47 protein-coding genes and 1 riboswitch (1 of these 48 cut by a window edge) are annotated in these 57,671 nt (G+C 66.8%); of the genes, 21 read left to right on the top strand and 26 right to left on the bottom strand.

Annotated features, from left to right (window positions below):
• From thiO to FHS82_RS03155, 7 genes are all read right to left on the bottom strand, one after another.
• On the bottom strand, positions 1 to 515 hold the start of the coding sequence (gene thiO / locus FHS82_RS03185; protein WP_208394051.1) for a glycine oxidase ThiO. The gene continues 622 nt to the left of window position 1, outside the view; the window shows 515 of its 1,137 coding nt (coding positions 1-515); its start codon is at positions 513 to 515; its stop codon lies beyond the left edge, outside the window.
• Positions 505 to 603: riboswitch (TPP riboswitch) on the bottom strand. Its footprint overlaps the gene before it by 11 nt.
• 70 nt (positions 604 to 673) lie before the next feature.
• A complete protein-coding gene (gene scpB, locus FHS82_RS03180) occupies positions 674 to 1,309 on the bottom strand; it encodes an SMC-Scp complex subunit ScpB (RefSeq protein WP_166948581.1) in 636 nt (211 codons plus the stop codon).
• Positions 1,306 to 2,115, bottom strand: a complete 810-nt coding sequence (locus FHS82_RS03175; protein ID WP_166948976.1) for a segregation and condensation protein A — start codon at positions 2,113 to 2,115, stop codon at positions 1,306 to 1,308. Before FHS82_RS03175 ends, scpB begins: the two co-directional genes overlap by 4 nt.
• Before the next feature lie 138 nt (positions 2,116 to 2,253).
• The gene (gene nagZ / locus FHS82_RS03170) at positions 2,254 to 3,336 is read right to left on the bottom strand and encodes a beta-N-acetylhexosaminidase (protein WP_166948579.1); all 1,083 of its coding nucleotides are present in this window, start codon (positions 3,334 to 3,336) and stop codon (positions 2,254 to 2,256) included.
• Positions 3,337 to 3,470: 134 nt separating this feature from the next.
• Positions 3,471 to 5,162, bottom strand: coding sequence for an SPOR domain-containing protein (locus tag FHS82_RS03165; RefSeq protein WP_208394050.1), 1,692 nt, complete (start codon positions 5,160 to 5,162; stop codon positions 3,471 to 3,473).
• A gap of 182 nt (positions 5,163 to 5,344) precedes the next feature.
• Positions 5,345 to 7,108 carry an arginine--tRNA ligase gene (argS, locus tag FHS82_RS03160; RefSeq protein ID WP_166948575.1) on the bottom strand — a complete coding sequence of 588 codons (1,764 nt, stop codon included), beginning with the start codon at positions 7,106 to 7,108 and terminating at the stop codon, positions 5,345 to 5,347.
• Positions 7,109 to 7,169: 61 nt separating this feature from the next.
• Positions 7,170 to 8,408, bottom strand: a complete 1,239-nt coding sequence (locus FHS82_RS03155) for a deoxyguanosinetriphosphate triphosphohydrolase (protein WP_246224991.1) — start codon at positions 8,406 to 8,408, stop codon at positions 7,170 to 7,172.
• 153 nt (positions 8,409 to 8,561) lie between these two features.
• Between FHS82_RS03155 and erpA the strand changes: the two genes are divergently transcribed.
• The 8 genes from erpA to grpE all read left to right on the top strand — a co-directional run bounded on the left by erpA (position 8,562) and on the right by grpE (position 18,124).
• A complete protein-coding gene (erpA, locus tag FHS82_RS03150) occupies positions 8,562 to 8,924 on the top strand; it encodes an iron-sulfur cluster insertion protein ErpA (RefSeq protein WP_166948571.1) in 363 nt (120 codons plus the stop codon).
• Positions 8,925 to 9,082: 158 nt separating this feature from the next.
• Entirely contained in the window at positions 9,083 to 9,907 is an 825-nt protein-coding gene (locus FHS82_RS03145; protein WP_166948569.1) for an isocitrate lyase/PEP mutase family protein, read from the top strand.
• A 176-nt stretch (positions 9,908 to 10,083) separates the two neighbouring features.
• Positions 10,084 to 10,284: a 50S ribosomal protein L35 gene (gene rpmI, locus FHS82_RS03140; protein ID WP_166948567.1), complete on the top strand. Its 201-nt coding sequence runs from the start codon at positions 10,084 to 10,086 to the stop codon at positions 10,282 to 10,284.
• 41 nt (positions 10,285 to 10,325) lie between these two features.
• Positions 10,326 to 10,691: a 50S ribosomal protein L20 gene (rplT, locus tag FHS82_RS03135; protein ID WP_166948565.1), complete on the top strand. Its 366-nt coding sequence runs from the start codon at positions 10,326 to 10,328 to the stop codon at positions 10,689 to 10,691.
• Positions 10,692 to 10,879: 188 nt separating this feature from the next.
• Positions 10,880 to 11,962: a phenylalanine--tRNA ligase subunit alpha gene (pheS, locus tag FHS82_RS03130; protein WP_166948563.1), complete on the top strand. Its 1,083-nt coding sequence runs from the start codon at positions 10,880 to 10,882 to the stop codon at positions 11,960 to 11,962.
• A 29-nt stretch (positions 11,963 to 11,991) separates the two neighbouring features.
• Positions 11,992 to 14,415: a phenylalanine--tRNA ligase subunit beta gene (gene pheT, locus FHS82_RS03125; RefSeq protein ID WP_166948561.1), complete on the top strand. Its 2,424-nt coding sequence runs from the start codon at positions 11,992 to 11,994 to the stop codon at positions 14,413 to 14,415.
• Between the two features lie 192 nt (positions 14,416 to 14,607).
• The gene (locus FHS82_RS03120) at positions 14,608 to 17,376 is read left to right on the top strand and encodes a [protein-PII] uridylyltransferase (protein WP_246224989.1); all 2,769 of its coding nucleotides are present in this window, start codon (positions 14,608 to 14,610) and stop codon (positions 17,374 to 17,376) included.
• A 148-nt stretch (positions 17,377 to 17,524) separates the two neighbouring features.
• A complete protein-coding gene (gene grpE, locus FHS82_RS03115; protein WP_166948559.1) occupies positions 17,525 to 18,124 on the top strand; it encodes a nucleotide exchange factor GrpE in 600 nt (199 codons plus the stop codon).
• Here grpE and FHS82_RS03110 read toward each other — a convergent pair.
• Both FHS82_RS03110 and FHS82_RS03105 read right to left on the bottom strand, forming a co-directional pair.
• Positions 18,117 to 18,416 carry a hypothetical protein gene (locus FHS82_RS03110; RefSeq protein WP_166948557.1) on the bottom strand — a complete coding sequence of 100 codons (300 nt, stop codon included), beginning with the start codon at positions 18,414 to 18,416 and terminating at the stop codon, positions 18,117 to 18,119. The genes grpE and FHS82_RS03110 overlap by 8 nt on opposite strands.
• A 105-nt stretch (positions 18,417 to 18,521) precedes the next feature.
• On the bottom strand, positions 18,522 to 19,451 hold the full coding sequence (locus FHS82_RS03105) for a hypothetical protein (RefSeq protein ID WP_166948555.1): 930 nt from the start codon (positions 19,449 to 19,451) through the stop codon (positions 18,522 to 18,524).
• 409 nt (positions 19,452 to 19,860) lie between these two features.
• On the opposite strand from FHS82_RS03105, the gene dnaK reads away from it, so the two are divergent.
• The 11 genes from dnaK (at position 19,861) to FHS82_RS03050 (ending at position 32,239) form a co-directional block, all read left to right on the top strand.
• Positions 19,861 to 21,795 carry a molecular chaperone DnaK gene (gene dnaK / locus FHS82_RS03100; protein ID WP_166948553.1) on the top strand — a complete coding sequence of 645 codons (1,935 nt, stop codon included), beginning with the start codon at positions 19,861 to 19,863 and terminating at the stop codon, positions 21,793 to 21,795.
• Positions 21,796 to 21,944: 149 nt separating this feature from the next.
• Positions 21,945 to 23,087, top strand: a complete 1,143-nt coding sequence (gene dnaJ, locus FHS82_RS03095) for a molecular chaperone DnaJ (RefSeq protein WP_166948551.1) — start codon at positions 21,945 to 21,947, stop codon at positions 23,085 to 23,087.
• Positions 23,088 to 23,328: 241 nt separating this feature from the next.
• Positions 23,329 to 23,889: a class I SAM-dependent methyltransferase gene (locus FHS82_RS03090; protein ID WP_343042495.1), complete on the top strand. Its 561-nt coding sequence runs from the start codon at positions 23,329 to 23,331 to the stop codon at positions 23,887 to 23,889.
• Entirely contained in the window at positions 23,879 to 24,586 is a 708-nt protein-coding gene (gene pyrF / locus FHS82_RS03085) for an orotidine-5'-phosphate decarboxylase (RefSeq protein WP_166948547.1), read from the top strand. The genes FHS82_RS03090 and pyrF overlap by 11 nt, the downstream gene beginning before the upstream one ends.
• Positions 24,587 to 24,640: 54 nt before the next feature.
• The gene (locus FHS82_RS03080; protein ID WP_166948545.1) at positions 24,641 to 24,931 is read left to right on the top strand and encodes a DUF1330 domain-containing protein; all 291 of its coding nucleotides are present in this window, start codon (positions 24,641 to 24,643) and stop codon (positions 24,929 to 24,931) included.
• A gap of 27 nt (positions 24,932 to 24,958) precedes the next feature.
• Positions 24,959 to 25,774, top strand: coding sequence for a 4-hydroxy-tetrahydrodipicolinate reductase (dapB, locus tag FHS82_RS03075; protein ID WP_166948543.1), 816 nt, complete (start codon positions 24,959 to 24,961; stop codon positions 25,772 to 25,774).
• Between the two features lie 53 nt (positions 25,775 to 25,827).
• Positions 25,828 to 26,448 (top strand): 2,3-bisphosphoglycerate-dependent phosphoglycerate mutase, encoded by a 621-nt coding sequence (locus FHS82_RS03070; protein WP_166948541.1) that lies wholly within the window; start codon positions 25,828 to 25,830, stop codon positions 26,446 to 26,448.
• A 41-nt stretch (positions 26,449 to 26,489) separates the two neighbouring features.
• A complete protein-coding gene (locus tag FHS82_RS03065; RefSeq protein ID WP_166948539.1) occupies positions 26,490 to 27,536 on the top strand; it encodes a hypothetical protein in 1,047 nt (348 codons plus the stop codon).
• 63 nt (positions 27,537 to 27,599) lie between these two features.
• Positions 27,600 to 30,026 (top strand): ATP-dependent helicase, encoded by a 2,427-nt coding sequence (locus FHS82_RS03060; protein ID WP_166948537.1) that lies wholly within the window; start codon positions 27,600 to 27,602, stop codon positions 30,024 to 30,026.
• 44 nt (positions 30,027 to 30,070) lie between these two features.
• Positions 30,071 to 31,009 (top strand): 50S ribosomal protein L11 methyltransferase, encoded by a 939-nt coding sequence (locus FHS82_RS03055; RefSeq protein ID WP_166948972.1) that lies wholly within the window; start codon positions 30,071 to 30,073, stop codon positions 31,007 to 31,009.
• A gap of 123 nt (positions 31,010 to 31,132) precedes the next feature.
• The gene (locus FHS82_RS03050; protein ID WP_166948535.1) at positions 31,133 to 32,239 is read left to right on the top strand and encodes an ElaD/SseL family deubiquitinase; all 1,107 of its coding nucleotides are present in this window, start codon (positions 31,133 to 31,135) and stop codon (positions 32,237 to 32,239) included.
• Positions 32,240 to 32,266: 27 nt separating this feature from the next.
• Here the strand turns inward: FHS82_RS03050 and kdsA are convergent, their stop codons facing one another.
• The 12 genes from kdsA to exbB form a co-directional block, all read right to left on the bottom strand.
• Positions 32,267 to 33,100 carry a 3-deoxy-8-phosphooctulonate synthase gene (kdsA, locus tag FHS82_RS03045; protein WP_166948970.1) on the bottom strand — a complete coding sequence of 278 codons (834 nt, stop codon included), beginning with the start codon at positions 33,098 to 33,100 and terminating at the stop codon, positions 32,267 to 32,269.
• A gap of 53 nt (positions 33,101 to 33,153) precedes the next feature.
• Positions 33,154 to 33,555 carry a DUF350 domain-containing protein gene (locus FHS82_RS03040; RefSeq protein ID WP_166948533.1) on the bottom strand — a complete coding sequence of 134 codons (402 nt, stop codon included), beginning with the start codon at positions 33,553 to 33,555 and terminating at the stop codon, positions 33,154 to 33,156.
• 76 nt (positions 33,556 to 33,631) lie between these two features.
• On the bottom strand, positions 33,632 to 35,260 hold the full coding sequence (gene pyrG, locus FHS82_RS03035) for a CTP synthase (protein WP_166948531.1): 1,629 nt from the start codon (positions 35,258 to 35,260) through the stop codon (positions 33,632 to 33,634).
• Positions 35,261 to 35,595: 335 nt separating this feature from the next.
• The gene (secG, locus tag FHS82_RS03030) at positions 35,596 to 35,994 is read right to left on the bottom strand and encodes a preprotein translocase subunit SecG (protein ID WP_166948529.1); all 399 of its coding nucleotides are present in this window, start codon (positions 35,992 to 35,994) and stop codon (positions 35,596 to 35,598) included.
• A gap of 145 nt (positions 35,995 to 36,139) precedes the next feature.
• Positions 36,140 to 36,901, bottom strand: a complete 762-nt coding sequence (gene tpiA, locus FHS82_RS03025; RefSeq protein ID WP_166948527.1) for a triose-phosphate isomerase — start codon at positions 36,899 to 36,901, stop codon at positions 36,140 to 36,142.
• A gap of 130 nt (positions 36,902 to 37,031) precedes the next feature.
• Entirely contained in the window at positions 37,032 to 37,910 is an 879-nt protein-coding gene (locus tag FHS82_RS03020) for a 4-(cytidine 5'-diphospho)-2-C-methyl-D-erythritol kinase (RefSeq protein ID WP_166948968.1), read from the bottom strand.
• 26 nt (positions 37,911 to 37,936) lie between these two features.
• Entirely contained in the window at positions 37,937 to 39,853 is a 1,917-nt protein-coding gene (locus FHS82_RS03015) for a tetratricopeptide repeat protein (protein WP_208394084.1), read from the bottom strand.
• A 149-nt stretch (positions 39,854 to 40,002) separates the two neighbouring features.
• Positions 40,003 to 41,367: a glycolate oxidase subunit GlcF gene (glcF, locus tag FHS82_RS03010; protein WP_166948525.1), complete on the bottom strand. Its 1,365-nt coding sequence runs from the start codon at positions 41,365 to 41,367 to the stop codon at positions 40,003 to 40,005.
• A gap of 3 nt (positions 41,368 to 41,370) precedes the next feature.
• Positions 41,371 to 42,570, bottom strand: coding sequence for a glycolate oxidase subunit GlcE (glcE, locus tag FHS82_RS03005; protein ID WP_166948523.1), 1,200 nt, complete (start codon positions 42,568 to 42,570; stop codon positions 41,371 to 41,373).
• Between the two features lie 24 nt (positions 42,571 to 42,594).
• Positions 42,595 to 44,034: an FAD-linked oxidase C-terminal domain-containing protein gene (locus FHS82_RS03000; RefSeq protein ID WP_166948521.1), complete on the bottom strand. Its 1,440-nt coding sequence runs from the start codon at positions 44,032 to 44,034 to the stop codon at positions 42,595 to 42,597.
• Between the two features lie 191 nt (positions 44,035 to 44,225).
• Positions 44,226 to 44,711 carry a TonB system transport protein ExbD gene (exbD, locus tag FHS82_RS02995; protein ID WP_166948519.1) on the bottom strand — a complete coding sequence of 162 codons (486 nt, stop codon included), beginning with the start codon at positions 44,709 to 44,711 and terminating at the stop codon, positions 44,226 to 44,228.
• 5 nt (positions 44,712 to 44,716) lie between these two features.
• Positions 44,717 to 45,910: a tonB-system energizer ExbB gene (gene exbB, locus FHS82_RS02990; RefSeq protein WP_246224987.1), complete on the bottom strand. Its 1,194-nt coding sequence runs from the start codon at positions 45,908 to 45,910 to the stop codon at positions 44,717 to 44,719.
• Positions 45,911 to 46,655: 745 nt separating this feature from the next.
• Between exbB and FHS82_RS02985 the strand changes: the two genes are divergently transcribed.
• Positions 46,656 to 46,823 carry a hypothetical protein gene (locus tag FHS82_RS02985; protein ID WP_166948517.1) on the top strand — a complete coding sequence of 56 codons (168 nt, stop codon included), beginning with the start codon at positions 46,656 to 46,658 and terminating at the stop codon, positions 46,821 to 46,823.
• 23 nt (positions 46,824 to 46,846) lie between these two features.
• Here FHS82_RS02985 and FHS82_RS02980 read toward each other — a convergent pair whose 3' ends face one another.
• The 3 genes from FHS82_RS02980 to FHS82_RS02970 form a co-directional block, all read right to left on the bottom strand.
• Positions 46,847 to 47,416 (bottom strand): NUDIX domain-containing protein, encoded by a 570-nt coding sequence (locus FHS82_RS02980; protein ID WP_166948515.1) that lies wholly within the window; start codon positions 47,414 to 47,416, stop codon positions 46,847 to 46,849.
• Between the two features lie 3 nt (positions 47,417 to 47,419).
• A complete protein-coding gene (gene ilvD, locus FHS82_RS02975) occupies positions 47,420 to 49,279 on the bottom strand; it encodes a dihydroxy-acid dehydratase (protein WP_166948513.1) in 1,860 nt (619 codons plus the stop codon).
• Positions 49,280 to 49,605: 326 nt separating this feature from the next.
• On the bottom strand, positions 49,606 to 50,397 hold the full coding sequence (locus FHS82_RS02970; protein WP_166948511.1) for an SIMPL domain-containing protein: 792 nt from the start codon (positions 50,395 to 50,397) through the stop codon (positions 49,606 to 49,608).
• A gap of 309 nt (positions 50,398 to 50,706) precedes the next feature.
• Between FHS82_RS02970 and FHS82_RS02965 the strand changes: the two genes are divergently transcribed.
• Positions 50,707 to 53,409 carry a bifunctional acetate--CoA ligase family protein/GNAT family N-acetyltransferase gene (locus FHS82_RS02965; protein WP_166948508.1) on the top strand — a complete coding sequence of 901 codons (2,703 nt, stop codon included), beginning with the start codon at positions 50,707 to 50,709 and terminating at the stop codon, positions 53,407 to 53,409.
• Between the two features lie 534 nt (positions 53,410 to 53,943).
• On the opposite strand, the gene FHS82_RS02960 is transcribed toward FHS82_RS02965, so the two are convergent.
• Positions 53,944 to 55,887: a hypothetical protein gene (locus FHS82_RS02960; protein ID WP_166948505.1), complete on the bottom strand. Its 1,944-nt coding sequence runs from the start codon at positions 55,885 to 55,887 to the stop codon at positions 53,944 to 53,946.
• A 408-nt stretch (positions 55,888 to 56,295) separates the two neighbouring features.
• The coding region (locus tag FHS82_RS02955; protein ID WP_208394047.1) for a hypothetical protein at positions 56,296 to 57,671 on the bottom strand (1,376 nt) is incomplete at its 5' end.

The raw sequence follows: 57,671 nt of genomic DNA, 5'->3' as shown, positions 1-57,671 counted from the left end.
CCGGCGCCAATTGCCGCGGCACGCAGGGCAGCGGCGAGTTTGCGGTTGTCGACCTGATGGTCCTCCGGGCTCCAGACCGCGCCGCTGGTGCTCGCCAGCAGCGGCTCTCGCGCGCGCACCTCGCCAGCCGGCAGCCATTCCACGGGCAGGCCGGCCTTTTCCTGCAGCGCGAAGTGGTGGCGAAGCCGCGCTTGCTCGTCGGCATTGAGCGCCACATGCAGCGTGCCCTCGCCGCGAAGACCGACCGACAGGCCGGTCGCGCTTTCGAGTTCGGCGGCGAAGCCCGGCCACAGGCGCTGGCTCTCGCGGTTGAGGGGCAGAAGCCAATCCTCGCCCGGCTCAAGCTCGGTGCAGGCGGCGAGCATGCCCGCCGCCGCATGGCTCGCGCCGCTGCCGGCCTTGCCCTTGTCGAAAACGGTGACGTGCGCCCCCCGGCCGGCCAGTCGCCACGCGACCGACAGCCCGATGACACCGGCACCGACAATAATAATGGAGTCAGACGACTGCGTAACCAACGGCGCCTCCCTACGCTGGAATGACCCAGACAGGTTCGATGGGTATTATCTCAGCCGCGCCCGATGCGCGGCACCCCAGTGCCTATGGTTGGAACATCGTATCTTTTGCCGACTTTGGCAAGTGGAATCGCGCAAGAAGCAGGGTGCGGCGAGGAGCGTCAGGTCGCCGCGCCGTCCTCAAGCGCATCCTCGTCGTCGCGCAGCGCGTCATCGTCGCTGGGCGACGGCACCGAGAAGCTGCGCGGCAGGCGCCCGTCGAGGAAGCCCGCGCCCTTGAGGTCCTCAAGGCCGGGCAGTTCGTCGATGGAGGCAAGGCCGAAGTGGGAGAGAAATTCCGGCGTGGTGCCGTAGGTCACGGGGCGCCCGGGCGTGCGGCGGCGGCCGCGCAGCCTGATCCAGCCCGTTTCCATCAAGGTGTCGAGCGTGCCGCGCGAGGTGGCGACGCCACGGATTTCCTCGATCTCCGCCCGTGTCACAGGCTGGTGATAGGCAATGATCGCCAGCACCTCAAGCGCCGCGCGGGAAAGCCGGCGCGGCTCTTCCACCTCCCGCACCAGCGAAGGCGCTAGATCGGGCGCAGTGCGGAACGCCCACTTGCCCACCACCCGCGCGAGAGTGACGCCGCGCCCTGCGTAGTCGGCCTCAAGCCGCGCGAGGATGCGCGCGAGATCGGCATCGCTGGGGATGCGCGCGGCAAGCTCCTCCTCCGCCACGGGTTCGCGCGAGGCGAACAGGATCGCCTCGACCACGCGCAGCGCGCGCGCTTCGGCAGCGCTGTTGCCATGGTCCGTCATGCCACCTCCCGCACCGTGTCCGGGTCCCCGCTGTGTGGCGCGCCGGCACGCCGGCGCAGCATGAGGGGGGCAAACGGCGCGTCCTGCCGGATGTCGACGTGGCCCTCGCGCACCATCTCCAGCATCGCCGAGAGGGCGGACGCGCGCACCGTGGCGCGCATGGCGGGCGTCGCCATGTAGCTTTCGAGCCATGGGTCGAGCATCGTCCATTCGATCGCCCCGCCGACGAGGCGCTGCAAGGCCTCGCGCGCCTCCGCCAGCGACCACACCGTCCGCTTCTGCAAGGTGACGCGGGCGTTGACCATCCGCTGCCGGTTGTCCGTATAGGCCCGCAGCAGTTCGAAGAGGGAAACGTTCCACTTCGCGCGCGGGACGATCGCCATTTCCTCCGGCGCGCCGCGCGCCAGCACATCGCGCCCGAGGCGCGGCCGTCCGGCGAGCTGTTGCGCAGCGCGGCGGATCGCCTCCAGCCGCCGCAGACGCAGCGCCAGCACGGTGGCCAGATCCTCCGCCACCGGCTCCTCCGCCGGCGCGGGCGCGGGCAGAAGCAGGCGGGATTTCAGGAAGGCGAGCCACGCCGCCATCACCAGATAGTCGGCGGCGAGTTCAAGCCGCAACTGGCGGGCGGCCTCGATGAAGGCGAGATACTGCTCCACCAGCGCCAGAATGGATATCTGCGTGAGGTCGACCTTCTGGCGGCGCGCGAGTTCGAGCAGCAGGTCGAGCGGCCCCTCGAAGCCGTCGACATCGACGATCAGCGCGGGCTCCGCCTCGCGCTGCTGCGGCGCGTCGAAATCGTCCGACATGGTATCCGCGCGGGATGCCCCGTCCGCCACTCTTGCCAGTTCCCTTTATCGCAGCAGTTCAGCCATGGCGGCCAGATGCCGCTCCGTCCATCTTGCTTGCACGTGATCTGTCCGAAAAGTGGCAGCCACTCTTCCGGATCATGCGTCGGAGCGCGCGCGCCCTTCCGTCGGGTCGCCCTGCGCCGGCGCAACCGCGCTGACGAGAGGATTGGTGCTGGCGGGCTGATTTGCAAGTGCGGCGGCGACCGCGGCCTCGAACCGCAGGCGCTCATCCACAGGATCGAAGGCTTCCGGCGGATGCTCCAGCAGACCGAGCGCCCGCGCGGCGCGGACGGCGGCCTCCCCGGCGAGGTCGGGCGCGGCGGCGGCGAGTTCCCGCATCTCCGGCAGGACGCCGTTGCAATGCAGCGCGATGTCACAACCGGCAGCGAGCGCGGCAACTGCCCGTTCGCCGATGGTTCCCGAGAGCGCGTTCATCGACAGGTCGTCCGTCAGCAACAGGCCGCCGAAGCCGATGTGGCCGCGCACGATACGCTCGATCACGATGGGCGACACGGTCGCCGGCCGGTCCGGGTCGACGGCGGCATAGACGACATGCGCCGTCATGGCGAGCGGCGCGTCGGCGAGCGCGCGGAACGGCACGAAGTCGTGCGCGGCAAGCTCCGCCTCGCTCGCTTCCACAACGGGCAGCGCCCTGTGGCTGTCGGCGTTGCCCCGCCCGTGTCCGGGAATATGCTTGACGACCGGCAGCACGCCGCCGGCGAGATATCCCGCCATCGCCGCACGACCGAGCGCCGCGACGCGCTGCGGTTCCGTGGCATAGGCGCGGTCGCCGATCACGTCGTTCGCGCCTGCGACGGGCACGTCGAGCACGGGCGCGCAATTGGCGGTGATGCCGACGGCACGCAGATCCGCCGCGATCAGGCGCGCGCCGAGACGAGCGAACCCGTTCTCCATCAGGCCATAGACCGCGCCCGGCGGATAGGACGGCCAGTGCGGCGCGCCGAGGCGCTGGACACGTCCGCCTTCCTGATCGACGAAAACCGGCGCCTCAGGTCGGCCGACGCTCTCGCGCAGCGCCGCCGTCAGCGCCCGCACCTGATCGGGAGAGACCACATTGCGCCTGAAAAGGATGAACCCCCAGGGATCGGCGCTGCGGAAAAGCGCGCGTTCCTCATCCGTCAGCGTGGGGCCAGCACAGCCCAGAACCAGCGCTTTCATGCAACCAAACCCGTATCCATCGCCAGCGTATCGCCGCTATCTGCTGCCCGGCCTCTGGCCGGACATGCGGAAGCGTCCGCCGGTCCGTCAGACCGGCAAACGCCCCGCGTTTTCCTCATCGCGGCCTTCACGCCTCAGTTGCGCGCCACGAAGCACTGACCGCCCGAGGCCTGGATGCGCACGCACAACGCCGTCGCGGCATCGCGCGTGGGGAAGGAACCGACCCGCAGGCGGTAGATGGTGCGTCCGCCAGCCTGCGCGCGCACGATATTGGGCGAGTAGCCGGAGAGTTCCCCGTGGCGACGCTGCAGGGAGGCGAACAGGTTGCGCGCCTCGCCCTCGCTGCCGGGGGCCGCGAGCTGCACCGTGAAGTTGCCACCGGCCGCCGTGGGCGAGACGGGCTGCGGCGCGGCAGGCGCCGGCGCGGCCGCGACCTGCTGGTTGGGGCGGCCGGCCTGCGGGCTGATCTGCAGCGGCGCGATCTGCATGGGCGCGCGCGTCGCCGGACGGTTGACGCCGGCCGGACGCGGAACGGGCGCCGCCGCAGGCGTTGCAGCGGCGGGCTCCGCGACGGCAGGCGCGGTCACGGCGGGCGTTGCCGGCGACGAGGTTTCCGGCGTTGCCGTGGCGAGCTGCTCGATGGTGGGCGCGGCGGGCGCCGGCGCCGTGGGTGTTGCCCGCCCGTTCGACGGCAGGATGCTGCCGTCGGGGCGCACGGACACGGTGCGCACGCGCTTCGGCTCGCCGAGCGCGACCATGGCCGGGCTCGTGGGCTCCGGTGCCTCGGGCAGCGTCACGTCCGCCGCGGCGCCGGGCGGCGTCGTGGTCGTGGTTTCGCCCGCCTGCGGCATGGCCTGGCCCTGCTGGCCCAGCACCTGATTGATGTCGACGGGCTGCTCGCGATTGTCGACCACCACCGAGCCCTCGCCGGTCGGCGCCTGGTTGGTGTGTTCGTATATCGCCTTGTTTGTATTGGGTATTTCCGCACCGCCGGGGGTTTCGGGCTCAACCTTCACCGGCTGGCCGTCAGCGGTGATGACAGGCGGCTCGCCGCTGGCGCTCTCTCCGCTGCCGCCCCTGAACATCAGCGTACCCGCCAGCGCCACGGCGCCGAGACCGAGCGCGACGGCCGCGATGACGAGGCCGCGGCGACGGCGCGGCGCCGGCTCCGCATAGCCCACATCGGCATAGCCGTCGTCGTAACCGTCGTCCGCTGCCTGCTGGCGGCCGTCATCGGCGTAAACGCCGTAACCGTCCTGCTGCGCGCCATAGCCATTTTGCGCGGGGGCGGCCTGCGTGCCGTAACCGTCCCATTCCCGCTCGTCGGGGCCGGGCGCGTTGCCGGAGGCGGCAAGCTGGTACGCATCCTGTGCGTAATAGTCGTCGGCGGAAGGCCGGGGCGTGCCGGACGCGCCTTCCAGTTCGCGGCTGAATTCCTGTGCGTAGACATCCGGCGCCGGCTCCTTCGCCACCGGAACCGCCGGGCTGCGTAGCCACTCGGGCATGGGCTGCGAAGGATTCGGCTGCGAAGGATCGGGTTGCGCCAGCTGTTCCTGCGGCTGTGCCTGCACGCCAGGCTGGGCCGGGCGCGGGCTGAGATGGGCGAAGGCCCGTTCGATCTCGTTCACCCAGTCGGGCTGCGGGCCCCCGGCGGCTGGCGCGGGTGAAGGCGCCGGAGGCTCTACCGGCCGTACGGGCGCGGGCCCCCTGGACTGGGGAAGCCCCTGCCCGACGAGGCGCGCGAGTTCCGCAAGCGGATCCTCGCCGCGCGGCGCCGGAGCGGGCGTGCGCCAGTTCTGCTCTTCAAGACCGTCTCTGTCACGCATGACGTGGGCTCTGCTGTTGTTACTCATGGGTGCAGTGATCCTTCAGGCAAGCCTGGATTCATGCCAGGCGGGAGGCCGACCGAAACACCGACGGGGCCAATCCGGTCCAGGCCAGTCCACCACCACATTCACGCCAACCGTCGAACAGCCACCCTCTCACGAAGAACGCCGTGTCCGCACCTTCAGCGCATTTCATCAGGCGCTGCCACTCCCAGAACGGCAAGCCCGGACGCCAGAACCGACCGGACCGCCTCCACGAGAGCCAGCCTCGCCGCCGTCAACTGTCTGTCAGTTTGATTAACAAACCGTAATTGCGGCGCATCCTTGCCCCTGTTCCACAGGCCATGGAACGCAGCGGCCAGTTCATACAGATAAAAGGCCACCCGATGCGGCTCATGGTTCGAGGCGCCGGCTTCGATCACCCGGGGGTACTGCGACACCAGCTTGAGTATATTTATTTCCGCTTCGTCCGCCAAGACGGCGAGATGCGCCTCGCCAAGCTTTTCCCGGCTCGTGTCGAGATCAGGCAAGGTCTCGCGCGCCTGCCGGAAGATCGACGCGCAGCGCGCGTGCGCATACTGCACGTAGAAAACGGGATTATCCTTCGACTGCTCCACCACCTTGGCGAGATCGAAATCGAGAGGGGCATCGTTCTTGCGGTAGAGCATCATGAAGCGCACCGCGTCGCGCCCCACCTCGTCGATCACCTCGCGCAGGGTGACGAAGCTGCCCGCACGCTTCGACATCTTCACCGGCTCGCCTTCCCGCAGCAGCTTCACGAGCTGGGCGAGGAGCACGATCACCTTCACGTCATCGCCGCCCACCGCGCGGCCCACCGCCTGCAGGCGCTTCACATAACCGCCGTGGTCGGCGCCCAGCACGTAGATGAGGTCCCTGAAGCCGCGCACGTACTTGTCGCGCAGATAAGCGACGTCGGCGGCGAAATAGGTGTAGCTGCCGTCCGACTTCACGAGCGGCCGATCGATGTCGTCACCGACGTCCGTGGCGCGGAACAGCAACTGCTCGCGGTCCTCCCAGTCCTCCGGCAACTGGCCCTTGGGCGGCGGCAGGCGCCCGGTATAGACGAAGCCGCGCTCCTGCAGCGCGTGGATCGTCGAGCTGATGGCGCTGTCCCCGTTCCCCGCGTGCAGGGTGCGCTCCGAGAAGAAGACGTCATGGCGGACGCCGAGCGCCGCGAGGTCGTCGCGGATCATGTCCATCATCGCATCGATGGCGACATCGCGCACCTGCGGCAGCCATTCGGCCTCCGGCTTGTCCAGCAACGCGCGGCCGTATTCCCCGGCAAGCCTCTCGCCCACCGGGACGAGATAGTCACCCGGATAGAGCCCTTCGGGAATGCCGCCGATGGCTTCGCCCAGCGCCTCGCGGTAGCGCAGGAAGACGGAGCGCGCCAGCACGTCCACCTGCGCGCCGGCATCGTTGATGTAGTATTCGCGCGTCACGGCATGGCCCGCGAAGGCGAGGAGCGAGGCCAGCGCGTCGCCGAACACCGCACCGCGTCCATGGCCGACATGCATGGGCCCCGTGGGATTGGCGGAGACGTATTCCACGTTGACCGGCCGATCCGCCTTCGCCGCGCCGCGCCCGAAATCCGCGCCCGCGCCGAGCACCGCGCCGAGCACCTCGTGAAACACCTCGTGCCTGAGCCGCAGGTTGATGAAGCCCGGCCCCGCTGTCGCCGCGTTTTCCACGCCCTTCTCCTGCGCGAGGGCGGCGACGAGGAGCTGCGCGAGCGCACGCGGGTTGGTGCCGGCGGGCTTCGCCAGCACCATCGCGGCGTTGGTCGCGAGATCGCCGTGCGCGGGATCGCGCGGCGGCTCCACCACCACCCGCGACAGGTCAAGCCCTTCCGGCAGCTTGCCTTCCGTCACCAGCTTCTCGATGACGGCGATGAGCCGGTGCTGATAGATGTCGAAAATGTTCATGAATGCCTCGATGCGCCGGCAACGGCCCCGTGCCGGTTCATTGCAAATGCTGACGCGCGGCCTATCGCAATTCCGGGGTATCGTCAAACAGGCGCCTGTGCGCATCGAGGGCGTAGCTGTCGGTCATGCCGGCGAGATAGTCGGCCACGCGCCGGCGCAGACGGGCCTCGTCCGCGCTCTCCAGCCCCTCCTGCCATTCGAGCGGCATCAGGCGCGGCTCGGCGAGCAGACGCTCGAACAGATCGCGCACGACGCGGTCCGCGCCCTCGCGCACGTGCACGACGCGCGGATGCCGGTACATATAGGAGAACAGGAAGGCCTTGATGTCCCGGTCCGCCGCGATGATGGCGGGCGAGAACGCCACCACCGGCGCGCGGGCATGGCGCACGGCCGAGGCATCGGCGGGGGAGAGCGCCGCGATGCGCGCCTCGCTCTCGCGGATCACGTCCTCAACGAAGCGCGTGATGATGCGCCGGCCCAGCTCATGCACGGTGCGAACGCTTTCGAGGCCCGGATAGCGCGCCGCGATCTCGTCCAGCAGGCCGGCGACGAACGGGATGGCGCGCAGATCCGCGAGCGTGAACAGGCCCGCCCGCAGCCCGTCGTCGATGTCGGCGGCGTCATAGGCGATGTCGTCGGCCAGCGCGGCGGCCTGCGCCTCCGCGCTGGCGAAGGTCGAGAGTTCGAGAGCGTGGACGGCGTCATATTCGAGGATGGCGCCCGGCACGCCGGTCGCCCTGTATCGCCCGAAGGGCCGGCCCTCCGCGTCGCAGAGCGGCCCGTTGTGCTTGACGAGCCCCTCAAGGGTCTCCCACGTCAGGTTGAGGCCGTCGAAGCCCGCGTAGCGGCGTTCCAGCCGGGTGACGATCCTGAGCGCCTGCGCGTTGTGATCGAAGCCGCCGAAGCCCTTCATGCAGGCGTCCAGCGCCTCTTCGCCCGTGTGGCCGAAGGGCGTGTGGCCGAGGTCGTGCGACAGCGCGAGCGCTTCCGCCAGATCCTCGTCGAGGCCCAGCGCGCGGGCGAGCGCGCGGGCGATCTGCGACACCTCGATGGTATGCGTGAGGCGCGTGCGGTAGTGATCGCCCTCGTGATAGACGAACACCTGCGTCTTGTGCTTCAGGCGGCGGAAGGCCGTGGAATGGATGATGCGGTCGCGGTCGCGCTGGAACTCGGACCGCGTCGGCGACGATTCCTCCGGAAACAGCCTGCCGCGCGTCGCAGCCGGATCGCTCGACCACGGCGCCCGCCACCGCTCGCCATGCAGCGGCCTCCTGAATATGGCCTTGTCGAAAACGTTCAAGACACCGATCCCCTGATAATCTCTCCGGCCAGCATGCCGGCGGCGGGCAGCGGCCATTCACAACGCGCCCGTTGCAGCGGGCCGGTCCCCGCATTACCTTTGTGCGTGAGGTACCACGGACGGACAGTATCGCAATACAAAGGTTGCAGCGCCATGACCATCTCACCATCCACCGGGACGACGGACGCCGCAAGCCCGATCACGCTGACCGACAGCGCGGCGCGGCGCATCAGGCGTGTGCTGTCGAAGGAGCCCGAAGGGGCGATGCTGCGTGTCAGCGTCAACGGCGGCGGTTGCTCCGGCTTCCAGTACGCCTTCGACATCGACAGAACCCGTAACGACGACGATATCGTGGTGGAGAAGGACGGAGCCGTTGTGCTCGTCGATTCCATCTCCCTGCAATATATGGACGGCTCGGTGCTCGACTTCGTCGACGATCTGATCGGCCAGTCGTTCAAGATCGACAACCCCCACGCCGCGGCCTCCTGCGGCTGCGGCACCTCGTTCTCGATCTAGACAGGAAGGATCGTGGGCGTTTGCGCCCGCGATCCGGAAACGCACCCCCTACGTCAGCCACAGCCTCTCGACCTGTTGCCGATAACCCGCCTGTTCTTTATTCGTTCCAAACGATGTGTTACTGCTCATTTCCGTTGGGTCAACCGGAAGGCAAGACAATGGACGACAGGCGCACACTGTTTCGGCAACTACACCAAAACCCCGGGACGTTCATTATTCCCAATCCGTGGGATGTCGGCACCGCCCGTATTCTCGCGGCCATGGGCTTCCCGGCTCTTGCGACGACCAGCGCCGGCATGGCGTTCTCCATGGGAATAGCGGAGGGCCTGGCGCCCCGCGAGGATGTTCTTGCACATTGCAAGGCGCTGGTGGAGGCAACGCCGCTCCCCGTTTCGGCCGATCTTGAAAAGGGCTTCGGAGACAGTCCCGCGAGCGCGGCGGAAACCGTTGTGGCCGCCGCCGGTATCGGCCTCGCGGGGTGCTCTCTCGAAGACCACACGGGCGATCGGCGGCAACCGATCTACGATTTCAACCACGCTGTGGAGCGCATCGAGGCGGCGGCGCAAGCCTGCCGGTCTCTTTCCCACGATTTCATCCTGACGGCGCGCTGTGAGAACCTCCTCTGGGGGCGCCCGGATCTCGACGACACGATCAGGCGTCTGCAAGCTTTCGGGAACGCCGGAGCGGATGTTCTTTATGCTCCCGGGCTCACTGATATCGACACGATCCGGACTGTATGTGCAGCTGTCAGCAAGCCGGTCAACGTCGTCATGGGCATGCCGGGAGCAACTTTCGGCGCAACGGAACTGGCGGAGGCCGGGGTCAAGCGCATCAGCGTCGGCTCGGCCCTGGCGCGCCTGGCCTTCGGTGCATTCGTGCGCGCGGCGCGGGAGATGCAAGCTCATGGCACCTTCCGGTTTTCGGAGCAGGCCATGGGCTTCGCCGAACTGGAGGGATTCTTTACCGGAGAGGCGAAAACCTGACGTCGTTCTCCCGCCGCTCCCCTTGCCTGAACGGCAACAATCTGTCATAAGCGCCGCTTCATCAGAGTCGCCCGGCTAAAAGGGCTGCCGTGGCGGTTCGATGTGCTTTCGAGCAACATCAGGCCGATTCATCCCCGCGCACGCGGGGAAGGTGCGGTATTACGAAAGGAAGCCAAATGCCCAAGCTGAAGACGAAATCGGGCGCCAAGAAGCGCTTCAAGATCACCGGCACCGGCAAGGTCGTCGCTGCCCAGGCGGGCAAGCGCCACGGCATGATCAAGCGGACCAAGAAGTTCATCCGCAACCAGCGCGGCACCATGACCCTCTTCGAGGGCGATGCCAAGAACGTGAAGCAGTACTTCCTGCCCAACGGCTGAACCTTTTCCGTTTCCACCCGGTATTTTGAGGAGCCAAAGCAATGGCCCGCGTCAAACGCGGCGTGACGTCTCACGCCAAGCACAAGAAGGTTCTGAAGGCAGCCAAGGGCTTCTACGGCCGCCGCAAGAACACCATCCGCACCGCCAAGGCCGCCGTCGACCGGTCGATGCAGTACAACTACCGCGACCGCAAGGTGAAGAAGCGCACTTTCCGCGCGCTCTGGATCCAGCGCCTCAACGCGGCGGTGCGCGAATACGGCCTCACCTACAGCCGATTTATCGACGGTCTCGGCAAGGCGGGCGTCGATGTCGATCGCAAGGTTCTCTCCGATCTCGCCATCCGCGAGCCGGAGGCCTTCAAGGCGATCGTGGAAAAGGCGAAGTCGGCGCTCCCCGCCGCAGCCTGATCCATTGATGCTTCAAGGCCGGGCATACCAATGCCCGGCCCCTCCTTTCCGGGATCCGTGCGTGACGGCAACGCCTTGCCGCGAAACGTATCGATGTGGCCGGAAGGGCTTGACGGTTCCCCGGCCATTGCCGACAAGCAGGCAGCCAGTGCCAGCTTGCAGTGTCATCTTGGCGCGCCGAGGAACATATGTCCGATCTTTCCCATCTCGAAACATCCCTGATCGAAGCCGTCAACGCCGCAGCCAGCGAGGCGGCGCTGGAGGCCGTGCGCGTCACCGCGCTCGGCAAGAAAGGCTCCGTCTCCGAACTGCTGAAGACGCTGGGCAGCATGACCCCCGACGAGCGCAAGGAACGCGGCCCGTTGATCAACGGTCTGCGCGACCGCGTCGCCGCCGCCCTCGCCGACCGCAAGGCCACCCTGCAGGAAGAGGCGCTTTCCGCCCGCCTCGCGCAGGAGCGCGCCGACGTGACGCTGCCCGTGCAGGAAGGCCCGCAGACCCGCGGGCGCATCCACCCCATCAGCCAGGTCATCGACGAGTTGACGGCGATCTTCGCCGACATGGGCTTCGCCATCGCCGAGGGGCCGGATGTCGAGACCGATTTCTACAACTTCACCGCGCTGAACTTCCCCGAAGGCCATCCGGCGCGCGAGATGCACGACACGTTCTTCTTCTCTCCCGACGCGAAGGGTGAGCGCAAGGTGCTGCGCACGCACACGAGCCCCGTGCAGGTGCGCACCATGCAGGGGCAGAAGCCGCCGATCCGCGTCATCTGCCCCGGGCGCACCTACCGCTGCGACTCGGACCAGACGCACACGCCGATGTTCCACCAGGTGGAGGGCCTCGTCATCGATCGCTCCGCCCACTTCGGCCACCTGAAATGGATTCTGGAGGAGTTCTGCAAGGCGTTCTTCGAGGTGCCGAATGTGAAGATGCGCTTCCGCCCGTCGTTCTTCCCGTTCACGGAGCCGTCGGCGGAGGTGGATATCCAGTGCGCGCGCAAGGGCGGCGACATCCGCTTCGGCGAGGGCGAGGACTGGCTGGAAATTCTCGGCTGCGGCATGGTGCATCCGAATGTGCTGCGCAATGTCGGGCTCGATCCCGATGAGTATCAGGGCTTTGCCTGGGGCATGGGCATCGACCGCATCGCCATGCTGAAATACGGCATGCCGGACCTGCGGCCGTTCTTCGAGGCGGATGCGCGCTGGCTGTCTCACTACGGCTTCCGCCCGCTCGACCTGCCGTCGCTGGCGGGCGGCCTGAGCGTCTGATCCGAAATCCGGGACAAGGAAGCAAAGCGATGAAATTTTCTCTCTCCTGGCTCAAGGATCACCTGGCGACGGACGCCTCGCTCGACGAGATTCTCGACGCGCTGAACCGCATCGGCCTTGAGGTCGAAGACGTCGAGGACAAGGCGAAGGAGCTTGCGGCCTTCCGGATCGCGCATATCCTCACCGCCGAGCAGCACCCCAATGCCGACCGGCTGCGCGTCTGCTCCGTCGACACCGGCGAGGGGGCGCCCGTGCAGATCGTCTGCGGCGCCCCCAACGCGCGCGCCGGGCTGAAGACGGTATTCGCGCCGCCCGGCACGCATATTCCCGGCAAGGACATCACCATCGCGGTCGGCGCCATCCGCGGCGTCGAGAGCCGGGGCATGATGTGCTCGCCCGAGGAACTCGACCTGCCCGGCGACAGCAGCGGCATCTTCGAGTTGCCGGACGATGCGCCCGTCGGCGCATCCTATGCCGCGTGGGCCGGGCTCGACGATCCGGTCATCGATGTTGCCGTCACGCCCAACCGCCCGGATGCGCTGGGTGTCGCCGGCATCGCGCGCGATCTCGCGGCGGCGGGGCTCGGCAGCCTGATCACGCCCGACGTGGCGCCGGTGGCGGGCGAAGGCGAGAACCCGGTCAGGGTCATCCGCGATTTCGCACCCGGTGACGAAAGGCTCAACCCCGCCTTCGCCCTGCGCCTCGTGCGCGGCGTGAAGAACGGCCCTTCCCCCGAATGGCTGCAGAAGCGCCTGACAGCCATCGGCCTGCGGCCGATCAACGCGCTCGTCGACATCACCAACTACATCACCTTCGACCGCGGCCGGCCGCTCCATGTGTTCGATGCGGCGAAGGTGAAGGGCGATCTCGTCGTCCGCCGGGCGCGCGCCGGTGAGGAGTTGCTGGCGCTCGACGGCAAGACGTACAGGCTCGATGAGGGCAACGTCGTCATCGCCGACGACAACGGCCCCGAGTCGCTCGCGGGCATCATGGGCGGCGAGCATTCGGGCTGCGACGAGAACACGACGGACGTGCTGATCGAGTCCGCGCTGTGGGACGCCTTCACCATCGCCCGCACCGGCCGCGATCTCGGCATCATCACGGACGCCCGCTACCGTTTCGAGCGCGGCGTCGACCCCGCCCTCACGGTGCCGGGGGTGGAACTCGCCACGCGGCTGGTGCTCGACCTCTGCGGCGGCACGCCGTCCGAGGTGACGCTGGCGGGCGCGGTGCCGGATGCAGAGCGCACCATCGCGCTGCCATGGGCGGAGGTAAAGCGCCTTACCGGCCTCGACATCGCGCGTGACGACGCGCGCGCCATTCTGCAGGCACTCGGCTTCGTCGTGACGGGCGACGGTGACACCGCGGACGTCGTCCGCCCCTCGTGGCGGCCGGATGTGGAGGGCAAGGCCGATCTCGTCGAGGAAGTCCTGCGCATCGCCGGCATCGACAACGTCACCTCGACGCCGCTGCCGCGCATCGAGCCCGGCATCACGAAGCCGGTTCTGACGCTGCTGCAGCGGCGCACGCGCCTCGCCCGCCGGCTTTATGCTTCGCGCGGGCTGGTCGAGGCGGTCACGTGGTCCTTCGTCAGCAAGGCGGAGGCGGAGCTGTTCGGCGGCGGCGACGCGCGGCTGGCGCTCGCCAACCCCATCGCCGCCGATTTGTCGGACATGCGCCCGAGCCTGCTGCCCGGCCTGATCCGCGCAGCGCAGCGCAACGCCGACCGCGGCTTCGGCGATGTCGCCCTGTTCGAGGTGGGGCAGGTGTTCGCCGACGACACGCCCGAGGGCCAGACGACGAGCGCCGTCGCGCTGCGCCGAGGCTCCGCGCGGGCGGAAGGCGTGGGCAAGCACTGGGACGGCGGCGGCGAGGATGTCGGCATGTTCGACGCCAAGGCCGATGCCTTCGCCCTGCTGACGGCGCTCGGCATCGCCACGGCCGGCGTGCAGGTCGTCCCCGGCGGCCCGGCATGGTATCATCCCGGCCGCTCCGCGACCTTGCAGTTCGGGCCGAAGACCATCATCGGTGCGTTCGGCGAGTTGCACCCGAAGGTGCTGCAGGCGCTCGACGCGAAAGGGCCGCTCGCGGTGGCGGAAATCGTGCTAGACCGCCTGCCCGCCCCCAAGGAGCGCCCGACGAAGGCGCGGCCCAAACTCGTGCTGTCGGACTTCCAGCCGCTCAGCCGCGACTTTGCCTTCGTGGTCGATGCGGATGTTGCCGCCGGCGATATCATCAAGGCCATCCAGGGCGCGGAGCGGGCGCTGATTTCGGACATCCGCGTGTTCGACATCTACGAGGGGCCAGGCATCGAGGCTGGCCGGAAGTCCGTCGCCACCGCCGTCACGCTGCAACCTGCCAGCAAGACGCTGACGGAGCCTGAAATCGAGGCGATCTCGCAGCGCATTGTCGAGGCAGTTGCCAAGAAAACCGGCGCAACGCTGCGCGGATAGGCCTTCCCGGCGCGCCGGCACGATGACAGACTGAAAAGGGCCATGATTCCATTGCCCTTTTCCCCTTACATCGCCTAGAATCTGTCCTGTTTACGTTGAAACAGGACAGTTTCTAGATTCCTTATTTTGAGCGGATCCTGATCGATCAGATGATTCCATCAGAACGTCTGGCGCTCTAAACAGGACAGGCCGATGACCATGCTGCGCGCTGCCTCCCCCCACGACCTGCGGGCCATCGCGGACCTGGGGCAGAGGCTTGAGGAGATCGAGGCCTGGCACGGCGGCGACAAGACCGTCCTGCGTGCGGCGCTGATCGACGCGCTGCGCCAGGCGCTCGACGAGGGCCACGCCGAGGCCGAGGCCGCGCTGATGCAGGACCAGAACGGGCTCGCCTGCGCGCGCCGCCTGTCACGCCTCACGGACGCCGTCGTGCGCGCCATCCACGCGGTGACGGTCCGCCATTTCCATCGCGTCAACGTTCCCTCCATGGGCGAGCGGCTGGCGCTGGCGGCTGTCGGCGGCTACGGCCGCGGCACCATGGCGCCGCATTCCGACGTCGACCTGTTGTTCCTGCTGCCCTACAAGCAGACCGCATGGAGCGAAAGCGTCGTCGAGACGATGCTCTACATGCTGTGGGACCTGAAGCTGAAGATCGGCCACGCCACCCGCTCCGTGGACGAATCGCTGCATGAGGCGCGGGGCGACATGACCATCCGCACCGCCCTGCTGGAGGCCCGCTTCCTCACCGGCGAAAAGAAGCTCTTCGAGGAACTCGAACACCGTTTCGCGGCGGAAGTCGTCGCCGGCACCGAGCAGGAGTTCGTCGTCGCCAAGCTCGCCGAGCGCGACACGCGCATCGCCCGTGCGGGCGCATCGCGCTATGTGGTGGAGCCCAACGTCAAGGAGGGCAAGGGCGGGCAGCGCGACCTCAACATCCTGTTGTGGCTGGCGCAATACGTCTACGGCGCGCGCACGCCCGATGCGCTGATCAAGGTCGGGCTGTTCGACAGCGCGGAGGCGGCGATGTTCCGCCGCTGCACGGAGTTCCTGTGGCGTGTGCGTTGCCACATGCATTTCGCCTCCGGGCGGGCGGAGGAGCGGCTGTCGTTCGGTCTGCAGCGCACCGTCAGCGAGCGAATCGGCTACGCACGCCGCGACGGCATGTCATCGGTGGAGCGCTTCATGAAGCGCTATTTCCTCGTGGCCAAGGATGTCGGCGACCTCACCGCCGTCGTCTGCGCGGCGCTGGAGGCACGCCACGCCAAGCCCGAACCCGTGCTCGACCGTTTCATGCGCCGCCTGCGCCATCCCCGCCGCGTGCGGCTGGGAGCGAGCGGCTTCCAGGTCGACAACAACCGCATCACCGTCACGGGTGACGACGTCTTCAGCCGCGATCCGGTCAACCTGCTCCGCCTGTTCTGGCTTTCCGACAGGCACACGCTCGCCATCCATCCGGACGCGACGCACCTCGCGCGCCGTTCGCTCAAGCTGATCGACAGGGCCGTGCGGGAGGCGCCGGAGGCCAACCGCCTGTTCCTGGACATCCTCACCTCGCGCAACGCCCCCGAAACGGTGCTGCGGGCCATGAACGAGGCGGGCGTGCTGGGGCGGTTCATTCCGGAGTTCGGCCGCATCGTCGCGCTGATGCAGTTCAACATGTATCATCATTACACGGTGGACGAGCATCTCATCCGCACGCTCGGCGTGCTGGCGCGAATCGATGCTGGCGAGATGGAGAGCGAGCATCCGCTGTCGCACCAGATCATCCACACCATCCAGCACAGGCGCGCGCTTTATGTCGCGGCCTTCCTGCACGATGTCGCCAAGGGGCGGCCGGAGGACCATTCGATCGCGGGCGCGAAGATGGCGCGCACGCTGGGGCCGCGTCTGGGCCTCGACGCCGCCGAGACGGAAACGGTGGCGTGGCTGATCGAAAACCATCTGGTGATGTCGACGGTGGCGCAGAGCCGCGACATCGCCGATCCGGAGACGATCCGCACCTTCGCCGCCAACGTGCAGACGCTGGAGCGGCTGAAACTGCTGCTGATCCTCACCGTCTGCGACATCAAGGCCGTGGGGCCTGGCGTGTGGAACGGCTGGAAGGGCGAGTTGCTGCGCACGCTCTACTACGAGACCGAGCCACAGCTCACCGGCGGCCACTCGGCCATTTCCAGCCACCAGCGCGTCGCCCACGCGCAGGCCGAACTGCGCAAGGCGCTGGAGGACTGGGACGAGGCGACCTTCGATGCCTACAAGGCGCGCCATTATCCCGCCTACTGGCTCAAGGTCGATGTATCCCGCAAGATCAAGCATGCACGCTTCATCCGCGAAACGGAGGCGGCGGGGCAGACGCTCGCCATCGCCACCGGGACCGACAAGTTCCGGGGCGTCACGGAACTGACCGTGTTCGCGCCCGACCACCCGCGCCTGCTCGCCGTCATGACCGGTGCGTGCGCGGCCTCGGGCGCCAACATCGCCGACGCGCAGGTTTTCACCACCACGGACGGCCTCGCCCTCGACGACCTGTTCCTCACCCGCGCCTTCGAGGATGACGACGACGAGCTGCGCCGCGCGCAGAAGATCGCCCGCACCATCGAGAGCGCCCTGAAAGGGCAGTTGCGCATCGCCGATCTGGTGGACCAGCGCCGCCCGCGCACGCCCAAACGCCCCTTCAACGTGCCGACAGAACTCATTATCGACAACAGTCTGTCGAAAAACTACACGGTGCTGGAGATCGCTGGCCTCGACCGGCCGGGCCTGCTCTACGACCTGACGACGGCGCTCGGGAAACTCAGCCTCAACATCGCCTCCGCCCACATCGTCACGTTTGGCGAGAAGGCGGTCGACGCCTTCTATGTCACCGATCTCATCGGCGCCAAGATCACACAGCCGGGGAAGCAGGCGGCGATCCGCAAGGCGGTCATCGCTGTGTTCGACGACGAGGACGCCGGGCCGGGCTGAAGCCCGCCGCGACCGGCAACCGGCGGCGATTTCCCGCATACCCTTGATTTTCCCGCGCCGAACGATGATATCGTCGCGAGGTGCTTTCCGTTCGGCAGAATCGGAAGGTTTTCGTTATTGTCCTTGTCACACCTAGCATCGATGGACCATGACCCAGAACATCAACGAACGTGCGGAGGCAGCGGCCACCGACGGGACCGCCGAGATTGAAACCGCTTCCGAGCAGACGATCGACGCCGGCCAGATCGCCCAGCTGGAGGCGGAGAAGACGGACCTGAAGGACAAGCTTCTGCGCACGCTGGCGGAAATGGAAAACATCCGCCGGCGCACGGAGCGCGAGCTTGCCGATGCCCGCACCTACGGCATCACCTCATTCGCCCGCGACGTTCTGTCCGTCTCCGACAACATCCGCCGCGCGCTCGACGCCATTCCGGCCGAGCAGCGCACGGCCGACGGCCCCCTGAAGGGCTTCGTCGACGGCATTGAGCTGACCGACCGGGAACTGGTGAAGACGCTCGCGCGCCACGGCGTGACGGAAATCTCGCCCCGCGGCGAGAAGTTCGATCCCCACCTGCATCAGGCGATGTTCGAGATCCCGGATGCGTCGGTGCCCAACGGCACCGTGGTGCAGGTGATGCAGACGGGCTTCAAGATCGGCGAGCGCGTGCTGCGCCCTGCTCTTGTCGGCGTCTCCAAGGGCGGCGCGAAGGCGCCGCCTGCACTGGACGACGATACGCCGATCATCTGATCGGCGCCGGCGGCGCGATGACGGGCGGCGGCAGGGGCTGGAACTGCTGCTGCCGCATTTGCTGATCGCGGAGCTGGTTCATCTGGAACTGCAGTTGCTGGTCGCGCTGCTGCGTGTCGAGCTGCTGCTGCAGCTGGCGGTTGGTATCCTGCAGCACGCGCTGCTGCCGCGTCTGCTGGGCCTGCGCCGCACCTGCGAGCAGCATGGCGGCAGCGACAACGGCGGCTGCCAGCGCCCGCCCTCTCAGGCCCCGGCCTGCTGCCGGTCCTACATGCTCAAACGTCGCGCCCATGATGGCGAACTCCCCCGACAAACGGTTCCCATGCCGTATATATAGGATGTCGCGCCGCTATCCGCGACGGTTTTCGCGCGTGATGGCCTGACCTGTGCGCCGCGGTCAGCGGCCGCGCGTCGTGCGCTCGGGCGTGAGTTCGAAGCGCTTGTTGAGACGCTCCACCCGCGCGGATGTGAGTTCCGCCGCGCAGAAGCCGTGCTTGTCCTCCTGCTTGTAGTTGCGGCAGACCATGGCGCGCTCCGATGAAAAGGCCGCCTGCTCGGCAGCGGCATCGCGCTGCTCCGCGCCGGAGAGCCGCCTCAGCAGCTTGCGCGACACCTCCCGCATCTCGCGTTCGGCCTTGCCACGCTGGCGCTCGATGGCAGACGTGCGGCTGGCGAGTTCGTCGCCGTCCGGCCCCCAGAGCCCCTCCGGCTCCAGCCGGCAGTCGGCCTGCACGAAGGTGCACTCGCCGTCGGGAATCGAGACGCGCACAGCGTGCGGGAGCACTTCCACGACCAGTGGGCAGACGGGCGACTGCAGCCGGTAGCGCGACTGGCTGTAGGGTTCCTCGATGCGCAGCATCGGCGCCGGGCCGTCGCTGCCGAGGTCTATCGCGCAGCGGGCGGCACGGTCGGAAATGAGATGCCCGAAGGCCTGCAGGCGCAACCCGGCGACGCCGGGCTGCTGCTCGGTGATCGTGAGCCGCCCGCCCTCATGCACCGGCAGGCCATTGCGGTGGAAAACCTGTCCGAAGATATTGTCCGGCAAGGGCGCGGCCGGCGTGGCGGCGCGCGGCGGCGCTGCCGGTTGCGCGACACCGGGCGCGGCGGGCGGCGCACCCGGCGCGGGCGTCTGCGTGGGAGGCGCGGGACGCGCCGGCCGGGCCGGGGAAGGCTGGCGCGGCGTGGCGCCTGCGGGCTCTGCGGGGTGGCTGACGGCGCCGGGCAGCACGAGCGGGCCCCCCGTCTGCGCCTGGGCCGCCGACAACGGTATCCACAGCGCCAGCGCCAGCGAAACGGACTTCTTCACGATGCTGGTGCCCCCCGTCATGCGACCCTCATTGCAAGCTTATGCTTTACGGACGCCGACTTTACCAGTCTTCCATAAACGTCGCGCTAACGGCAGCAGCTCCAGGGCTGTTTATAACTGGACTGTTTATAACCGCCCTGTGCCGCCGGGACGAGGCGGCGCGCCCAAAAATGTTCTGGCGACAGGGACATCCGGCACTTGCGAAGCAGACAAAAAACGACCACTTGATCTGACAGACGCGATACCGTCATCCTTGCTGCCGGCAGGTTCACACTTGCGGGCGGTTCGGGCCGGTCCTATATACGCGACCGACGCGCGGTAGAGCGTTGGCGGGCTCCACGCGGGCCCGTCCGATGTCAGTTACAGTCAAGCCATAAACCGGATCGCTACGGGGTCCGGGGGGCGGTCTGCTTGAAAGTGAGGGATCTCCATGGGTAAGGTTATCGGTATCGACCTCGGCACAACCAATTCCTGCGTCGCAGTGATGGAAGGGACGACGCCGAAGGTCATCGAGAACGCGGAAGGCGCGCGCACGACGCCCTCCATCGTCGCATTCACGGACGACGGCGAGCGCCTCGTCGGCCAGCCGGCCAAGCGCCAGGCGGTGACGAATCCGGAGCGCACGTTCTTCGCCATCAAGCGCCTGATCGGTCGCTCCTACGACGACCCGCTGACGCAGAAGGACCTTAACCTCGTCCCCTACAAGATCATTCGCGCCGCCAACGGCGATGCCTGGGTGCGCGCGGACGGCAAGGATTACTCGCCCTCGCAGATCTCCGCCTTCGTCCTGCAGAAGATGAAGGAAACGGCGGAAGCGCATCTCGGGCAGCCTGTCACGCAGGCCGTGATCACCGTCCCCGCCTACTTCAACGACGCCCAGCGGCAGGCCACCAAGGACGCCGGCAAGATCGCCGGCCTCGAAGTGCTGCGCATCATCAACGAGCCGACGGCGGCCGCCCTCGCCTACGGTCTCGACAAGCGCTCCACCGGCACCATCGCCGTGTACGACCTCGGCGGCGGCACGTTCGACGTGTCGATTCTCGAGATCGGCGACGGCGTGTTCGAAGTGAAGTCGACGAACGGCGACACGTTCCTCGGCGGCGAGGACTTCGATAACCGTCTGGTGGAATATCTGGCCGACGAGTTCAAGCGCGAGCAGGGAATCGACCTGCGCAAGGACAAGCTCGCCCTGCAGCGCCTGAAGGAAGCGGCGGAGAAGGCCAAGATCGAGCTGTCGTCCGCGGCCCAGACCGAAATCAACCTGCCCTACATCACGGCCGACGCTACGGGCCCGAAGCATCTCGCCATCAAGCTGTCGCGCGCCAAGTTCGAGCAGCTCGTCGAGGATCTGATCGAGCGCACCGTCGAGCCCTGCCGCAAGGCACTCAAGGATGCGGGCCTCGCGGCCGGCAGCATCGATGAGGTCGTGCTCGTCGGCGGCATGACGCGCATGCCCAAGGTGCAGGAAGTCGTCAAGCAGTTCTTCGGCAAGGAGCCGCACAAGGGCGTCAACCCGGACGAGGTCGTCGCCATCGGTGCCGCGGTGCAGGCCGGCGTGCTGCAGGGCGACGTGAAGGACGTGCTGCTGCTCGACGTGACGCCGCTGTCGCTCGGCATCGAGACGCTGGGCGGCGTGTTCACGCGCCTCATCGACCGCAACACGACCATCCCGACCAAGAAGAGCCAGGTGTTCTCCACGGCCGACGACAGCCAGACGGCGGTTACGATCCGGGTGTTCCAGGGCGAGCGCGAGATGGCGGCGGATAACAAGCTGCTCGGCCAGTTCGATCTGATCGGCATTCCCCCCGCGCCGCGCGGCGTGCCGCAGGTCGAGGTGACGTTCGATATCGACGCCAACGGCATCGTCAACGTGTCCGCCAAGGACAAGGCGACGAACAAGGAACAGACCATCCGCATCCAGGCCTCGGGCGGCCTGTCCGAGTCCGACATCGAGAAGATGGTCAAGGACGCCGAGGCGCATGCCGCCGAGGACAAGAAGCGCCGCGAGCTTGTCGAGGCCAGGAACCAGGCCGAGGGGCTCATCCATTCCACCGAGAAGTCGGTGGAGGAGCACGGCGACAAGGTGGGCGCGGCCGAGAAGACCGCCATCGAGAGCGCCATCGCCGACCTGCGCAAGGCGCTGGAAGGCGAGGACCTTGAGGCCATCAAGGCGCGCACGAACGACCTGATGCAGGCTTCGCTGAAGCTGGGCGAGGCCATCTACAAGGCGGGCCAGACCGCCGAGGGCGCCGCTGCCGGCGAGCAGGCGGAAGCGGGCGCGGGCGCGGGCGCCGCCGGACAGGGCGAGGATGTGATCGACGCCGACTTCCAGGAAGTCGACGACGACAAGAAGAAGCGCGCCTGATTTCATGACGGCCGGCCCGGCGTTCGCGCCGGGCCGTTTGCATCTTCTCGCATCGACAGCGACAATGCGGTTGGTGGGTTTGCCCTGCTTCGTCGGGGTACGGCGGGACCGACGACGTGATGGGGTCCGGTCATCGAAGGCAGGAACGGATGGCCAAGAGGGATTATTACGAGGCGCTGGGCGTTTCGCGCGGAGCGGTGGACGCGGAAATCAAGGTGGCCTTTCGCAAGCTGGCCATGCAGTATCACCCGGATCGGAATCCGGGTGACGCGCAGGCAGAAGCGCAATTCAAGGAAATCAACGAAGCCTACGAGGTCCTGAAGGATCCGCAGAAGCGCGGCGCCTACGACCGCTATGGCCATGCGGCCTTCGAACAGGCTGGCGCGCCGGGCGCCGCAGGCTTCGGCAACGATTTCTCCGACTTCATGACGGACATCTTCGACACGTTCTTCGGCGACACGCGCGCAGGCCCGCGCCAGCGCGGCGCGGGCGGGCGGGAACGTGGCGCGGACATGCGCTACAACCTCGAAATATCGCTTGAGGATGCGTATTCCGGCAAGACCGAGACCATCGAGGTGCCGTCCTCCGTCGTGTGCGAGGCCTGCACGGGCACCGGTGCGCGGGCCGGATCGAAGCCGCGCCAGTGCCCCACCTGCGGCGGCGCCGGCCGCGTGCGCGCCCAGCAGGGCTTCTTCGCCATCGAGCGCACCTGCCCCACCTGCCAGGGACGCGGCCAGATTATCGAGAACCCTTGCGCCGTATGTGCCGGCGCCGGCCGCGTCACGCGCAACCGCACCCTCTCCGTGAATGTTCCGCCTGGCGTCGAGGACGGGACGCGCATCCGCCTGACGGGCGAAGGCGAGGCCGGTCTGCGCGGCGGACCGCCGGGCGATCTCTACATCTTCCTCTCGGTGCGGCCGCACGAACTCTACCAGCGCGACGGCGCGGACCTGTTCTGCCGCGTGCCGATCTCCATGGTGACGGCGGCGCTCGGCGGCGAGTTCGACGTGCCGACCGTGGCCGGGCAGGAAGTGCGCGTGCAGGTACCGGCGGGCACCCAGACAGGCAAACAGTTCCGCCTGCGCGGCAAGGGCATGCCGGTGCTGCGTTCCCGCGATTTCGGCGACCTCTACATTCAGGTCGTGGTCGAGACGCCGCAGAACCTCACGCGCCGGCAGAGGGAACTGCTAGCCGAGTTCGAGAAGGAATCGTCCGGCGACACGCATCCCGAGAGTGCGGGATTTCTGGCGCGGGTGAAGGATTTTTTCGAAGGCTTGGGAGGCGCTTCCTGAGAAATCGGTGAAATTCGCGCCGCTCCGGCTGCAAATTGCCATTATTGGCATTCGTTTTCATTGGATTTCCTAATCCGGACAATGCATTTTCAAGGCGGAAGGGTGTATCCGTGGGGGTGCGCCTGAGTAACCTCCACCAGCGAGGAAAGTCACACCCGTGTCTGAGCAACCCGTTCCCGAACAACACTTCTCCCAGAAACCCGGCCCGCGGCCGTCCCTCCTCAAGGACAAGCCGCAAGGCATCCGGGACGATGCGCGGTTTCTGAAATCGTGGGTGGAGCATCCGCTCGTCACCGGCGCGGTCAAGCCTTCGGGGCGTGCGCTCGCGCGCACCATGGCGAACTACATCGACCCCGCGCTGCCGGGCTTCGTGATTGAACTGGGGCCGGGCACCGGGCCCGTCACCGAGGCCCTGCTGAAGCGCGGACTGGCGCCCGAGCGGCTGGTGCTGGTGGAGTTCAACCCCGACTTCTGCAAGCTTCTGCGGCAGCGTTTCCCCGCCGTCAACGTCATTCAGGGCGACGCCTACGGCCTGGGCGAAACGTTGCGCGGCATTGTGCGGGAGCCGGCGGCGGGCGTCGTTTCCAGCCTGCCGCTGTTCACCAAGCCGTTGCCCCAGCGCCTGGCGCTGCTTGAGGACGCATTCTCGCTGATGCATCCGGGGGCGCCGTTCGTCCAGTTCACCTATGCCGTCGTGCCGCCCATCCCGAAGGAAGGGGGCAGCTACAGCGCCAGGCCGTCCGGCCGGGTATGGTGGAACCTGCCGCCGGCGCGTGTCTGGGTCTATCGCCGTGGCAAGTGACACGGCCCGCGACAGGCTGATCGTCGCCCTCGACGTGCCGGACGCCGGACAGGCGCGCGCGCTCGTGGAGCGGCTCGGCGACAGCGTGTCGTTCTACAAGCTCGGCATGGAAATCGTCTACGGCGGCGGGCTGGACCTTGCCAGCAGGCTGGTCGGCGAGGGCAAGCGTGTCTTCCTCGATCTCAAGCTGCACGACATCCCGACGACGGTCGAGCGGGCGACGGCGCAGATCGCGCGCATCGGTGCGACATTCCTCACCGTTCACGCCTATCCGCAGACGCTGGCAGCCGCCGTGGCGGGCAAGGCCGGATCATCGCTGAAGATCCTGGGCGTCACCGTCATGACCTCCTACGACAACGCCGATCTCGCCGCCGCCGGATACAGGTCCGGCGTGCGGGAGACGGTGGAGCGGCGCGCGCTACAGACGCGGGATGCGGGTGCGGACGGCATCATCCTGTCGGCCGCGGAAGTGGCGGAGCTGCGTGCCCTCGTCGGCGCCGACCTGCTGCTGGTGACACCGGGCATCCGCCCCGCCGGATCCGATGCGAACGACCAGAAGCGCATCGTCACGCCGGGCGAGGCGATCCGTGCGGGCGCGGATTATCTTGTCGTAGGCCGTCCCGTGACCGCAGCCGGCGATCCGCGCCGCGCGGCCGAGGCGATCGTCGAGGAAATCGCCGCAGCGTCGGCGCCGTAAGAATATCCGCGCATCCCGGCAAGCCTTCGGGAGCCGGACGCCAAGGAGGAAACAATGGCCAAGGGCTATCTCATCGCCCGGATCGATGTGACCGATCCCGACCAGTTCGCCGTCTACGCGAAGCTGGCCGCTGGCGCCAGCGCCAGGCACGGCGCGCGCGCCCTCGTGCGTGGCGGCCGCTTCGAGACGCTGGAAGGCGCGCCACGCGAGCGCAACGTGATTCTCGAGTTCGACAGTTTCGAGAAGGCGCGCGACTATTACTACTCGGACGACTACCAGGCGGCGAAGCAGGAGCGTGAGAACGCCAGCGTCGCCGAGTTCGTTGTGGTCGAGGGCGTGGATTGATCCATTCTTGCTTCAGGTGACGATTCAATGAGTGATTTTCGGCTTGTCGTTGTCGGGGCGGGCGGACGCATGGGCCGCATGCTGGTGCGCACGGTCTCGGAAGCGGCGGGGGTAACGCTCGCCGCCGCCATCGAGCGCCCCGGCGCCGCCGAACTCGGACGGGATGCCGGCGAACTCGCCGGCGTGGGCCCGCTCGGCGTGCCGGTGACGGAGGATGTCGCCGCCGCGTTCGCGAGTGCGGACGGCGTGCTCGACTTTACCCGGCCCGAGGCATCGGTCGCCTTCGCGCGCGAAGCGGCACGCGCCGGAGTGGTGCACGTCATCGGCACCACGGGCTTCGCCGAGGCGGAGCTTGCCGAGATCGACCGGTCCGCGCAGGAAACAGTCATCGTGCGTTCTGGCAACATGAGCCTTGGCGTCAATCTGCTGGCGGCGCTGGTGCGCCGCGCGGCCAGGACGCTGGACGCGGATTTCGACATCGAGATCCTCGAAATGCACCATCGGCACAAGGTCGACGCGCCGTCCGGCACGGCGCTGCTGCTGGGCGAGGCGGCGGCGGCCGGGCGCGGCATCGCGCTGAAGGATCACGCCCAGCGGGTGCGCGACGGCTACACCGGCCCGCGCACGCCCGGCGACATCGGCTTCGCGACGTTGCGCGGCGGCTCCGTCGTGGGCGAGCATAATGTGATCTTCGCGGCCGCCGGCGAGCGCATCGAACTGGGCCACCGGGCGGAGGACAGGGGCATCTTCGCCCGCGGCGCCGTCAAGGCTGCCGTCTGGGGCAAGGGCCGCGCGCCGGGGCTTTATACGATGGCCGACGTGCTCGGCATCGCGGATATATGATAAACGCGATAAGATCGCCTGAGTTTTCGATTCCGCCTGTGGGAGATTGCTGAATGTCGCGCCTTCTTGTCCTCGTCCGTCACGGCCAGAGCGATTGGAACCTGAAAAATCTGTTCACCGGGTGGAAAGACCCCGATCTGACGGAAGCAGGCATCGCCGAGGCGCGCGCAGCCGGCAGGAAGCTGAAGGAACAGGGCATCGTCTTCGACCGTGCCTACACCTCCGACCTGATCCGCGCCCAGCATACGCTCGCGTTGATTCAGGAGGAACTCGGCCAGACGGATCTGCCTGTCGTGCGTGACCTGGCCCTCAACGAGCGCAACTATGGCGACCTTTCCGGCCTGAACAAGGACGACGCGCGCCAGCGCTGGGGCGAGGAGCAGGTGCATGTGTGGCGCCGCTCCTACGACGTGCCGCCGCCCGGCGGCGAAAGCCTGAAAGATACGGTTGCCCGCGTGCTGCCATATTATGTCCAGAACATTCTGCCGGCAGTGCTACGTGGCGAGAAGGTGCTGGTGGCGGCGCACGGCAACTCGCTGCGTGCGCTGCTGATGGTGCTGGAGAGGCTGACGCCCGAGACGATCCCGACGGTGGAACTCGCCACAGGCGTGCCGCTGGTCTACCGTCTCAACGCCGACAGCACCGTGGAGTCGAAAGCCATTCTGGAAGCGTGACCGCCGGCCGTCGGGCTGCGTGGGCAAGAACGGGAGAGCAGATGAAAGCGGCTGGCAGGAGGAGTCTCATCGCGCTGGCGCTTCTGTGCGGCGTGGGGTTTGTGCCGGGCGCGCTGCCCGGCACCGTTCCGCCCGCGTTTGCCGAGGAAGCGCCCGTGCGCATGTTTCCGCCGGGGCTCGGCATCGGCCTCGTACCGCCGGCCGAAATGGTGCCCTCGGACCGCTTCGCCGGCTTCGAGGACGAGGCGCGCGAGTCCGCCATCATCCTGATGGAGATGCCGCCGGAACTGTTTGCCGGACTCGAAAAGGACCTGCGCGACCCGAAGCGCGAGCCGCAAGGGTTCGAGCTGATCCGGCGCGAGCCGTGGCCCGTGGAGGGCGGCAAGGGCGTGCTGGTGGAAGGCCGCCACGATATCGACGGCAAGACCGTCTACAAATGGGTGCTGGCGCGCGGAACGGCATCGGCCGCCTCGGCGGTAACGTTCCAGGTTTCCGAGCGGGCGCGCGACATCTATACGGACGATGTGGTGCTGCGCACCTTGCGCTCGCTTGCACAGCGCGACCATGCCGGCCTGCTGGCGGAGCTGGGCACGCTGCCCTTCACGATCGAGGAGGCCGACGGCAAGGACAAGCGGCCCGCTTTCCGCATTTCCCGCGTGATTTCCGGCAGTTCCGTGATGCTGACGCTCGGCCCGAAGGACCTGGTGCAGGGCGCGGAACAACCTGTGATCATCATCGGCGGCAGCAAGGCGGCTATCGCCGGCGCGCTGGAACAGGACCGCTTCGCCCGTCAGTCTTTCGGGAGCCTCTCGGGCGTGCAGGGGATGCAGATCCGGCGGGGAGAGGGCGTCACGCGCGACGGCGTCGCGTGGCACGAGATGGAGGCCGACGCGCAGGATGCCACGACCGGCGCGAAGGTGCGGGTTCTGCAGGCCATCCGCTTCGACCGCGCGCAGTTCATCCGCTTCGTCATCGTCGCCCGGCAAGGAGTCTGGAAGGACGCGACGGCCTATTTCGAGCACCTGCGCGACACCGTTCGCCCGCGCCCGGAAGCCGCGGGCACGGAGACGAGAAACGAACCCGAATGACAATGGCCGGATGCCGGTAGCCACGTCACGCGAGGGCTCGCGAACTGGCTATATTGGTATAGAATGAAAACAGAACTGTTTCCGCATGCCGATTCCGCCCGTGGATCGGCCCTGAAGGTTGAACGCGCTTCCGTGACCGATCCGTTGCCCGACAAATCCGTGCCCGTCCCTTCCCTGTCGCTCGGCGAGAAGGCACGGCGGGCCGTGCAGCCACAAGTCCCCTACCTCACGGGGCTGAACCTGGAGCAGCGGCGCGCGGTCGAGACGCTGGAGGGCCCGCTGCTCGTGCTGGCAGGCGCGGGCACGGGCAAGACGCGCGTGCTGACCACCCGCATCGCGCACCTCATCGCCACCGGCCGTGCTTTCCCCTCGCAAATCCTGGCGGTCACCTTCACCAACAAGGCCGCGCGCGAGATGAAGGAACGCATCACCGCGCTGGTGGGGGCGGTCGCGGAAGGCATGCCGTGGCTCGGCACCTTCCACGCCATCGGCACCAAGATCCTGCGCCGCCATGCCGAACTGGTCGGCCTGAAGAGCGACTTCGCCATCCTCGACACGGATGACCAGATTCGCCTGCTGAAGCAGATCATCCGGGCGGAAAACCTTGACGACAAGCGCTGGCCGGCGCGGCAACTGGCGCACCTCATCGATAGCTGGAAAAACCGCGCCCTGACACCGGACAAGGTCTCCGCCGGCGAGGCGCAAGGCTTCGCCAACGGGCGTGGCGCGGCGCTTTACAAGCTCTATCAGGAGCGCCTCAAGGTGTTGAACGCGGTCGATTTCGGCGACCTGCTGGTCGAGACGATCCGCCTGTTCCGCGAGAATCCGGACGTGCTGGCCCGCTATCAGGACCGCTTCCGTTATATTCTCGTGGACGAGTATCAGGATACCAACGTCGCGCAATACCTGTGGCTGCGTCTGCTGGCACAGGGGCGGCAGAACCTCTGCTGCGTCGGCGACGACGACCAGTCGATCTACGGCTGGCGCGGGGCGGAGGTCGACAACATCCTGCGCTTCGAGCATGATTTTCCGGGCGCGGCCGTCGTGCGCCTCGAACGCAATTACCGCTCCACCGCGCACATCCTCGCCGCCGCCTCCCATCTCATTGCCCATAACGAGGACCGGCTCGGCAAGACGCTGCATACGGACGGCGCCGCGGGCGAGCCGGTCGCCATTACCGGCGCCTGGGACTCGGAAGAGGAAGCGCGCCAGATCGGCGAGGTCATCGAGACGCTGCAGGCGCAGGCGCATCCGTTGTCGCAGATTGCCGTGCTGGTGCGCATTTCCGCGCAGATGCGCGAGATCGAGGACCGCTTCGTCCAGCTCGGCCTTCCCTATCGCGTCATCGGCGGGCCGCGCTTTTACGAGCGGCTGGAGATTCGCGATGCACTCGCGTATTTCCGCTGCGTCGTGTCGCAGGCTGACGACCTCGCCTTCGAGCGCATCTTCAACACCCCGAAGCGCGGGCTGGGCGACGCGACGCTGCAGATACTGCACGCCTATGCCCGCCACGCCGGCATTCCGCTGATGCAGGCGGCACGCGCACTCATCGAGACCGAGGAGCTGAAGCCGAAGCAGCGTAGCACCCTGCGCGATCTGCTCGCCGCCTTCGACCGCTGGTCGCGGCAACTGGAAACGGTGCCGCACACGGAACTCGCGGAAATCGTGCTCGACGAATCGGGCTACACCACCATGTGGCAGAACGACCGGTCGCCCGAGGCGGGCGGGCGGCTCGACAACCTCAAGGAACTCATCCGCACGCTGGAGGAATTTCCTGATCTGCAGGCATTTCTCGAACACGTATCGCTCGTCATGGACGCTTCGGAGGGTGATTCGCACGAGCGCGTCTCCCTGATGACGCTGCACGCCGCCAAGGGCCTCGAATTCGATACCGTCTTCCTGCCCGGCTGGGAGGAAGGGCTGTTCCCCAACCAGCGCGCGCTCGACGAGCAGGGCCGGGCGGGGCTGGAGGAGGAGCGCCGCCTCGCGTATGTCGGCCTCACGCGCGCGCGCAAGTCGGCGCGGATCATGTTCGCCTCGAACCGCCGAATCCATGGCCTGTGGAACGCCACCGCGCCTTCCCGATTCATCGATGAGTTGCCGGAGGCACATGTCGAGGTCAAGGAGGCGCCGGCCGCATTTTCCTATGGCAATTATGGCCGCAGCCGCTTCGACCAGGGCAGCGGGGCCTTCGGCTCCACCTACAATACACCCGGTTGGACCCGGGCGCGCCAGAACAGCGGGCCGGGCTTCGGCGCGCCCACGGGCGCACCGCCGGGCGGGCGCCGGGGCGGCGGCCATGGCCACACCATCGAGGGCGAGATCGTGGCCCGCGCCGCAGCCTCTTCCGCCTTCCGTGCCGGCGACCGGGTGTTCCACCAGAAGTTTGGCCCGGGCACGGTGGCCACGGCCGACGGCAACAAACTGACGATCGACTTCGACAAGGCCGGGCGCAAGGCCGTGATCGACAGTTTCGTCAAACCCGCGTAAGCGTTCGGGACTTTTACTTTTCATTCGGGACACCGACGATGCCGATGTATGAGGGCCTGCTGCCGCCCAACCCTACCCACGTCCTGCGCTTCGATACGGACGAGAATGCCGCCCAGGCCATGACGGCGCTGCTCGGCGAGGTGTTCGATCCCGCCGAGACGGCGGTTGCGTCGTTCGAGACCGAGGACGGGCACTGGCATGTCGAGGCCTATTTCGCCCATGCGCCGGACGAAGCGGGCGTGCGTGACCTGCTGCGCCTCGTCATCGGCGACCGGGCGGATGAGGTGACCTTTTCCGCCATCGCGCAGAAGGACTGGGTCAGGGCCAGCCTCGACGGGCTGAAGCCGGTGCGTGCCGGGCGCTTCCTCGTGCACGGCAGCCATGACCGGCATACCGTCCGCACCAACGACATCGCCATCGAGATCGACGCCGCGCTTGCCTTCGGCACCGGCCACCACGGCACGACGCTCGGCTGCCTGCTGTCACTCGCGGATGAATTGCGCCGCCGCCGCCCGCAACGGGTGCTCGATGTCGGCACGGGAACCGGCATTCTGGCGCTTGCCGCCGCGCGCGCCGTCCGCCGCACGGTGGTCGCGGGCGATATCGACCCCGTCGCCGTCGCGGTAGCGCGCGCCAACGCACGCCTCAACGGCGCGGGCCAATTCATCCGCTACTATGCCGCGCCCGGCGTGCGCCACGCGCTGGCGAACCGTCCGCGCCGCTTCGACCTCGTCTTCGCCAATATTCTGGCGAAGCCCTTGCGCCAGCTTGCCCCCGCCATTGCGGGCGTTCTCAGCGGGCCGGGTACCCTCGTGCTTTCCGGCCTCCTGCCGCGCGACGTGCCGGGCGTGCTCTCGGCCTATGCCGCGCAGGGCCTGCGCCTCTGGAAGCGCTCGGAACGCGAGGGATGGGCGACGCTCGTGCTCAGGCGCGGCGGAGCGGCACCCGGAACCGCACGCGCACACCGGCGCCCGGCAGGGTGAGGCGCCGGCGCAGATGCGACGAATGCGGTTGCTTAGGCGGCGGGCATGTGACATATATTGCGTGAAAACTGGCGTATTTTACATTGCTTTATCAGCTTTTTTGTTCCTTTTAAGGATATCGTCATGCCCACGATCGCCGCCGCAAGCTATATTCCCAACCTGAGCGAAGCGCAGCTCTCGGCTTTGCTTTCCGGCTCCGACGCCACTGCCGGGGCCAGCCTGTACAAGTTGGCCGCCAACGCCGCCGCCGGCGACGCCGACAGCATTGAGCTGCTGCTGAATCTGTCCGCGCGGGCCGACGCCATCGGCGACGAAGCCGAATCGATCCTGTTCAATCTCTTCTCCGGCCGGGCGGAAGGCAGGAGCGGCATCGCCGATCTCGTGGCCGCGGATGCCCTGCGCTTTTACGAACGCAACAAGGATTTGCGCGGCAAGGGCAAACTGTCTCCGGAAACCGCGGACAAGCTCACGACGCCATCCGCGCTTCTCTATCTGGCAGGCGCCGGCGCGGCGCAGATCAACGCGGCCGCAACACGTTCTGAAATCGCCAGCGTGCTCGGTCAAGATGCCATTCTCGATACCGTCTTCCCCCTGCTGCCGTCGGGCCGGCGGGATGATCCGTGGAGTCACAACAGATTCCTGTCAAGCATCGAGGTGGACACGGCGATCGCCGCGCTGGCGAACGATAACGCCAACCAGGGTGACGTCTCGGCGCTCGGCGCCACCGAGATCGGTTATCTCGACATCAATGCACTGCTCGACGAACTGTCGAAAAGCGACAGGCCTATATTCGTACCCCTCAACGACGACGACCACTGGATGAGTCTCGTTGTTTACAAAGATGAGACCAGCACGCCCCGCGCAGTCTTTTTCAGCTCAAGAACGGGTTACTACGAGGGCCGCGAGCTTGCTTCGGGCCAGCGGGCGCCGGGCGTCAAGGCCCCCCTGCTCAATGCGCTGGCGGCCCTTGGAATCAAGGAAAACAGCATCACGGTCATCGAACAGGACATGCAGGACAATGTGCCCGACGGCTGCGGGCTGTTCACCGTGGAGGCGTTCTGGCGCGTGTCGGAAGGGGTGCGAATGGGAATGCCCCCCGCGGACGCCCTGCATGATCTCGTCGACGACTTCGTCGATATACCAGCCGAAGAGCAGGCCCGCTTCAATATCGATGCACGGCGGCAGATCCACGGCACCCTGCTCGCTTCCATGCAAATGCACGGGCAGTAAAGCCGCCGCCATCCCGGCGGCGGGACATCATCCCCGCCGCTTGGCGATCGCGTCAAATGCCTGCAGCCCGGCCAGCAATGTCTCCAACTGGCTGAGCGGCACCATGTTGGGGCCGTCGGAAGGCGCGGCGTCCGGATTCTCGTGGGTTTCGATGAATACACCCGCGACACCGACTGCAACCGCCGCGCGAGCCAGCACCGGCACGAAACGCCTTTCACCGCCCGTCGAAGCGCCCTGCCCGCCCGGCTGCTGCACGGAATGGGTGGCGTCGAAGATCACCGGCGCGCCAGTCGTCTCGGCCATGATGGGCAGTGCGCGCATGTCGCTGACCAGCGTGTTGTAGCCGAAGGAAACACCACGCTCCGTCACCAGCACGTTGGGATTGCCGCTCTGCGTTATCTTGGCGGCAACGTGGCGCATGTCCCAGGGGGCAAGGAACTGGCCTTTCTTGACATTCACCGCCCGCCCCGTCTGCGCGGCCGCGACCAGAAGATCGGTCTGGCGGCAGAGGAAGGCCGGAATTTGCAGCACATCCACCGCCTCTGCCACGGGCGCGCATTGCTCCGGCAGGTGAACGTCGGTGAGCACCGGCAGGCCGAGCGTTTCGCGGATCTCCGCGAAGATCGGCAGCGCCTCCGCAAGGCCCACGCCGCGCGCGGCCTTGATGGAGGTGCGGTTCGCCTTGTCGAACGACGTCTTGAACACCACGCCGATGCCGAGCCGCCCCGCGATCTCCCTGATCGCGGTGGCCACTTCCAGCGCATGCGCGCGGCTCTCAAGCTGGCACGGTCCCGCGATCAGCGCCAGCGGCAGTTCGTTGCCGAACCGGACAGCCCCTGCCCCTTCGCCGACGGTGACGATCGTCTGTTCGCCCTGTGCGTGCGTGTCGCTCAACTCATCGCTCCCGAAATCTGTCAGATCGCCATGCAGGCCGAGTTGGCGATGCCCGCCGTCAGCGATACCGCACCCAGAAACGTCGCCGCCGCGACCTCGCCATCCGCGATACGGCGCGTCAGGTCGGGGATGACGAGCCGGGCGAAGCCATAAGCGAGGATCTGCACGACGATGGCGATGAGCCCCCACACCACCAGATCGACGACGGTGCTGGTGTTGACGATGGCGCTGGACAGCGGCAGCGCGAAGCCGATGAGGCTCAGCCCCAGCGACAGCGCCGCCGAGACGACGTTCCGCCTGATCAGCGTGAACTCGTTATGGGACGTCGCGAAAGTATAGATGAGCAGATACAGGCCGACGAGAAACGTCGCGATGATGAAATCGATCAGAAAATCGATGAACTGTCCCAGCGTCGTTACCATCGCCGCCAATCCCCCGCTGCCACCGCTTTCGCATACCACGGAAGGGGTGCTGCATACCAGCGCCCCGGTTGTCTCGTCAAACCAGCCGGCTTTGCTTGAGCGCCGCCTCGATGAAACTTCTGAACAGCGGGTGTGGCGCGAAGGGGCGCGACTTCAGTTCCGGATGGAACTGCACGCCGACGAACCAGGGATGGTCCATCCGCTCCACGATCTCCGGCAGCAGGCCGTCCGGCGACACGCCCGAGAAGCGCAGGCCCGCCGCCTCCAGCCGCTCGCGATAGTCCATGTTGACTTCATAGCGATGACGATGACGCTCGGAAATCTCCATCGATCCGTAGATTTCCGCCACCCGGCTGTCCGGCGCGAGTTCCGCCTTGTAGGCGCCGAGGCGCATGGTGCCGCCAAGGTCGCTGTCCGCGCGGCGCACCTCACGCAGGTTGCCCTTCGCCCATTCCGTCAGCAGGCCGACGACGGGCTCGCTCGTGGGGCCGAATTCCGTGGAATTGGCCTCCTCGATACCCGCCAGCGACCGCGCGGCCTCGATCACCGCCATCTGCATGCCGAAGCAGATGCCGAAATAGGGCACGTTGTGCTCGCGGGCGAAGCTCACCGCCTTGATCTTGCCCTCCGCCCCGCGCTGGCCGAAACCGCCCGGAACGAGAATGCCGTTGACGTGTTCGAGGAAAGGCGCGGGGTCCTCCCGCTCGAAGATCTCGCTCTCGATCCAGTCCAGGTTGACCTTCACCCGGTTGGCGATGCCGCCGTGGGTGAGCGCTTCGATAAGCGACTTGTAGGCATCCTTGAGGCCGGTATACTTGCCGACGACGGCAATGGTCACCTCGCCTTCGGGGTTCTTGACCCGCTCGGAAATCGCCTTCCAGGCGCTGATGTCGGGCTCCGGCGAGCCCTCCATGCCGAAAGCGGCCAGCACCTCGTTGTCGAGCCCCTCCGCGTGGTAGGCGATCGGCACATCGTAGATGGAAGCTGCGTCGCAGGCCTCGATCACCGCGCTCTCGCGCACGTTGCAGAACAGTGAAAGCTTGCGCCGCTCCTCCACGGGGATCGGCCGGTCCGTGCGGCAGAGCAGGATATGCGGCTGGATGCCGATGGAGCGAAGCTCCGCCACCGAATGCTGGGTCGGCTTCGTCTTCAGCTCACCTGCGGCCGGGATATAGGGCAGCAGCGTCAGATGCATGAACACGGCATGGTTGCGCGGCAGTTCCTGGCCGAGCTGGCGAATCGCCTCCAGGAACGGCAGGCTTTCGATGTCGCCGACCGTGCCGCCGATCTCCACCAGCACGAAGTCGACATCGTCGTTGCCGTCGAGAACGAAGTCCTTGATGGCATTGGTGACGTGCGGAATGACCTGGATGGTGGCGCCCAGATATTCGCCCCGGCGCTCCTTCGTCAGGATATCGAGATACAACCTGCCGGTGGTGACGTTGTCGTCGCGCGTGCAGGGGCGGCCGGTGAAGCGCTCGTAATGGCCGAGATCGAGGTCGGTCTCGGCGCCGTCGTCCGTCACGAACACCTCACCGTGCTGGTAAGGGCTCATCGTGCCCGGATCGACATTGAGATAGGGGTCGAGCTTGCGCAGCCGCACGCGGTATCCGCGCGATTGCAGCAAGGCACCCAGCGCCGCCGACGCGAGGCCCTTCCCCAGGGAAGAAACGACACCACCAGTGATGAAAACGTACCGCGCCATGGAGACTCTCAATCCCCTCCCGTCGAAAAAGACCGATAGGGCAGCGGACGGAAAACCGAAATCACGCCGTCGCTCTATCTCTTCGCATACGCATCAAATCCCCCGGAAACGGCACCCGTTTCGTGATTTGACATTCCGGAGCGCTTTCCGATCAACCGCAAACATCCGATCGACGGAAACTCGCTCAAAAATCAAAAACTCGCAGATCGCTTCCCGATCTAAGCGCAACGTATTCCCTTGTCACGCCATTTGGAACGCATACCAGACCGACCCAAAGAGAAAGGGCCGGAGTTCCGGCCCTCGTTTGCGGAGGCTACCGTTTCACCGGCAGTCCCTTACTCTGCATTCGGCACCTGCGGCCCGCTCGGAACGGCGGGCGCTGGCGCGGACGGCGCCTCAAGTTGCTGCAACTGCTGGAGCCGCTGGAAACCGCTGTCGCCGCTGGGAGCACCGGACGGAGCGGTCGCGCCGCCCGTGGCGCCATCGAAGATGGACCCCGGCGCCGTCTGCCGGCCGGCGAGAATCGTCAGGCCGAGGCTCGTCAGAAAGAACAGGGCGGCCAGAATGGCGGTGGTGCGGGTGAGCACGTTGGCCTGCCCGCGACCGGTCATGAAGCCCGCGCCGCTGCCTCCGCCGCCCATGCCAAGGCCGCCACCTTCGGAGCGCTGCAGCAGCACGACGCCGACGAGTGCCAGCACAATAACGAGATGAACGACGATCAGAACGCTTTGCATATCATAACCCAGACGAGCCACATTTCAGGCATACGCCCCCGCCGGCGGAAGCGGCGCACGGATACCGGAAGCAGGCTGTAACATAAACATCGTGTGACCGCAAAGAAAGGGGCGGTGCGATTTTCGCGTTTCCCCGCTTTTCCGGTCAGCGGTAATAATCAGCTATGGCAAGGAAATCGGCGGCTTCCAGGCTCGCGCCACCCACCAATGCACCGTCGACATGGCTCACCGACAGCAGGTCGAAGGCATTGTCGGGCTTGACGGAACCGCCGTAGAGGATGCGAATCGCCGCCCCGGCCTCGCCATAGCGCTCGACGAGCGCCGCGCGGATCGCCGCATGCACCTCCGCCACCTGCGCGGGCGTCGGCGTCAGCCCCGTGCCGATGGCCCAGACGGGCTCATACGCCACGACGAGATCGTCGCCGTTCGCCGTCTCGGGCAGCGAGCCGGCAAGCTGCGCGCGCACCACGTCGAGGGCGTTGCCGCCCTCGCGCTGCCCGCGGGTTTCGCCGACGCAAACGACCGGTGTCAGCCACGCATCGCGCGCGGCGAGCGCCTTGGCACGCACGACCGCGTCCGTCTCGCCGTGGTCGGCGCGCCGCTCGGAATGGCCGACAATCACGTAGGAGGCACCGGCGTCCGCAAGCTGCGGCGCGGAGACATCGCCCGTGTGCGCGCCGGACGCCTTGACGTGGCAATCCTGACCGCCGACCGAGACGCCCGAGCCGACCGCCACCACGCCGAAGGTGACGGTGAGCGTGGCGGGCGGGCAGATCAGAAGCTCGACCTTGCTGCGCAGCGCCGCGTCATAGCCCTGAATGATCGCCGCAAAAACCCGCGCCGACAGCTTGTTGCCGTTCATCTTCCAGTTGCCCGCGACGAGCGGGCGCGGGCGCGCCGATGTCATGCCATCCCTCTTCAAAAGCGTTTCTTCCACCAACGATGCATACGGAAACGTGCTTGCAAATCCGTTCCCTGCAGCCTGCACCTTAGCCACGATCGCGGCACCGTGTCACCCTGTATATCGCGCCGGCGCGCTACCGCAAGACCGTCGCCCGCACCCACCACGCGGGATGCAGCCGCTGCAGTTCCCGGCTGGCGAGCGCCGCGCGGCTGCGGGTGTCGAACAGGCCGAACACCGTGGCGCCGGAGCCCGACATACGCGCCAGGCGGCACCCCGGCCGCGCGCGCAGCGCCGCCAGCACATCCGCGATGACAGGCGCGATCCGCAGCGCCGGCGATTCGAGATCGTTCCGCGTCTCCCGCAGCAGCGACCACAGCGCCTCCGGCGTCGGAGCGGCAGACACAAGCGGATGCGCGCCGCTCGCGGCATCCTCCCCCGGCGCAAGCCCGAGCGCGCGAAAAACCGCCGGCGTGGAAACGGCCACACCCGGATTGACCAGCACGGCGGGAAGCGCCGGCAGATGCAGGGGCGGCCCCACGATTTCCCCCGTCCCCGCCATCCGCCGCGCGCGCGGGTCGAGACAGACGGGAACGTCCGACCCGCTGGCGCGCGCCGCCTCCAGCAACCGGGAATCATCGGCCGGAATGCCATTGAGTTCAGCCAGCAGACGTAGCGCTGCCGCCGCATCGGACGAACCGCCGCCGACACCGGCCGCGACGGGCAACCGCTTCGTCAGGCGAAACGCACCCGCCCGCAGCGCGGAGCAGCGCTGCTGCAGGGCGCGTGCCGCCATGAGAACCAGATTGTCGGCAACATCGCCGGAAGCCTGCGCCGTGGGGCCTTCGACGGACAGGGAAAGCGCATCGCCCGGCGTGAGGCGCAGCCGGTCGCCGAAACCCGCGAATGCCACGAGGCTGTCGAGCGCATGGAAGCCGTCTGCGCGCCGCCCGAGAATGTGGAGCGACAGATTGACCTTGGCGGGAGCGCGCGCGACGAGCGCCCCGCCGGCCATCCACCGCCCCCCCGCTTGCAGGCCATTCACCTGTCGGGAGCTTCCGACGGCACGGCGGGCGCCGGGGCCGGAGTGCCGGCGGGCACGGGCGCATCCTGCTTCGGCTTCCCTTCGCCGGCGGGCGCCGTCTCCGTCTCGGCCTTGATCACCTTGTCCGCCTTCTGCGGCGCGCTGGCGTCGGGCGCGCAGGTATCCTTTTCGTCGGGAAGCCCGTTCTTGATCTTTTCGAGAATCTTGGGCAGCTCTTCCGGCTCCGGATTGAGATCGCGCGCGTGGTTCCACTGGAACACGGCCTCGATGCGCCGGCCCACGCGCCAGTAGGCATCGCCCAGATGATCGTTGACGACGGATTCGGACGGCTTCAGTTCGATAGCGCGCTCAAGCTCCCGCACCGCGTCCTCGTAGCGGCCGAGCTTGTAATAGGCCCAGGCCAGGCTGTCGGCGATGTAGCCGTCGCGCGGCTTCAGCTCGACGGCGCGCTTGAGCATGTCGAACGCCTCGTCGATGTTCTCATTGCGGTCGACCCAGGAATAGCCGAGATAGTTCAGGATCAGCGCCCGGTCGCTGCCGATGCCTTCCCCGCCGAGTTCCAGCGCCCTCTTCAGGTCCGCCTCGGCCTTGGGCCATTGCTTCGACCGCTCGTAGGCGACGCCGCGGAAGTAATACAGCATCCAGTGGCTGGAGTCGGGCTTGCCCGCCTGCGCGATGGCGCGGCTATACGTCTCCGCCGATTCGGCATAGAACTTGCGCGCCTGCTGCACGCCGCCCAGCGCCGACAGCACGTCGATGTCGTCGGGCTGGCGTTCCAGCACCTTCTTCAGATAGGCGATGGCGTCGTCGTGGCGTTCGAGCGCGTTGAGTGCGCCGGCGATCTGGATATCCGCGCTCGTGCGCAGCGGCGACTTGGCCGGCACCTTGTCGAAAGCGTCGATGGCGGCCTCATGCAGCTTCAGGCGCGACAGAATGTCGCCTCGCGTCATGGAGGCCAGCGCGTGCTCCGGATCGAGATGGAGTGCGAGGTTGAGGTAGATGAGCCCGGCCACCTCATCGCCCTGCCCGTTGCCGGCGGCGCCGAGGCCGTAGAGCACCTCCGCCGCGCCCTGCTGCGGCGTGGAGACGAGCGGCGCAAGCTTGCGTCCGGCCGCGAGTTCGGCCAGCGCATGACGCACAACGGGATGGCGCGGCAGCAGCGAATCGAACCGCTCGTAAACCGCCCGCGCCTCGTCCGGCTTGCCGCGATAGGAAAGAACCCGCCCGAAGGCGTCGACGACCCGCAGCGTCGTGCCTTCCGCGCTGTGGGCGGCGCGCAGCCGATCCTCGCCCTGCCGCGCGCTGCCGAGATAGGTCGCGATCAGGCCGGCGTGAAAGTCGCGGAATACGTTATAGACGCTCTCGCCGGTGAGATTGTCGACGGTGCCGACCGCCTCGGCGAAGTTCTTCGATCCGGCCCAGCTCCATGCGTTCAGCAGCGTGGCGGTGATGTCGGCCGACCGCCCGCGCCCGCCCCGGTTGAAGAAACGGCGCGCGGTGACGTACTGCTTCTTCTGCAGGGCTTCGACGCCGAGCACCAGTTGCGCCAGCCCGTTGTTACGATCCGTGCGTGCGACGTCGCGCGCCAGCGCGATGGCCTCCGGCATCGAGCCGTTGGCGAGAAAGGCGACGAAACCGCGCTCGCGCAGATCGGGATTGCGCGGATCGGCCTTCAGCGACTCGCGGAAATAGACCGCCGCCGCCCGCGTATCGCGCGAGGCGCCGGCGATGATCGCCGCCAGGAAATTGCCGTCGAGGGTTTCGGCAGGGGCGTAATCCGGCAGGATATCGTCGATAACGGACGTGCGCGCCAACGAGGGACCGACGCCGGCCCCGGACAGGACAGACACGAGCAAAGCGAGGCGCGCCACGCTTTCCAGGCGCGCGAAGCGCGCAAGGCGCGCAAGAGACATACCAGCCACCGGCAAATTCCCCGATCACGAATCCGGCCTGATACCGGTTCGAACAGTCTCTGCCAGAATGGCCCTTTCCGCGCCTGCGAGCAAGACGTCGCCGGTGCATCGCACGAAATTGTGGTGAGCGCGCCTTTAACGCCGCAAGCTCACGCTGGCGCAGGTGTCCTTCCGGATGCCTCGTTTTCGGGCAGTGCCGATAACGCCGCCGGACGGGGGCCGCCGTTCGCCCAGTCCAGCAGCTCGACCGTGTGCACCACCGGCACGGTTTCCCCCGCGACGGTGAAACCCTGCCCGATCTGGGTCATGCAGCCGATGTTGCCGGTGGCGACGATCCCGGCGCCGGTTTTCCTGATGTTGCCGATTTTGCGGTCGCGCAGCTGCTGCGCGATTTCCGGCTGCAGCATGTTGTAGGCGCCGGCCGAACCGCAGCAGATATGCCCTTCCGGCACGTCCTTCACCGTGAAGCCCGCCTTCCTGAGCAGGTTCTTCGGCTCGTCGCGGATCTGCTGGCCGTGCTGCATCGAGCAGGCGGAATGGTAGGCGACACTGAGCCCGCGCGTGCCGGGCTGCCAGTCGATCTTCAGCGCCGTGAGATATTCGGTGATGTCCTTCGCCAGCGCCGACACCCTCGCCGCCTTCCCGGCCCATTCCGGATCGTCCCGGAACATGAAGCCGTAGTCCTTGATCGTCGTGCCGCAGCCGGATGCCGTGACGATGATCGCGTCGAGCCCGTCGCCGTCGATCTCGCGCGTCCAGGCGTCGATGGTCTGGCGGGCGAGCGTATGCGCCTGGCTCTCGCGCCCCATATGGTGCACCAGGGCGCCGCAGCAACCTTCCTCTGCCAGCACGACCTCGATGCCGTTGCGTGTCAGCAGCCGGATGGTGGCAGCGTTGATGCCGGGGTCGAGCACCGGCTGCGCACATCCGCCAAGCAGCGCCACCCGCCCCCGGCGCTCGCCGATGGCCGGGATGACGCGCCGCCCGGCCGCATCATTGTCGGCCTCGGGCAGCCGGACCGGCGCCAGCGCGAGCATCGCCGAAAGCCTTCGGCCGACGCCCGGCACGCGCGCAATGACCCCGGCGAATGGCCGCGCCAGCGCGGAGGCCCGCAGGGCGAGGCGGAAGCGGTCACGGTAGGGCAGAACGGCGGCGATCAACGCGCGCACGAGCCTGTCGGCGAGGGGGCGTTTCCACGTCTGCTCGATATGAGCGCGGGCGTGGTCAACCAGATGCATGTAATGCACGCCCGACGGGCAGGTCGTCATGCACGACAGGCAGGAAAGGCAGCGGTCGACATGCTTGACCACCGGCGCCGTGGCGGGCTTGCCGCTCTCCAGCATGTCCTTGATCAGATAGATGCGCCCGCGCGGCGAATCCGCCTCGTCGCCGAGCAGCAGATAGGTCGGGCAGGTGGCCGTGCAGAAGCCGCAATGCACGCAGGTGCGCAGGATGCTCTCCGATTCGCGCATCTGCGGCGAATCGAGCTGTTCGGGACGGAAATGCGTCTGCATCGTTCAAACTCCCGCCGTCATGCGGCCCGGCTCCAGCACGCCTTCCGGATCGAAGGCACGCTTCAGTTCCCGGCTGAGGCGCGCCAACGGTTCGGGCTGCGGCTGGAAAACGGACACCGCCGCGCGCACCTCGACCGGCGCGCGCATCAGCGTGGCGTGGCCGCCATGCTGCGCCACCGCCGCGCGGACCGCCTTCTCGCCCGCATCCTCGCCGGCCGGCGTCGACAGCCAGACGAGCCCGCCGCTCCAGTCGTAGAAATGGATCGCCTCGCGCTGGGCTTTCACCGCCGCCACGATGTCCGGCCCCCGCGCCGGCGCCGCGGAAATGCGCCACACCGCCCGCTCCCGCGGCTCCGCGACCGGCGCGGCATCGCGCACGCGGGACCAGACCAGGCGGCTGTCGTCGCCTTCCAGCAGCGAGTGGCCGCCGAAGGGCGCGAGCCTTTCGCCCAGCGCCGCGACTCTGTGGCGCACGGAAAAAGCCGAGCCCTCCAGCCGCAGCAGCGTCAGCGCCGGCTGCGGTTGCCCGCCGTCGTGCCAACCCTCGGGCAGATGCGCCGCGCCGCTGACGCCATAGGGCGAGCCCATGGCGTCGCACAGCGCCGCCACGCCCCGCCGGTCATCGAGCCCGGCGAGCGCCAGCGTGATCTCGGCCTCGGGAACCGGCAGCACCTTGAAGGTCACCTCGGTCAGGAAGCCGAGCGTGCCCCATGATCCAGCCAGCAGCTTGACGAAGTCGAGACCGGTGACGTTCTTCATCACCCGGCCGCCGGATTTCACGATTTCGCCGCGCCCGTTGACGAACCGCACGCCGATCAGGCTGTCGCGGCAGGCGCCCGCCATGATGCGGCGCGGGCCCGACCAGTTGGCGGCGACGATGCCACCGATGGTCTGCTCGCCGTCCGTTCCCATCAGCAGCGCCGGCTCCGGCGGCTCGAACGTCAGCCGCTGCCCGCGCGCGGCCAGCACCCGCGCCACGTCGACGAGCCGCGTGCCGGCGCGCGCCGCGATCACCATCTCGGAGGGCTCATAAAGCGTGATGCCCTGGAGGCCGAGCGAGGTCAGGCAGTGCCCCGCGTTGCCCGGCCTGCCGATCCCCGCCTTCGTGCCGCTTCCCGCCAGCGCCAGCGGCGAGTGCGCCGCCTGCGCCTGCCTGATGACATCCGCCGCTTCCGCCTCGGACGCGGGCGCGTAAACCGTCATGCGTTCCATCCCGATGTGCTTGCGTTATTGTGCCGTGAGCCGCCCGTCGAGCGGAAAAACCTTGGCCGGGTTGAGCAGCCAGCGCGGATCGAAGACTGCCCGCGCCCGCATCTGCTGCTCCAGATCGGCGCGATTGTACTGATAGGTCATCAGGTCGCGCTTCTCGATGCCGACGCCGTGCTCGCCGGTGAGGCAGCCGCCCACGTCCACGCACAGCTTCAGGATTTCCGCGCCCGCCTTCTCCGCCCGCTCCAGATCGCCGGGCTTGGCGACGTCGTAGAGGATGAGCGGGTGCAGGTTACCGTCACCGGCGTGGAAGATGTTGGCGACGCCGAGGCCGTTTTCCGCGCAGATTTCGGCGATGCGCCGCAGCACCAGCGAGAGCTGGCCCGTGGGGATGGTGCCGTCCATGCACAGATAGTCGGCGATGCGCCCCATCGCGCCGAAGGCCGACTTGCGCCCCTTCCAGATCGCCGCGCTCTCCGCAGCGGACTGGGAAACCCGGATCGCCAGCGGATCGAACGTACGGGCGATGGCCTCGATCTTCGCCAGTTCGTCCTCGATTTCCTCTTCCGATCCTTCCACCTCGACGATGAGCATCGCCTCCGCGCCGGTGGGATAGCCCGCCTTGGCGAAATCCTCGCAGATGCGGATGGCAGGGCCGTCCATGAATTCGAGCGCCACGGGAATGATGCCGGCGGCGATGATCGCCGTGACGCACGCGCCCGCCGTCTCGCTCGACGAAAAGCCGATCAGCAGCGGCCGCGCGCCTTCCGCCATGGGCAGGATGCGCACCGTCGCCTCCGTCACGAGGCCGAGCTGGCCCTCCGCACCCGTGAGCAGGCCGAGCAGGTCGTAGCCGGCCGCGTCGAGATGATCGCCGCCGATCTCGACGACGGTGCCGTCCATCAGCACGAGCTTCACGCCCATCAGATTGTTGGTGGTCACGCCGTACTTCAGGCAATGGGCGCCGCCGGAGTTCATGGCGATATTGCCAGCGATGGTGCAGGCGAGCTGGCTGGACGGATCGGGCGCGTAGAAGAAGCCCTCGGCCGCGACTTCCTGGCTGATGGCGAGATTGGTGATGCCGGCCTCGACGCGCGCGGTCCTGTTGGCGTAATCGACATCGAGCACCCGGCGCATTTTCGAGACGCCGATCACCACCGAATCGGGGGCCGGGATCGCGCCGCCGGCGAGCGACGTGCCCGCTCCCCGCGGCACGATCTTGATGCCCTCGCGGTTGCAATAGGCCATCACCGCCGCGGCTTCCTCCGTCGAGGACGGCAGCACGACGGCGAGCGGCACCTGCCGGTAGGCGGCGAGCGCATCCGTCTCGAAGGCACGCCGCTCGTCCTCGCTCGTGATCAGCGCGTCCGGCGCGACGAGCCGCGCGAGATCGGCCCAGATGGCCTCGCGGCGCGCCAGTATGGCGGGGTCTGGTTCGGGAAAGGCAATCGAGGCCATGACGGTTCACCGTTTCCAACGCACCTGCCGACCGGATGGAAGCACCCGATCGCTCGGAAGTCGCGTCAATAAGGGATCGCAGACACGGACGCGGCCGAGTCTGGAACGCTTCGAACAATGAACAGCGCCCGCCCGCGCAAGTCAATGCACGGACGGGCGACAGACCTTTGACGAAATCGCACTATTGAGTGTCAGGGCGCGACGGGCACCGGGGCGGGGGCAGGCGGGGCAGCAGCGGGCTGCACGCCCGGGGCGCCGCCGGCGGGCGCCGCTTCCATGCCGACGAGGGCGATTTTCAGATAGCCGGAGGCGCGCAGGAGGTTCATCACCTCCATCAGTTCGCCGTAGGCGACTTCCTTGTCGGCGCGCAGGAAGATGCGCTCCTCGCGGTTGTTCTGCGTGAGGCGGTCGAGTTCGGCCTGCAGCACCTCGCGTTGCACGGCCTGCTCGCCCACGGAAAGCGTGAGATCGCTCTGTACCGTCAGGTACAACGGCTTGTCGGGCCGCTGCTGCGGCGTCGCGTTGGAGGCCGGCAGGTCGACCTGCACGTCCACCGTCGACAGCGGCGCAGCGACCATGAAGATGATCAGCAGCACGAGCATCACGTCGATGAACGGGGTAACGTTGATCTCGTGGTTTTCGGAGAGGTCGTCCCCCTCCTGCAGACGTCCCGCCATCGCGCCTACTCCGCCGCCGAACGCAGCGGGGCGACGTGCCCGCCGCCCGCCTGCCCGTTCCGGTGCCGGTTCGCCGCGTTACGGTCGAGATCGCGCGACAGATGCCGCAGCACCTCCGCCGATGCATCGCCCAGCAGCGCCTTGTAGCCGCTGATCGAACGCGCGAAGACGTTGTACACGATCACCGCCGGAATGGCCGCGACGAGGCCGATGGCCGTGGCGAGCAGCGCCTCGGCGATGCCGGGGGCCACCACGGCGAGGTTCGTCGTGTTCGACTTCGCGATGCCGATGAACGAGTTCATGATGCCCCACACCGTGCCGAACAGACCAACGAACGGCGCTGTCGAGCCGATGGTGGCGAGCACGCCCGTGCCGACGCTCATGCGCCGCCCTGCCCGCGCCTCGATGCGCGACAGCAGGATTTCCGCGCGCTCCTTGATGCCCCCGGCCGGCAGGTCGCCCGAGCGCTGCGCCTCGTCGAGCGCCCCGCGCACGAACTGCGCCACCGTGCCGCTGCCGCCGCGCCCGACACGGAACGCAGCCTCCGCCTCATTCAGGGTCTGGGAGCGCTTCACGATCTCGTGACCGGCACGCACCCTGCGGCGCGCGACGAAGAGTTCGAGGCTTTTCGCGACCCACACCGTCCACGTCACCAGCGAAGCGAACACGAGGCCGAGCATCACCGCCTTCACGACGATATCCGCCTGAAGGAACATGCCCCACGGCGAAAGATCGTGCAGACCCCCTTCGCCCTCCGGCGGCGTCAGCGACGGCAGGTCGGGCAGCAATTCGGTGCCGGGCAGGCTGCTGCCAGCCGCTTCCGGAACAGCGCTCTGCTGGGCATCCGGCGAAATCGGCTGCGGCGCGGCCGGTGCAGTGCCATCGGTCACGGAGCCCGCCGGAGCATCGCTGGCCGCGGGTTGGGGCGCTCCGGCCACCGGGGCCGGCTGCTGGGCGACGGGCACCTCGGGCGGCGACACGGCGGGAACCTGGCCCTGCGGCTGGCCCTGCGTCGCGCCCTGCCCTTGCGTTGTGCCCTGCGCAGGCGTTTCGGACGTGGGCGCCGCCGTTTGCCCCCACGCCTGAGATGCCAGCAGTGACGAAACCTGCAGCGCGACTGCAATCGCCAACATCGGAACGAGGCGGCGCGCGATCGTTCTGCAGGCAACGGAAGAGCGCAAAGCCGGAACGGTAGCCATCGGATCGGTTCTCACTTCATGTTTCATGAGAGCGCCGCCGCCTTCCACCGAGCCGCGCGCACGCCCCCTCACTTCCTGTTGTCCCGCTCTTTCAAACCGGAAAAGCGGCATTCGCCTTTCCCGCGACTGCTCCAGGCGGCGGAACACCCCCGCAACACGAAAAGCGGTCCCTTTCGCTCTCGCCAGGGGCCGCATATTCTTCTGTCCGGAGTCTTGAAACCTGGTCTCTGTCATCCACATGCGCGCTTTGTACGCTCCGCGCGCGCCTTGTTCAACAACGATCTATTTTAACTATTCCAATATAAAAACAAATATCACGCAGCTGGCAACGATTTTCTATGCTCTATTATCAATTGCGGGACATATATACAGTTTCACACGCTTCTATTGCCTATCGCGAAAGAAATTTCACGGATAAACTTTCTCTTTATGAAGAAAATATAAAACATAGACATTTCTTATAACGCCATTCCGGATCAGCGGACAAGAAATCGCAGCCGTATCGCCGACCGCTCTCTTTGCTCATACATCGAACCGGGCCAGAAAACGGGAACCCACTTTTGACGCGATGCTCCGGCTCCTGCTCATTCCGCCACCCAGCACGCAGCTGAAAAACGCGGCGAAGGCATGGTCACGATAAATTTGCCGGGCAGCAAAATGCGACAGCCTGCAAACGTTGTTTATTCGCCGGCCGCTTTACCTTATAAGCACGCGATCAACCGCACCCTACCCGGGAACGACAATCATGCACCGCCTCGTTTCACTGCTTTCCATCGCCCTCGTTGCGGGCTCGCTCGCCGGCTGCGCGGGCATGACGCTGACGCCGCAACAGCGCGCGGAGCGTCAGCTTGGCGTGCCCGAGTACGTGCAGGTGCAGACGCGCCGCCCGCCGATCGGCAGCACCCTGCGGTAAGCGCCTGCCATGCGGGACAGACTTCAGGCGAAGAGTTCCGGCCGCCTCAGCCGCAGCGCCTGCACGGTTGCGTAGCTTTTCAGGTCTGAAAGCGCGCCGCTGTCCGCCAGCGCCGCGAGTTGTGTGAGCGGCAACTCCACGACGGTGATGCCCTCGTTCTCTTCGGCGAGCCCGCCACCCGCCGCCACGCGGTCCGCCTGCGCGTAGGGCGCGAGGTAGAGCGCGATACGCTCCGTCGATATGCCCGGCATCGGCCAGGCGTCGACGACGTGGTCCAGCGCGCCGAGCCGCAGGCCGCCTTCCTCCATGGCCTCGCGGCGCACGCAGGCCTCGCGCGTTTCATCGTCCTCCAGACCGCCGGCGATGATCTCCAGCAGTGCCGTGTCGCCGGACACAAGGTGGACCGGCGGTCGGAACTGGCTGACCATGAGCGCGACGCGCCGTTCGGGATCGTAGGCGAGCACGGCCACGGCCGCGCCGTGATCCTCGATCTCCCGGCGGATGATCTGCCCGTCGGGGAGCCGGATGGTCGCGATCATGAAGCGGCCCCAGCCCTCGTGGACGATCTTGGTGTCGGTGATCTCGAAGGCCATCGGTCAGCGCCGCCTGGCCAGCGCGCCCTCGACATCGCGGACCGCGCCACGTGCCGCCGAGGTGGTCATCGCCGCATAGGCCCTGAGCGCCGCCGAAACGTTGCGCTTGCGCGGCCCCGGGTGCCATGCGTCCGGCCCGCGTGCCTCCATCTGCGCACGCCGACGGGCGAGTTCCTCGTCCGGGATGGCGAGGTGGATGCGCCGCGCCGGGATGTCGATCTCGATGATGTCGCCTTCCTCCACCAGCCCGATGGCGCCGCCCTCCGCCGCCTCCGGCGAGACGTGACCGATGGACAGGCCCGATGAACCGCCCGAGAAGCGCCCGTCCGTGATCAGCGCGCAAGCCTTGCCGAGCCCCTTCGATTTCAGGTAGCTCGTCGGGTAGAGCATTTCCTGCATGCCCGGGCCGCCGCGCGGGCCTTCATAGCGAATGAGCACGATATCGCCCTTGCTGATGCGCCCGCGCAGGATGGCGTCCACCGCAGCATCCTGGCTCTCGAAAATTCGCGCCGGTCCGGAAAATACCAGAATCGATTCGTCGACGCCCGCCGTCTTCACGATGCAGCCTTCTTCCGCCAGATTGCCGTAGAGCACCGCAAGGCCACCGTCCTTCGAGAAGGCGTGCTCGGCGTTGCGGATGACACCCGTCTCGCGGTCGGCGTCGAGTTCCTCCCAGCGGCTCGCCTGGCTGAAGGCAACCTGCGTCGGCACCCCGCCGGGAGCGGCGCGGTAGAATTCGCGCACCGACTCGCTGTTAGCGCGGGTGATGTCCCAGCGGTCGATGGCGTGCCCCAGCGTCGGGCTGTGAACGGTCGGCAGATCGGTCTCCAGCAAACCCGCCCGGTCCAGCTCGCCCAGAATGGCGAAGATGCCGCCGGCGCGGTGAACGTCTTCCATATGCACGTTGCCAACCGCGGGCGCGACCTTGCAGAGCACCGGCACGCGGCGCGAGAGCCGGTCGATGTCGGCCATGGTGAAATCGACCCCCGCCTCGTTGGCGGCGGCAAGCAGATGCAGCACCGTGTTGGTCGACCCGCCCATGGAGATGTCGAGCGCCATGGCGTTCTCGAACGCGGCGAGCGTGGCGATGGAGCGCGGCAGCACACTCTCGTCGTCCTGCTCGTAGTAGCGGCGCGCCAGGTCTACGATCAGGTGTCCGGCCTCGACGAACAGGCGCCTGCGGTCGGCGTGGGTGGCGAGCGTCGAGCCGTTGCCCGGCAGCGAGAGCCCCAGCGCCTCCGTGAGGCAGTTCATCGAGTTGGCGGTGAACATGCCCGAGCACGAGCCGCAGGTCGGGCAGGCGGAACGCTCAATGGCCTGCACATCCTCGTCGGACACGCTGTCGTCAGCGGCGGCGACCATCGCGTCGACCAGATCGAGCGCCTTCACCTTGCCGCTCAGGACGACCTTGCCCGCCTCCATCGGCCCGCCGGAAACGAACACGGCGGGAATGTTGAGCCGCAGCGCCGCCATCAGCATGCCGGGCGTGATCTTGTCGCAGTTCGAAATGCACACCATCGCGTCGGCGCAATGGGCGTTGACCATGTACTCGACCGAATCCGCGATGATCTCGCGCGAGGGCAGGCTGTAGAGCATGCCGTCGTGGCCCATGGCGATGCCGTCGTCGACGGCGATCGTGTTGAACTCCTTCGCCACGCCGCCCGCCTGCTCGATCTCCCGCGCGACGAGCTGGCCGAGGTCCTTCAGATGTACGTGTCCCGGAACGAACTGCGTGAACGAGTTGACGACGGCGATGATCGGCTTGCCGAAGTCGCCGTCTTTCATGCCCGTGGCGCGCCACAGACCCCGCGCGCCCGCCATGTTGCGGCCGTGCGTGGTGGTTCGGGAACGATATGCTGGCATCCTGACCTCTTCAAAGACATCGCAATCGGACCGGCGCTACGGCCATGCGGGACGCCGCGCCGACCTCCTCCAAAGGTGCCGCCCGCTGACGGCCGGCACCTGAAACTTTATTGTCTATATCATTTCCATGCGTAACACCATCAGCCCCGGCCTTTGGCCGATGCCGACGCATACCGCACAAACGACGCGCAGACCTGATAAGGAACGAAACGGCATGAACGAACATGACAGCCATGCATGACGATCATGCATTTCGCCGCGCCGCCTGATCCTTTTCATTTGTTGCGCACGTCAACCCGCGCGGGCACGCCGCTCCGTCAGATTGCTCAGTCCGTCAGTTCCCATGTCACCGTGACGGAAGCACGGAATTCCTGCTCGCCGGCTTCGACAGGCACCGGCGCCGCCTTGGCCGAGAACGCATCGGCGCGCGCCGCCTGGAGCTGGAAGGCGCGCGGCTGCGGTCGTCCGAAGGAACCGCCGTCGATGGCGATGACCTTGCCGAGCTTCACACCCGCTGCCTGCGCGAAGATATCCGCCTTGCGCCGCGCATCCTCGACGGCCTGCGCGCGTGCCTTGTCAAGCAGCGGCGCGTCATCCGCCACGTCGAAGCTGATGCCGCCGATCTGGTTGGAGCCGGTGGCGATGGCCGTGTCGAGAATGCCGCCGAGCTTGCCGAGGTCGCGCACGCGCACCGTCAGCGTATTGCGCACCTCGTATCCGTCGATACGCGGCGCCTCGCTGCCGCCGTTCTTCGGATAGACGTAGCGCGGCTGCACGGAAAAGCCGTTCGTCGCCAGGTCGCGCTGCTCGATACCCGCCTCCTTGAACGCCGCGACCACCGCGCCGGTTGCCGCCGTGTTCTCCCTCGTCGCGTCGCTCGCGTTCTTGCCCTGTGTCACCACGCCGACAATGACGCTGGCGATGTCCGGCACGGCCTGCACGACGCCCTCGCCGGAAACCGTCAGCACGCGCGGAGGCTCGCTCCGGCCGCCGGCGGTCTGCGCCTTCGCGGCCAGCGGCAGCGCCACGAGCCCCGCGAGCACGCCGCCCGCGAACGCGGCCGCTGCCGCCTGGCGGGCGAATCGACGGCCCGGGGTGAGCTTCTGAGAAAAGGTCATGCGTGCGTTCCTCCTGGAAAAGCGCCTGTACCAGCGCCCGAACGTCCGTTCCGGCGCATCATGATGCAGAAAGATTACCGCGTCATCACGAATGCGGCCATCATGCGCGGCATTCGGGCGGGCATAAGGCGCGCGCCGCGGCCATCCGCCGCCTTTTCCAACCATGCTCCGAATTGCGATATTTCTGCCGCTTTGCTCCGGTTTCTGGAACCCGCTTGCCGGCAAACGGATGCATCGGCAACCAATCCGTGGCATGGATGGCGGCACCAGACCGATGCCCGCTCACCTGCCCCAACCCACGGAACGACGATGAGCACCTACCGCCTCGACCGCCTGCTTGCCCCCCAATCAATTGTCATCGTTGCCGATACGGAAGCCGATGCCGGCCTGGTCTGCAGGATCGCGGGCAATCTCGACGCAAGCCAGTTCTCGGGCAAGCGCGGCTTCGTCGGCCCGCACCCGCCCGCGGCCGTCGACGGCTTCGAGAAGGCCGAAACGCTCGATGCGCTCTCCTTCGTGCCGGATCTCGCCATCGTCGTCTCGCCGCGCGCCGCCGTGCTGAAGCGGGTGCAGGAAGCCGGCGCGCGCGGCGTGAGCGGCGCCGTCATCGTCGCCGACCGGTTTGAGGCAGACACGGACGGCAAGACGCTCTTCGGCGAGATCGAGGCGGCCGCGCGCCGCCACAGCCTGCGGCTGATCGGGCCCAACAGCATCGGCCTCCTCTCTCCCCACGCCCACCTCAACGCCAGCCTCGCCGGCAGCCCAGCCCAGCCGGGCGACCTCGCTCTGATCACGCAGTCCGGCGCACTGGCGGCCGGCGTGATCGAATGGGCGCACCAGCACGATGTCGGCTTCTCGGGCGTCGTCTCCATCGGCGACCAGATCGACGTCGACTTCGGCGACATGCTCGATTATTTCGCGCTGGAGCGGCACACCCGCGCCATCCTGCTCTATGTCGAATCGGTGCAGGACGCGCGCAAGTTCATGTCGGCGGCGCGTCTGGCCGCGCGCGCCAAGCCGGTGGTGGTCATCAAGTCCGGCCGTCACAGGCAGCATCCCCACACGGCGGAGACCCACACTGCGGCGCTCGCCGGGCCGGACGCCGTCTACGACGCCGCCTTCCGCCGCGCCGGCCTGCTGCGCGTCATCGACCTTGACGAGCTGTTCTCCGCCGCCGAAACCCTGGGGCGCGTTCGCCCCTTCCCCGGCAAGCGGCTGGCGATCGTCACCAACGGCGGCGGCATCGCCTCGCTCACCGTGGACCGGCTGATCGACTTCGGCGGCGCCATCGCCTCGCTCTCGCCCGCGACGCTCGAAGCCCTCGACGCCGCCCTGCCGGAGCACTGGTCGCGCACCAACCCGATCGATCTCGGCGGCGACGCGGACGGGCCGCGCTACGTCACCGCCCTCGACCACGTGCTCGCGGACCGCGCCAACGACGGCGTGCTGGTGCTCAACGTGCCGCTCGGCCCCGCCTCCTCGCTCGATGTGGCGCGTGCCGTCGTCGACACGGCCGCCGCCTATCGCCGCCAGCGCCATTCCGCCAAGCCGGTACTGACCGTCTGGTACGGCGACCGGGCGGAAGTGGGCAAGCTGTTCGACGCCGCGCGCATCCCCAACTATTCCAACGAGGCGGAGGCGGTGCGCGGCTTCACGCATCTGGTGCGCTATCGCGAGGCGCTCGGCGAGCTGATGGAGACGCCGCCGAGTCTGCCGGCCGACTTCCAGCCCGACACGCAGGCGGCGCGGGCCGTTGTCGACGAGGTGCTGGCAGCGGGGCGCACGTGGCTCGATCCGCTGGAAGTGGGGCGGCTGTTCGACGCCTACCAGATCCCGATCACGCCGGCGCGGCTTGCGCGCGATGCCGACGACGCGGTTGCCGCCGCCGGGCACTTCTTTGCGGAGGGCCTGCCGGTCGCCGTCAAGATCCTCTCGCCGGATGTGGTGCACAAATCCGACATCGGCGGTGTGCGTCTCAACCTCGCCAACGAGGGCGCGGTGCGCGAGGCGGCGAACGACATTCTGGAACGCGCCGCCCGCCTGCGGCCCGAGGCACGCATCACGGGCCTCACCGTTCATCCGATGATGATCCGCCCCAAGACGCGCGAGCTGATCGCCGGCATCGCGGACGATCCGGTGTTCGGCCCCGTCATTGTGTTCGGGCGCGGCGGCACGGCGGTCGAGGTCATCAACGACAAGGCGCTCGCCCTTCCCCCGCTCGATCTGCGGCTTGCCGAGGACCTCATCGCCCGCACGCGCGTCTCGCGCCGCCTCAAGGCCTATCGCGACGTGCCCGCGGCCGACGAGCAGGCGGTGGCGCTCACGCTCGTCAAGCTGGCGCAGCTGGCCGCCGACCTGCCGGAGGTGCGCGAGATCGACATCAACCCGCTGCTCGCCGATCACACCGGCGTCATCGCCGTCGACGGGCGGGTGAAGGTGGCCGCGACGGCGCACGCGAAGGGCCCGTCCGGTCATCCGCGCTTCGCAATCCGCCCCTATCCGCAGGAATGGGAGCGCCGCACCACTCTTTCGGACGGCACGCCGATCCTGCTGCGGCCCGTGCGCCCGGAGGACGAGGAGATGTTCCGCACTTTCCTCACCCGCGTGACGCCGGACGACCTGAGGCTGCGCTTCTTCACGCCGATCAAGGATTTCAGCCATGCCTTCATCGCCCGGCTGACGCAGCTCGACTACGGCCGCGCCATGGCCTTCGTGGCGATCGACGAGGCCTCCGGCGACATGCTGGGCGCGGTGCGCCTGCATGCAGACGCCAACTACGAAGCCGGCGAATACGGCATCATGACCCGCACCGACATGCGCGGCAAGGGGCTTGGCTGGCTGTTGATGACCTCGATCATCGAATACGCGAAGGCCGAGGGTCTCAAGGCCATTGAGGGGCAGGTACTGCGCGAGAACACCATGATGCTCGCCATGTGCGCGCAGCTCGGATTCACCTCGCGCCCCGACCCGGACGACGCGGGCGTGCGGCTGGTCAAGCTGGAGGTGACGTAAAGACGCTTTCCGGCCTGTTCCGATACTTCATGCAGACCGCTGCCAGATACCGGCTGCTGCGAGGCATGTCGTGCCGGCCCCGGGTCACCACCGCACCGCATTCGCCCATGCCCGGAAAGGACAGAACCCGCACGCACCCCGCCCGGCCGATGCAGGCAGCGGGCGAAGTGGGCGCGAAAGCCCGCCCGGAGACAGTTTCAGCAAAAGTGAACGCCGCTTTTGCTGAAATTCTATAAAAACAAAATCATAGGCCGTCGTTGCATTTCAACGAAACGTAGAAATGGGCTGAAAGCGCGCCGGACCGTCATAGCCCGAGAGCGCCTTCCGGTCAGACGGAAATCATCCGGTCGCTAAAAACGCGCTCACCATCGAAGACTCATGGAGCACGATCCGATGTCTTCAGATCGGATCGTGCCCTGGCGCGTCAAACCGAAAAACGGTACCTTTTGGGTTGGATTTGATGCAGGAAACCAACGGATAGAGCGGCGGCACGCTTCCGGTTTCACGTCCGCCGCGCTGCAGCAGCGTCGCGCCTTATCCCTGCTTGGAATTCAGCGTGTCGTTGACGAGGTTGCACATCTCGTAGAGGGCATTGATATTGCCGCTCAGCGTTTCCTGCTGAACCTCCTTGTAGGCCTTTTCATCGGCTCCTTGCAGACCGGCGGGCGGTTTCGCCGGCATCCAGTGGGCAAGGTTGACGTGCGTCAGCGTCGGCATGTCGTTTTCCTTCCCCGGGAACACGACCTTGTATCGGGAGTTGATGAAGGCATCCTTGGAGGCCTTGAAGTGCTCTATGCGCGCCTTGATATCGTCCCGCATATAAAGGAGCTGGTTGACGGAAAGCCTGGAAAGATTGTCCTTCATGATGACGTCGGTCTTGGCAGCGGCATCGACCGCATCGCCCAGTTTACCGACACCGCTCGAGATGGTGATGTTCGCCGCCGGCGCCGTTACAGGCCGCGTCGATATGACATGAAGGAGTTTTCCGTCCCGCGCCCTGGCCACCTCGTCATTCCGCCAGAAAGCCTTGAAACCCTCCCATATGCCCCCCAGGCCACCGGTGACCCGCGTATTCTTCGCGCGTCCCCAGTCGCCGCCATTGACCTGGGCCTCAATCCGGCTGGCGAGGATATTTCCCGCCCTCAGGTCGACCGCATTGCCGGAAATCTTTTGCCCCGTGTTGTTGTAAGATGGATTTTTCAGGATGACGAACTTGTGTGTGTTGTCGTTATTGTCGTCATATTCGCCGACGGCATAGGCATTCATATCGTCGGTCGGGCCATTGTCGAAATACGACTTGAGAGACCGTGCGATCCTGTCCTCATCGTATTTTTCCAGCAGGAGCCGCTTCTCCTTGAAACGATCCCCGGCCTCCACCGTGCCGAGGAACTCCTTGACATGTTCGAGATTCCCGGCGCGATCGGGATTTGCCTGCTCCGCATAGGCGCGATAAGCTTCCAGCAGCCCCCGATAGGCGATGCCGGCTTCATACCTCGCCATTTCGGCCCCCTTGCCACCGAACTTGATGCAAAGCGGTGTGCCGTCAATCAGCAGCTGCTTCTCCTGATTGAACCTCGGCGTGCCGGCGAGCTTATTTTTCAGTTTTTTCGCCATCCTGCCGGGACCGCTCAAAGATTCCAGAAGGTCCTTGACAGCGAGCAGACTGACCGGCTTTCCATCCCCTCCGGGGAGGTCTTCCCAGTGGAACAAGATCTTGTACGCCGGACGGGAGGAAGCATTGATTTCTTCGCTGCCGGCCCGCGGCCTGGAGGCCGCCCCTGCAGCTGCTGTCGGCTCCCCGGTCTGCGCCGGCGACACCGCCGGCATAACCGGCAACTCGTCGTCACCGTGAGACGGCTCACCACTATCAGGAAGCCGCGGCTGCGGACGGGAGGGCCCCACAAGACTCAAATCGCCGCCGCCGCGGACGCCGGGATGCCCCCGAACGGAATCGCTGGCAGTACGATTGAGCAATCCAGAATGCGAAACATTCACGTCCTCGGAAAACGACTGCGACGGAATGCCCTCACCCGGCGTCCGCCGGCCCTCTATGCCCGCCTGAACGCACACATCCTTCATCGCAACGGCATCCTGCTGCAACGGCTCACCCTGGGGGCCTGCCTGCGTGGCCTCCCCCCTTGTCTCGGTAGCCTGCCGCAACATCGCTATCATCGCCGCGGACTGCGCATCGATCTTAGCTAGCAGCTGCTGATACTCCCGATCCAGTTTTGCGAAGAGTTTTTCACCGGCGGCCTGCCGGGCCTTCCACCCCTGAAGCCCCCTCCCGCCATTCGCGGCATCGAGAACACCGTCAGCCGCGCGCGGCGATGCGGGTTGCGAGAGCGTCGCCCCGCCCTTTCTTTTCGTGAAGAAAGTGCCCGAATGCCGAACCTGAACGGACGTCTTGTCTTCGGCAAATTCGGAAAGAGAAACAGGAATAGAAATATGACTAACAGGAGAAAGAGGAGGTGTGATCATCTCAATAACCTTTCAAGCAATAAATGGCCAACATTAATGGCGATCCATTCAGCATCATAAACCTGTATATAAATTTTTATTTCGACCAACGGCAGCGATCCCAAAGCCACGAAACAAAGATGCGCCGCTGTTCAACGTCCTTGAAGAAAATCATAATACGACATTGTTGACGTGTATCTTGCTTAAATCAAGACACCTTTGTCTCAGCATCGACTCCGCCGGCAGGCTCCGTTAACGGGCCGCCGGAGGACAATCTTCGTCCGCTGGCGCGGCGGACAGAACCCTGGAACAGGCCGCCGCACCGCTCCTCGTTCAGGTAGCCGATGTATCCGGATCGCAGACCCGTTTCCGGTTCGACGCTTCGGCAAAACAGCCGGGCCGTCACGGCTTGCCGACGGCCCTGTCCTCTCACGACCGGGAGTTCAATACCCCGTTGACAAGGCCGAGCATTTCCTCGAGAGCGCCGATGTTGCCCTTCAGCACTTCCACCCGGACAGTCTTGTAGGCCTCCGAGAGGCCCCTCCAGGTATCGCCGGGCGCCGGCGGCATCCACCGGGCAGGGTTGATGTGCGCCAGCAGCGGCATGTCGTCTGCGTCGGCCGGGAACACGATCCTGTATACGGCGCCGATGAACGCATCTCCGGAGGCCTCGAGGTGCTTCTTGCGTGCCTCGATACTCTCCCGCAGATAACTGAGCTGGCTGGTAGAAAGCCCGGACAGGTTCTTCTTCATGACGGCATCGGCACTGGCCGCATCGCCGGGGCCGCTCGCAGTGACGGCGTTCGCTCCCGGCGGCGGCGTAACGTGAAGATACTTTCCGTCGCCTATCCTCGCCACGCCATCGCCCCCTACGGATACCCCGATACCCGCTATCATGCCAGCAGTCCGCGCCTTCACCACGCTCTCCAGGTCGCCGTTGAGGACCACGGCCTCGACATCGCTCGCGAGAACGTCCCCCGCCCGCAAATCGACCACGTTGCCCTTGATTCCCCGCCCGTTGTTATCGAAGGAAGGATTTTTCAGGATGGCGAACCCGTTCGCCTTGCCTTCCGCATCCTCGTATTCGCCGACGGCATAGGCGTTCAGCTCGTCGGCCGGGCCATTATCGAAATACGCCTTGAGAGACCACACGAGCGTATCCTCAGCATACCTCTCAAGTAGAAATTTCTTTGCCTCAAAATTATTACAGGCCATCAGCCCGTCAAGAAATTTCTTGATATGGCAAGCTTCTCCGAACAGACGAGGATCTGTATCCATACCAATTACTTTATATGTGTGAAGCAATTTCTGATACGCAAGACTGATTTTATACCTCATTATCTCACGCGGACAGCCAAATTTGATACAGATCGGCGTATCGTCGATCAGCAGCAGTTTCTCCCTGTCGGGTCCGATCTCCTCAACGCGCGCCCCGCCGAACATGCCCCTCAGCCGACCCACGATTTCGTCGAGATTGTCCGCACCTTTCAAACAGTCCGCGAGCTTTTCCGGAGAAAGAACCTTTCCATTGACATAGAGTGAGGAGTACGGCCCCGTATCCCGCCCGCGACATTCGTCCCAGCCGTACAAAGACTTGTATGCCGGGCCAGACTGACGGATCGGATGCGTAGCCTTCGCGATTTTCCCCGCCTCCACGCCGCCGATACCGGCCTGCGGAAATAGCACCGGAGGCTCATCGGGCACTTCGTCGGCAGGCACGGGCGGCGCATCGGCGACGACCGTCTGCACGGACGTTTCCTTCAACTCGGGACGCAGTGGCGGAACATCGGCGGCGACCGTCTGCG

Origin of the sequence: Pseudochelatococcus lubricantis (genome assembly GCF_011762225.1) — a bacterium.
In the GTDB taxonomy this organism is placed as follows: Bacteria; Pseudomonadota; Alphaproteobacteria; order Rhizobiales; family Beijerinckiaceae; genus Pseudochelatococcus; species Pseudochelatococcus lubricantis.
Note: the sequence above shows the minus strand (reverse complement) of the source record. Positions and strands in the feature narration are given on the sequence as shown.

Excerpts from the sequence above, each read along its gene's own strand:
- pheT (WP_166948561.1), top strand. The coding sequence starts at position 11,992 with ATGAAATTTTCTCTCTCCTGGCTCAAGGATCACCTGGCGACGGACGCC.
- ilvD (WP_166948513.1), bottom strand. The coding sequence starts at position 49,279 with ATGCCAGCATATCGTTCCCGAACCACCACGCACGGCCGCAACATGGCG.
- FHS82_RS03055 (WP_166948972.1), top strand. The coding sequence starts at position 30,071 with ATGTATGAGGGCCTGCTGCCGCCCAACCCTACCCACGTCCTGCGCTTC.
- dapB (WP_166948543.1), top strand. The coding sequence starts at position 24,959 with ATGAGTGATTTTCGGCTTGTCGTTGTCGGGGCGGGCGGACGCATGGGC.
- rplT (WP_166948565.1), top strand. The coding sequence starts at position 10,326 with ATGGCCCGCGTCAAACGCGGCGTGACGTCTCACGCCAAGCACAAGAAG.
- glcE (WP_166948523.1), bottom strand. The coding sequence starts at position 42,570 with ATGACGGTTTACGCGCCCGCGTCCGAGGCGGAAGCGGCGGATGTCATC.
- pheS (WP_166948563.1), top strand. The coding sequence starts at position 10,880 with ATGTCCGATCTTTCCCATCTCGAAACATCCCTGATCGAAGCCGTCAAC.
- FHS82_RS03145 (WP_166948569.1), top strand. The coding sequence starts at position 9,083 with ATGGACGACAGGCGCACACTGTTTCGGCAACTACACCAAAACCCCGGG.
- exbB (WP_246224987.1), bottom strand. The coding sequence starts at position 45,910 with ATGGCTACCGTTCCGGCTTTGCGCTCTTCCGTTGCCTGCAGAACGATC.
- FHS82_RS03060 (WP_166948537.1), top strand. The coding sequence starts at position 27,600 with ATGAAAACAGAACTGTTTCCGCATGCCGATTCCGCCCGTGGATCGGCC.
- FHS82_RS03070 (WP_166948541.1), top strand. The coding sequence starts at position 25,828 with ATGTCGCGCCTTCTTGTCCTCGTCCGTCACGGCCAGAGCGATTGGAAC.
- FHS82_RS02985 (WP_166948517.1), top strand. The coding sequence starts at position 46,656 with ATGCACCGCCTCGTTTCACTGCTTTCCATCGCCCTCGTTGCGGGCTCG.
- FHS82_RS03065 (WP_166948539.1), top strand. The coding sequence starts at position 26,490 with ATGAAAGCGGCTGGCAGGAGGAGTCTCATCGCGCTGGCGCTTCTGTGC.
- FHS82_RS03040 (WP_166948533.1), bottom strand. The coding sequence starts at position 33,555 with ATGGTAACGACGCTGGGACAGTTCATCGATTTTCTGATCGATTTCATC.
- tpiA (WP_166948527.1), bottom strand. The coding sequence starts at position 36,901 with ATGACATCGGCGCGCCCGCGCCCGCTCGTCGCGGGCAACTGGAAGATG.
- FHS82_RS03175 (WP_166948976.1), bottom strand. The coding sequence starts at position 2,115 with ATGTCGGACGATTTCGACGCGCCGCAGCAGCGCGAGGCGGAGCCCGCG.
- FHS82_RS02965 (WP_166948508.1), top strand. The coding sequence starts at position 50,707 with ATGAGCACCTACCGCCTCGACCGCCTGCTTGCCCCCCAATCAATTGTC.
- FHS82_RS03020 (WP_166948968.1), bottom strand. The coding sequence starts at position 37,910 with ATGGCCGGCGGGGCGCTCGTCGCGCGCGCTCCCGCCAAGGTCAATCTG.
- dnaK (WP_166948553.1), top strand. The coding sequence starts at position 19,861 with ATGGGTAAGGTTATCGGTATCGACCTCGGCACAACCAATTCCTGCGTC.
- pyrG (WP_166948531.1), bottom strand. The coding sequence starts at position 35,260 with ATGGCGCGGTACGTTTTCATCACTGGTGGTGTCGTTTCTTCCCTGGGG.
- FHS82_RS02980 (WP_166948515.1), bottom strand. The coding sequence starts at position 47,416 with ATGGCCTTCGAGATCACCGACACCAAGATCGTCCACGAGGGCTGGGGC.
- nagZ (WP_166948579.1), bottom strand. The coding sequence starts at position 3,336 with ATGAAAGCGCTGGTTCTGGGCTGTGCTGGCCCCACGCTGACGGATGAG.
- argS (WP_166948575.1), bottom strand. The coding sequence starts at position 7,108 with ATGAACATTTTCGACATCTATCAGCACCGGCTCATCGCCGTCATCGAG.
- scpB (WP_166948581.1), bottom strand. The coding sequence starts at position 1,309 with ATGACGGACCATGGCAACAGCGCTGCCGAAGCGCGCGCGCTGCGCGTG.
- FHS82_RS02960 (WP_166948505.1), bottom strand. The coding sequence starts at position 55,887 with ATGATCACACCTCCTCTTTCTCCTGTTAGTCATATTTCTATTCCTGTT.
- FHS82_RS03050 (WP_166948535.1), top strand. The coding sequence starts at position 31,133 with ATGCCCACGATCGCCGCCGCAAGCTATATTCCCAACCTGAGCGAAGCG.
- FHS82_RS03110 (WP_166948557.1), bottom strand. The coding sequence starts at position 18,416 with ATGGGCGCGACGTTTGAGCATGTAGGACCGGCAGCAGGCCGGGGCCTG.
- FHS82_RS03165 (WP_208394050.1), bottom strand. The coding sequence starts at position 5,162 with ATGCGTGACAGAGACGGTCTTGAAGAGCAGAACTGGCGCACGCCCGCT.
- glcF (WP_166948525.1), bottom strand. The coding sequence starts at position 41,367 with ATGCAGACGCATTTCCGTCCCGAACAGCTCGATTCGCCGCAGATGCGC.
- erpA (WP_166948571.1), top strand. The coding sequence starts at position 8,562 with ATGACCATCTCACCATCCACCGGGACGACGGACGCCGCAAGCCCGATC.
- grpE (WP_166948559.1), top strand. The coding sequence starts at position 17,525 with ATGACCCAGAACATCAACGAACGTGCGGAGGCAGCGGCCACCGACGGG.
- FHS82_RS03015 (WP_208394084.1), bottom strand. The coding sequence starts at position 39,853 with ATGTCTCTTGCGCGCCTTGCGCGCTTCGCGCGCCTGGAAAGCGTGGCG.
- FHS82_RS03120 (WP_246224989.1), top strand. The coding sequence starts at position 14,608 with ATGACCATGCTGCGCGCTGCCTCCCCCCACGACCTGCGGGCCATCGCG.
- dnaJ (WP_166948551.1), top strand. The coding sequence starts at position 21,945 with ATGGCCAAGAGGGATTATTACGAGGCGCTGGGCGTTTCGCGCGGAGCG.
- FHS82_RS03080 (WP_166948545.1), top strand. The coding sequence starts at position 24,641 with ATGGCCAAGGGCTATCTCATCGCCCGGATCGATGTGACCGATCCCGAC.
- FHS82_RS03105 (WP_166948555.1), bottom strand. The coding sequence starts at position 19,451 with ATGACGGGGGGCACCAGCATCGTGAAGAAGTCCGTTTCGCTGGCGCTG.
- secG (WP_166948529.1), bottom strand. The coding sequence starts at position 35,994 with ATGCAAAGCGTTCTGATCGTCGTTCATCTCGTTATTGTGCTGGCACTC.
- FHS82_RS03000 (WP_166948521.1), bottom strand. The coding sequence starts at position 44,034 with ATGGCCTCGATTGCCTTTCCCGAACCAGACCCCGCCATACTGGCGCGC.
- FHS82_RS02970 (WP_166948511.1), bottom strand. The coding sequence starts at position 50,397 with ATGACCTTTTCTCAGAAGCTCACCCCGGGCCGTCGATTCGCCCGCCAG.
- exbD (WP_166948519.1), bottom strand. The coding sequence starts at position 44,711 with ATGGCGGGACGTCTGCAGGAGGGGGACGACCTCTCCGAAAACCACGAG.
- rpmI (WP_166948567.1), top strand. The coding sequence starts at position 10,084 with ATGCCCAAGCTGAAGACGAAATCGGGCGCCAAGAAGCGCTTCAAGATC.